We start from the raw sequence: 57,671 nt of genomic DNA on the forward strand, positions 1-57,671 counted from the left end.
ATTATAATTATAAACCATGACATGGGAAAACGAGCATCTCCAACTGCGGAAATGCTCGTTTTTGTCTATTCTGAAACTAGTTTTTGCCCAGCCTCATGCTATCAACTACTTATTAAAAACACCTCCGATGTCCTTTGACTTTTTGATAATATTTTGATAGAATTTTATCAAAACATGCGAGGTGATTTTATGCTCAACATTCGACCTGTGTCAGATTTACGCAATAAATTCAGTGAAGTAGAACAAGCAGTAATTCAAACTGGTGAGCCTGTCTTTTTAACAAAGAATGGTTATGGTTCTATGGTTGTCATGAGCCTAGAACAGTATTCTCTATTAACAGACAAAATTGAGCGTCAGTTAGATGAGGCTGATGAGTTTGCTACAGTAACAACAGAACGTTTTTCTGCTGAAGAAGTTTTTGGACGAGTGAGAAGTCAAATTAATGAAAGCTAAGAACTATGACCTAACATTTCTTCCCTTATTTGAGGAAGATCTCGCTAAAATTGTAAGTTATATCTCAAAAAATCTTCATAATCCTACTGCTGCTCATCAACTTGTTGACGATGTAGAGCAAGCTATCTTTGAGCGATTACAGTATCCTGATGGATACGAGCCATTTCAATCCTTAAAAAATCGTCCCCATCCATACTACACCATTACCGTCAAAAATTTTATGATTTTCTATGTTTTAATTGGCAAGACTATGGAAGTTCGACGAATCTTATATCGAAAAAGAGATATGGATAAGCTACTTTAATGTTCGTTATTAAGCAATAATAAGATTTATTAGCTTACGACCAACTTACCACCAGTTTACGACAATTTTAAAAAAAATTGACTTCATTTGTTAAACATTAAAAAACCAAAAGCCTGATGTAGAGCCATTTGTAGCCATATAAAAACCAATAAATTAATGTACTTCTTTTCCCTACTATGAAATCCATCTAACTAGACACTGGATATACTACATCACATCTAGTTCTCAGCTTGCTTCCTAATTTTCGGACTTGCTGCTGGCGATGAAGAGTATCTTGAATAGGGACGGCTCTTAAAATACTGAAACAAAACACCTCGCTTTCTTGTTTTTGAGTGAGGTGTTTAACTAATTATAATCCTGAATATAAAAACTTGTAACACGAGTAACTCCTACCAAAACCGATCACCTTGCTATCAACTAATCCTCTAGGTCTTAAAGTCTCCATATTGGGATTTCTCGATGTTTCTAAATCAAAATCTTAAATCTCTCCTACCCACCATTCCCAGTATCTAATCATAACCACCCGTTAAACGGGTGGTTTGAACAGGGGCTATAAGCCCATATCACCAGCCAGCGTCTAGGGTGCTCTCTTTCACGTTGTTCAAGCCTAACTGCTTTTGACTCGTCACTTGCCTCTTAAAGAGGCGTTAGTATTACTTACCATCATCCCTAAAGGGATCTTCATATTCTTTCACACTCAGTTTATCAAGTGCGATATCATGTTAATTCGCCTTCTTATTTTTAAGCTCATGAAGAAATCATCCACTGGATAATTTCTTTGCTCCTGTATCTATTTTTTAATCGTGGCTTCGTTAAGTCCTACTGTGCTTACATAATAACCCTCTGCCCAAAAATGGCGATTCCCAAACTTGTATTTAAGATTGGCGTGTTTGTCAAACATCATAAGAGCACTCTTACCTTTTAAGTAACCCATGAAACTGGAAACACTGATTCGTGGAGGAATACTGACTAACATGTGAACATGGTCTGGCATTAAATGACCTTCTATAATTTCTACACCTTTGTAGCGACATAAACGGTGGAATATCTCACCTAGACTGCTTCGATATTGATTATATATGATCTTTCGTCTATACTTAGGGGTAAACACAATGTGATATTTACACATCCACTTTGTGTGTGATAAACGACGTGCTTTTTGAGCCCCTCAACTTTTTTATTTTTAGGTTTCGGCAAAAATCATCCACTGGATAATTTTTCTCCTCCTTTCGCTTTACAGTGCGCTTGAACACCTTTATTGTATCGCGTTTGGAGTTTTTTGGTATAACCTGCGATGCGCACCCGCATAGCGGGTGGTTTATTTGTTTCGCACCTGCGGAGCGAAACGGACTAAAGTCACATAAACAAAAAACTCAGCTCTAGTTTAGAATAGGAGCTGAGTTTTTGACTATTGGTTATGTATAAGTATTTACAATTATTTATTCCCTCATAGCATAGCCAACTCCCCGAATGGTTTGGATGTAGGAGGGGCGGCCTGGGATATCAATCTTACTTCTTAGGTAACGGATATAAACATCGACAATATTAGTCTCTGCGGTGGACTCATACTTCCAGACCCGCTCTAGGAGCTGCTCACGGCTCAAAGGCGTATGACTGGCCAGCAAGGTTGCCAGCAGGTCGTATTCTCGACGGGTCAAAAGTAAAGGCTCTTCACCACGATAAGCCACGTGCTGCTTACGGTCCAAGCGAAGATCATGATAGGCTGTCCTAGCCTGTATCAAGCTACAGTTTTGATCAATAAAATCTCTCCCACGAAAAATACGATTGATCAAATCCAAGAGTTCTGCAATTACAAAGGGTTTGACAATAGTGCTAACAGCATAGCGTCCGATTGCTTCTTGATCGCTTGCCAACTCTTCCTGGCTGACCATTACAATGATAATGGTCGCTGGCCTAAGATAATTGACTTCCTTGGCAAAAGCTTGGCTACTCATATCCCCCAACTGGAAATCCGTCAGGATTAAATCATATTCTCGCTCGCGCACGTGCGCTAAAGCAGTTTTACCATCCTCTGCAAGATCAACCATATAATCAGACTTTTGTAGCTCTATAGAGGTAAAGCGTGCTAGGCTACGCTCCGGTGAACTAAGGAGAATTCGTTTAACCATCTGTTAGTTTTCATCATACCATAAGTAATGGAAGATGCCTTCCTTATCTTTACGCTCGTAAGTATGGGCACCGAAGTAATCCCGTTGAGCTTGGATTAGATTTGCTGGCAAGTCTGCCGCACGGTAGCTGTCAAAGTAAGAGATAGCGCTTGAGAAGGTCGGCACTGGCACACCAGCCTGAACAGCCAAGGCAACCACATCACGGACCGCTTGCTGGTACTTGGCTGTGATGTCAATAAAGTACTCATCCAAGAGCAAGTTAGCCAAGTCGGCATCGCGTCCATAGGCATCGGTAATCTTTTGCAGGAAGCGGGCACGGATGATACAACCTGCACGCCAGATTGATGCTATCTCACCAAACGGTAAGTTCCAGTTATACTCTTTAGAAGCCACGCGCAATTGGGCAAATCCTTGCGCATAGGACATAATCTTGGAGAAATAAAGCGCCTGACGGATCTTCTCGATCAATTCAGCCTTGTCTCCTTCATAGGCATAAGGAGCTGGCGCTGGCAAAATCTTGCTGGCCTTAACTCGCTCGTCCTTGTAAGTTGAGATGTAACGCGCAAAGACAGATTCGGTGATCAGGGACAAAGGCACGCCCAAGTCTAAAGATGACTGGCTAGTCCACTTCCCAGTTCCCTTGTTACCAGCTGCATCAAGAATATAATCCACCAGCGGTCCGTCTTGGCCTTCATCATCCTGACGGGTCAAGATATCAGCCGTGATTTCAATCAAGTAACTGTCAAGCTCTCCTTGGTTCCACTCAGTGAAGACATCTGCCATCTCAGCCGTTGACAAGCCTAGAAGGTTCTTCATCAGGTCGTAAGATTCAGCAATCAGCTGCATATCACCGTACTCGATACCGTTGTGAACCATTTTAACATAGTGGCCTGCGCCATCTGGACCGATATAGGTCACACACGGAGCGCCATCTTCTGGGGCCTTGGCAGAGATTTCTTCCAAGACATCAGCCACCAACTCATAGGCTTCTTTTTGGCCACCAGGCATGATAGAAGGTCCCTCAAGGGCACCTTTTTCACCACCAGAGACACCTGTTCCGATGAAGTTAATGCCTGAATCAGCCAATTCCTTGGAACGACGAATCGTGTCTTCAAAATAAGTGTTCCCACCGTCAATCAAGATATCTCCCTTATCCAAGTAAGGCAAAAGGGACTGAATCGTCGCATCGGTTCCCTTGCCAGCTTGAACCATGAGCATGATGCGGCGTGGCTTTTCAATCGAGTTGACAAAGCTTTCCACATCATAACTTGGCACCAAGTTTTTACCTGGGTTGCTCTTGATGACATCCTCTGTCTTGTCTGATGAACGATTGTAAATCGCTACGGTGTACCCACGTGACTCCACGTTGAGGGCCAGATTACGCCCCATAACTGCCATACCGACAACACCAAAATTTGCTTGTGTCATAAAATTTCTAACTCCTCATTTCATTTATTATCATTATACACTTAAGCGGCTGAGTTTTCAAGAATTTTGAAATATTCAGACGATTGCTGTCTATTCCTCATCGAACAGGCCAGCCAATCCTGCAAAAGGGGACTGGGCTTCTTTCTTGCTAGCTTGTGCTGCTTCGTAGTCCTCTTGGGACAAGACCTGCCAGTCCTTGCCTTCTGGGTAAGTTTCGTTGGCTTCTTCTGCTGCTGTCAAGATTTTGAGAGGAATATTGAGCAGAATATTATCCGCAACACTCTCTGAAAGGTCTATCGTATCGCCTTCAATCGGCAACAAAAGCTCTTCTGCATCATCTCCAGCCAGGCCCCTCAACTCCGCTGCCTCCATGAAAAGTTCCGAAACAGGGTAACTTTCCTGCCACTTGACTGGCGTCATAGACCGACTGGAAGGCATGGTCAAGCTGTAGGATAGCTGGTAATCAAGCACATAAAGCTTGTTCTCATAAGTGACTGTCCCTTCGACGACGATATCGTCAAGGTCTAGGATTTCAGGGTTTCTAGCCTGCAAATCCGCCTTTAAGTCAAGCTTTTCCTTGAAGGCAAGACCTTCCTTATTCTTTTTGATATCTAAAATATGAAACATAATACCTTCCTTTTATAAGTGACGCAAGCGTTCAACTCGCTCTGAAATCGGTGGGTGGGTATAAAAAAGTTTTTGCAAGTTGCCTTTTTTCAGAGGATCACTGATATACAAGGCCGCGCTAGCATCATCTATGGGCTGAGACATGGGACGGCTACGATCCAACTTTAAGAGTGCATTGATCATGCCTTGAGGATTTCTGGTCAATTCGACCGCAGAAGCATCCGCCAAAAATTCCCGTTGCCGAGAAATGGCTAGCTGAACCAGTGTAGCAGCCAAGGGCGCTAGCACCAAGGCCAGCATAGACAAGATTAACACAATAGTCTGACCGCCATCACTGCCACGATTGTCACGCCGTCTGCTACGTCCTCCGCCATACCACATCATACGCTGGGACATGGAAGCCAGCATCGTAATCGCTGCGCTGAGCGCAACGGCAATGGTCGCAATCCGAATGTCATAATTGCGAATGTGACTGACTTCATGGGCCATGACCGCTTCAAGCTCTTCACGGTTCATGACCTTCAGCAGGCCACTTGTCGCAGCAACTGCTGCCTTTTCTGGTTTAGAGCCTGTCGCAAAGGCATTGAGGGCTTCATCCTCGATGATGAAAACCCTTGGCATGGGAATCTTGGCTACCATGGCCATATCTTCAACGATATGATAGAGCTCTGGTGCCTGGGCCGCTGTGACCTCTCTGGCATGGTTCATGGACATGACCACATTGGTCGATTGAAAAATCATGGAAACCGCATAGATCAGCCCCATGATCAGGGCTACCACAGCCCCTGCTGGACCAGATTCCAACCAAAGGTAACCAGCCCCATACCCAACCAAGGCTAGCAGGGTGAAAAAGACCAGTAAAAGAATGATAGTTCGCCGTTTATTGGTTGAAATTTGGTCGTATAGCATATTAGTCTCCTAAACCATTTGGGCCAAAGTTGACTGTCGGTACCACCTTTTCTTCTTCAGGAATGCTGAGGAAGATACTAGGTTGGAAGCCGAAGAATTTCGCAAAAAGATTGGTCGGGAAGGTCTGCAATTTCGCATTATAGTTACCAGTTGTTGAGTTGAATAGTTGGCGGGAATAAGCAATTTTGTTCTCCGTATTGGTCAACTCTTCCTGCAACTTGGTATAATTAGCCGAAGCCTTAAGGTCAGGATAGGCTTCTGCAACTGCCATCAAGCCTGATACCTGACGGCTGAGTTCATCGCTGGCTGCCATCTTTTCAGCTGGGTTGGATGCACCTGCAACCTTGTTGCGCAACTGGATAACCTTTTCAAGAGTCTCTTGTTCATAACGGCCGTAGCCCTTGACGGTCTCGATTAAGTTTGGAATCAAGTCATGGCGACGCTTGAGCTGGACATCAATCTGACTCCAAGCCTCCTCTGTGTGCATCCGACTCCTCACCAAGCCATTATAAATTGAGATACCTCCCAAAATCAACACAACGATTAAAATCAGCAAAAATAACCACATTGTTCTAGTCTCCTTTATTTTATGATACCATTATATCAAATTTTCCTGATTTATGATAAAATGAAGAAGATTTACAGAAAAAGGATAACTTATGACGACACAAGAATTTTACACCCTTCTGGCTGACAAGGGCTTTGAGCTGTCTGACCAGCAAAAAAAACAGTTTGAACACTACTTTGAGCTCCTGGTCGAGTGGAACGAGAAGATTAACCTGACCGCCATCACTGATAAGGAAGAGGTCTACCTCAAGCATTTTTACGATTCCTTGGCGCCGATTCTCGAAGGCTTTATCCCCAACCAATCCTTGAAACTCTTGGACATTGGGGCTGGCGCAGGCTTTCCCAGTCTGCCTATGAAGATTCTTTTCCCCAAGATTGAGGTGACCATCATTGACTCGCTCAACAAGCGGATCAACTTCCTTAACCTCCTGGCTGAGGAGTTGGGCCTGACGGGTGTGGCTTTTTACCATGGCAGAGCAGAAGACCTTGGGCAAGATAAGATCTTTAGAGGCCAGTTTGACCTGGTGACAGCCAGAGCTGTCGCCCGCATGCAGGTCCTCTCTGAACTGACCATTCCTTTCCTCAAGGTCAAAGGCCAACTCATCGCCCTCAAGGCTAGCTCAGCCGATGAAGAAAATCTAGCTGCCAAAAATGCCCTCAGCCTGCTCTTTAGCCAAATCCAAGTCTCTCACGACTATCAGTTGCCAAATGGTGACCCCCGCAACATCACCATCGTTGAAAAGAAAAAAGAAACCCCAAATAAGTACCCTAGAAAGGCGGGGCTTCCCAATAAAAAACCGCTGTAAGTCATTAAATATCTCCTGTTTATTTTAATAAGACATAAACTAAAAACAATCAAAATCACACAGACTCCCTAGTCCATAAGGACATTTGGAATAGCTGTGTGCTTTTTTGTATGGCGACAACTTTCACCTATTTTATAGTCCTCTTTAAACTCTTTCATAGGACAATCAACATTTTATACCAAAAAAGACTATTAAAATGCGATTTGTTATAGCAAGGAATTAAATTCTCTATATAGGATCATTCACTTCATTGTATAAACAATAATTTCCGGCAGTCCCATCATCTCTCCTATTAGCTAAATTTTAAAAGCTCAGTTTCACTATATAGACAGCTATTACCATTTCCATTCATTGATTTAGGAGGTGCAACGTTAGGACTATTCTTTTTCTATAAATGAACCAAAATACTCTTAAACTCCCAAAAGATAAAATATTCGAAAAAGACTTGAATTTTTGGAAAATTTTTGTTTTAATAAAACAATAGCTTTTGCTATAAATAAATATTTAGGAGAAAATGTTTATGTCTAAACAAGAACGGTTTTCATTGCGCAAGCACAAGCTCGGTGCAGTTTCTGTCCTTCTTGGTGCTTTCTTTCTTGTATCTGCTGGTTATGAGGTTAGAGCCGATGAGCTATCACCCAATAACCCTGCCCTCACCCAGGTAGAAACCAGTAGTCAATGGTCTGAAGAAACACCTGATCAAACTAATCAGGAAAATCCAGAGAGTTACAGCACTTCTACAGCTTCTGAACCGATAACTTCTCTAGCCTTAGACCAAGTTAGTCCAGAAATCTCCAATCCGACAACAGAGGCTCCAGATCATCTTGACCCAGAAACTTCAGGTTCAGATGCTACAGCTGAAACAGAAGCGCCTTTGGCGGATCAAGAAAAACCAAAAAATATTGATAGTAATACCATCATTACAGTTCCTGAAACCTGGGACACAGGCTATAAGGGAGAGGGGATGATTGTTGCGGTCATCGACTCAGGTTTGGACATTGAACATGATGCTCTGCGACTTTCGGACATTAACAAGGCCAAATACCAATCAGAAGATCAACTCAAGCAAGCTATGGCAGAGGCTGGCATCACTTATGGCCGTTGGTATAGCGACAAGGTCGTCTACGGCTATAACTATGTTGATGTCAATACAGAATTGAAGGAAGCAGAAACTAGTTCTCACGGCATGCACGTGACAGGGATTGCTGCTGGTAACCCTAGTCAGCCAGTTGGCGGTGAGTTAATCTACGGCGTTGCCCCTGAAGCACAGGTTATGTTTATGAGGGTTTTCTCTGATGTTCACTCAACTACTGGCCAAGCACTGTATATCAGAGCTATTGAAGATGCCGTCAAACTCAAAGCAGATGCGATCAACCTTAGCCTAGGAGGCGCCAATGGTTCAACGGTCAATGTTGGTGATCAACTCATCGCTGCCATTGAGATGGCTCGAAAAGCTGGGGTATCTGTCGTAATCGCTGCAGGTAATGATGGTACTTTTGGTTCTGGACATAGCAATCCTCATGCCAGCAACCCAGATTATGGCCTGGTTGGTAGCCCATCAACTGCTAGAGATGCTATTTCAGTCGCTTCTTACAACAATTCAACCATCATGAGTGAAGTTGTTCAGATTATTGGTCTTGAAGATAACGTAGAGCTGAACCACGGCAAGAGCTCCTTTACCAATGCAGATGCCAGCGAAATCAAATTCGATAAAGACAAGGCTTATGAACTGGTTTATGCAGGACTTGGTCTGGAAGACGATTTTGCAAACATTGATATAACAGGTAAACTCGCTCTGATTAAGCGCGGCGAGATCACTTTCAACGAAAAAATTGCCAACGCTGCCGCTCACGGTGCCGCTGGTGTGGTTATCTTTAATCATACATCAGGCGAAAACAACATCAATATGTCTTTGGATGAGTCTGGAAGTGTTATCCCATCCATCTTTATCCCTTACGAATTTGGTACGGCCATCCAAGAAAATCCATCACTCAAACTGAGCTTCAAGGATCAAATGGATAAATCAGCCAACCCACAGGCTGGCAAGCCATCTGATTTCTCTAGCTGGGGTCTAAGTGCTGATGGGGAACTCAAACCAGATCTATCCGCACCAGGAGGTAGTATCTTTGCTGCCATTAACGATAACAAGTATGAGATGAAAGACGGGACCAGTATGGCAGCTCCCCACGTTGCCAGTGCTGCTGTCCTTGTCAAACAGTACCTCAAGGAGGCCTACCCAGACAAGACCGATTCTGAATACGAAGCGCTCATCAAAAATTTGATGATGAGTACTGCAAACCCTCACTTCAATGAAGAGACCCAAGCTTACACTTCTCCACGACAACAAGGAGCAGGTGTCTTAGATACAAAAGCAGCCATTTCAACAGGCCTATACGTCACTGGCAGCGACCAATATGGTAGCGTCAACCTAGGAAATGTCAACGATGCCTTTAGCTTTGTCGTGGTGGTCCATAACATTACTGATCAGGATAAAACACTTGATTACATCACTCATGTCAACACCGACTTGGTTGAAGCCGATAAAATTACCCTCAAGCCACGTGAGTTGAAAACCGTGTCTGGTCAACCCATCACTGTCAAAGCCAACAGCAGTACGACCGTTCTTATCACTGTCGATACGTCTGAATTTAGCGAAGAATTAACGGAACTCATGCCAAATGGTTATTACCTAGATGGTTTCGTTCGCTTTGTTGACCCTACAGACAAGGGTGATGTCATCAGCATTCCTTATGTCGGCTTTAAAGGGGAATTCCAAAATCTTGATGTCCTTGAAAAACCTGTTCTTGAGCTCTTAATGGCTGGTAAAACAGGTGTCTATTTTGGTGAGGCTGCACCAGGTAAAGAAAATGTTACAAGTTTAGTGACCGATAGCAGTGATATCGTGTATGCCAATAACAACACTCGAACAGACTTTGCCATCAAATCTTTAGGAACCTTTACGGATGGACAGGGCGGTTTTGTTCTTGAATTTGATGGAACAGGGGCTCCCCGCTTTGCCATTTCACCAAACGGTGATAATAACCAAGATTCACTAGCTCTTCGCGGTGTCTTCTTAAGGAATTTTACGAACCTAGTGGCGAGTGTCTACAAGGCAGACGACACTGATGAAAAGAGCCCTGTTTGGCAAAGTAAGCCAGAATTTGGTGATAAGAACTACTTTAGTGGTGATCCTAAAAATGAAAAATCAACGGTTCTTTATAAGACTGAATTTGCTGGCCGTGACAATGATGGCAAGGAGCTAGAAGACGGGCATTATAAATATGTCCTGACTTATTATCCAGAAGTATCTGGCGCTAAAATGCAACGTATGAGCTTTGATATCATTATTGACCGACAAGCACCGCAAATAACAACAGCCTCTTATGATGAGTCTTCTTTTGTCTTTAAACCGCGTCCGGCTATCGAATACGGGCCATCAACCATCGTCCGCGAGCGTGTCTTCTATCTCGTCCGTGACAATGATGGGAACGCTACAATGATTAAAAAAGATGACGAAACAGGTAAACTCAGCATTGTCGATAACCGCGTCTACTTGACTCAAAACAGTGATGGCAGTTTCGACTTACCGCTCGATTTAGCGGATTTAGCTGATTTCTATTATGTGGTCGAAGATTTTGCTGGTAATATTGTATCAGCTAAAGTAAAAGATCTTGTCTCTATCGGCAATAACTTTGGCTTAGTGGACGTCAATGTTGTAGACAGCGAAACAGGTGCTCCAACTAATGTGACACATTCTTTCTCTGTCAAGGATGCTGATGGTAACATCGTGACTGATTTGCCCCGTTACGCTGATACTAAAAACGTGATCAAATTGCCATTTGGCACCTATACCTTCGACCTTTTCATCCATGATGCAGAACGCTCAGTTATTGATGGAAAAACATCTGTTACCCTTGACTTGACTGAGGAAAACAGCCGTCAATCTGTAGACTTCCTCCTGAAACTCTTAGCAAAGCAGATGGTCACCACTGTCTTTAATCAACAACTTCCTGAGGGAACAAGGGTTGATCTCACAACCGCAGCAGGTCAAATCTTGAATTTACCAGTGGCTCGATACAATCCGTTGGCATACAGCAAGTTCACTCCTGTCGGTGATTACAGCTTATCGCTCAATTTACCAGAAGGTTACGAGATCTTGGAAGATTTAGCGATTTCTGTCGCAGCCGATGCGCCATCCATTAAGCAGTTGACATTGATTAATAAAACAGCGCTCTTAGCAGCTAGCCGTCAAACAGTGACAGATCACTTCACTTACTACAATGCTAGCCCAGAAGCTAAAACAGCCTACGACCTTGCTCTCAACTCTGCGCAAACTGTCTTGGAAAATAAAAATGATCAACTGACCGTGGATCAAGCAACTGAGGCATTGCTGGCTGCCATCGCTAACCTCAATGGTACTGAGACAGACACCACTCGTCTAGAACAGCTAATCACTGCTTCGCAATCCCTCATCGATACTGAAGATGCCAGCTACCGTTACGCAGCAACATCGCTCAAAACAGAATTTGATCTAACACTGGCACAAGCTCTAAATACCTTAACCCAAGATCATCTTACCCAAGAGGCTGTTGATGCTGTCACAAACCTTCTGGCCGCTGCTAAAGAAGCTCTCAATGGTGTTGCACCGACAATCGGCCTGACAAATCCAGATGACAATGACCAGACAGCCCCAGTGTCCATCTTTGATCCAGCCTTGGACGACGATGGGGATGGCTTTAGCAATGCCATTGAACTGATTGCTGGAACTGACCCAACTGACAAGGATAGTTTCCCTCAAACAGCTAAAGGAAATCTGAAAAATAACGGTGTAGCTGAAGAAGCTGAGCCATTGCCAGTCTTTGACCCTGCTAGAGATGATAATGGCGAGTTGAGCCTCTTTGAACCTACTTCAGATTCTCAAGAAAGACTTATGCCTAAACCTTTGACAGCACAGCCATCAGAAGCGCAAGTAGTCCTGTTAGCGTCTGGACCTTCTACAATCAGCCCAATCACTCAGGCAAATTCAAATACGTCGACTAAATCCCTGCCTAAGACAGGTGAGATGACAAATTGGTTGACCATCTTCGGTCTAATCAGTTTGGCAACAGTTGTTCTCAACCGTCATTGCAAGAAGATAAAAGACTAATTGCCTATACAAGAGGTTCTCTTCCAATCTCTTCACTATCAAAATTAGCTAGAGATTAAGCTAATCATCTCAACAATAAAACCACACGGTGAGCCACTCTTGAACCTTCTCAAGAAATGATACTCACAGTGTGGTTTTGTGTTGTTCTAACACAGGCTTTATTGGTGAAAGTGGAACACTTACTCTAAACCAAGTCTCTTCTTCTCCTCTTGGAGTAAGGTTTGGAGATCATTTGGCAAAGCAGGGAGAGAAACGCACTACTACATCAATAGTTGCGATGAAGGGCTAACGCTCTTTGTACCTTTTCAAGTATTGATGCAGAGAAATAACTCACTCACCTAAGCGGTTCTTTCTCTTCTTCGCTAATCCCAAGAGACCTAGCAAACCAAGCCCTACACTCATCCAAGTAAGGCTTGAACTAGTCCCTGTCGCTGGCAAGACATTTTGACGAGCAGTTTTTGCTACAGCAGGTTGACTAAGTGGCTTTGGACTTTCCACTACTAGTTCTTGGTAAGCTTTCGTCACCATCTGCTCAATCTCAAGGCGTTCTGGTTCGCTTAGTGGACGTGGGGTCGGCTTTGGATTTGAACCTGGGAATGGCATTGGATTTAATGGCAGTTTACCGTCAGTTGTATCCGGTGTTTTCGCTTCAACATAAACCAGACGGTATTGCGCAAAACCTTCATTGCTATCCACTGGATTTAGGTAGGTAATGTCATCGTAGTTGTCTGCTAGAAGTTTAGCGCGATCAGCAGACAGGAAGCGAATATCTAAGCCCTTGATGCTGTCAGTGAAGCCCCAGTTGTTGTCAGCGCTTGGGTTGATGGTTTTTTCTGAGATAATGTAGTCAATGATAGCTTGGCGGTTTTCCAATTTGAGGACCTTATTAAGACTGGCATTGACCACACCAGGGAAGCTACCATTAGCACGGTAGTTGTTGGTCACCACGATGAATTCTTGGGCATCATCAATCGGTTGGCCTTGGTAGCGCAAATCGCGCAGACGACTGGCTTCTGGGTTAATCAGTTTACCGCTACGGTCATACTTGGCTGGCTGAGTCACATCATAGAGATAAGTGACACCGTCAATGACGTCGAAGTTGTAGGTGCGGAAATCTGGGTTGATTAAATCTTGTGCCTCAGTCTTGGTCGGATCAATCTGGTTGAACTGACCTGCTGACATTTCCAGCCATTCTTTGATGTCAGCTCCGGTGAGCCTGAGGATTGCTGTCACATTGTCATAGAGGTAGAGATCCGCAACGTTTTTAATGGCGATTGGTCCAGCAGGAATGTCTGTAAAGTTAGTTGCATCGTTGAAATTACGGCCCCCTGCCTTAAATGGCGCTGCCGCAGACAAGATTGGCAGGTTGCCTTCTGGGGTACCAGCCAACTCTTGCTTCACATACCATACTTGGGCATTGTTAACGATTTGGACAGATGGGTCATCCTTAACGAGGGCGAAGTAGCTGGTAATCGGTGCGGTTGTGGTCCCAACTTGCTGACGGACATAGTTGACTGTGCCGTCATGAGCGTCTTTAGCTAATTCAAGGATTCGAGGGTCAGTCGTTTCAGACTTGGTATCGATTTTTCGAATTTGTCCTTTAGCCGTATTGGTTTGCCATTTGCCGTTGGTGTAGGTCAAGTTGAGGTCAATGACACCGAGGTGGTCACCGTATTTACCAGCCATGGTTACAGGCGTGCCGTTGATAAGACCGTTGACGTCATCAACACCGGCATAGCGGCTGTAGAAGCCTTTACCGCCGGCAGGGAATTCAGCGTGTGAGTGGCCTGTGACCACTGCATCAACACCTGGAATACCAGCGATTTGGTAGCCGACGTTTTCTTCCCCTTTCTCGTATTTGTCATCACCGATACCTGAGTGTGAGAGGACGAGGACGATATCAGCACCTTCTTGGCGGATTTTAGGCACCAATTCTTGGAGGGCTTCAACAGCGTCACGAACAGTTACCTTACCTTCCAGATGCGATTTATCCCAATTGAGAATTTGCGGTGGGGTGATTCCGGTGATCCCGATTTTGAGGGTTACAGGATTACCGAGGGTATCCGTGAAGTTCTTAGAAACGATGCTGTGCGTTTGGAAAAGAGGCTGACCTGTCGCAGCATCCAACACATTGGCATTGAGAAGAGGTAAACCTGCTGAAGCAATGACGGTTTCCAAATAAGGCAGACCGTAGTTGAACTCGTGGTTTCCAAGAGTTCCGGCATCAAATCCAAGAGCTGACAAGGCCTTGTACATCGGGTGCTGTTCACCTGCTTCAACGGGGTCAACAGTAGACTTGTAAGTGCCTAATGGTGTTCCCTGAATGGTATCCCCGTTATCCACCAAAATGACATTGCTGTTTTCAGCCTTGGCTTCTTCAATCAGAACTGCTGTCTTGGCTAGACCAAGGTTCTGGGCAGGTTTATCTTGGTAATAGTCATAGTTGACCAGGTTGGTATGGAGGTCAGTGGTTGAGAGGATGCGCACATCAACCGTTTGTCCTTCGACTGGAGCGGTCTCTTTTGCTTCATCTGAAGTCGTCAAATTTGCCGTCAAATCTGCAGGAGCTAGAAGAGGAGCCTCTTCAAGGTTATTTGGAGCCTCAGCTTCCTTAGTAGTAGCCACAAATGCTTCAGAAGGTGTGGAATCTTGGTCAGATGAAGTATCTGTCGTCTCTGTCACAAGTCCTGTAGCACTGCTAGAAGCCCCTGAATTGGTATTTTCAACTGCTACGCTACCTGTCTGCTCTTCTGCCTGAACGGCTTGGTTGGCACCTGCTGCTAGCAAGACAGACAAGAGAAGTGCTGATTTAGAAAGATAGTGTTTTGACATCATTTCGCTCCTTTTTGATAAGTTAACAAGTTTATTATACAAAAAAACTTTATATTAAACAAGAATTTTAGATTTGAAATCGGATTAAAACCGAACATATACAAAAGAATCATTCTAATCTCCTGTAGATAAGAGACTCTACCTTAACATACAGACCTGATTCACAATACTTCTCCTCTCAAAAAACAATCCCTGCCAAGTTAGGCAGAGATTCTCATTTTTACCAAAAATAACTGAGATGATGTCTGGAGAAGTTCCTAAATGTAGATTCAGTCAGCATTCTGATAAGTATTAAGGAAGTGTCAATTAGCTTAGAAAGGTTATTAACAAGAGATTGACATCAATCAAGCCAACTCAGCTGTTATGTTAAAGTTGCGACAACTAATTTATTTCCGATTTTCTGGAAAAACCTTTCGTAAGATACTATTGGCCACATAGACAAGCCCTGTTGTCACCAGCAAGCCAATCCCCATATAGGTCCAGGTGCTGCTGGTCAGGGGTTCTGTGCCTAGTACTTCATTCATAGCAGGCAGGTAGACCGCCGCTAGCTGCAGGGCAGCTGACAGGATGAGGGCTCCAACCAAAATCTTGTTCCTAAAGAAGGCTGCATTGAAGCCAAAACCTTTTGGATTGCGGACATTGAAGATATGAAGCAACTGGGCAAAAGCCATAAAGGTAAAGGTGGCTGTCTGGGCATACTCTAGGCTGGCTTCCCTGACATAAGCCAACCTAAAGATGAGAAAGCTGGCTGTCGCGATAATGGCACCGCTGACCAAGATCCGTGTTAGAAAGGCCTTGTTCACCAAGCCACCAGATGCCCGACGGGGCGGCTGGTTCATGATGTCCTTATCTGCCTCTTCAAAGGCTAGGGACATGGCTGGACCAATGTCGATGACTAAGTTGAGGTAGAGGATGTGAAGGGCCTGAAGTGGCATGGGCAGGTTAAAGATAATGGTCAGGAGGACCACCAAAATCTCAATCATGTTACAAGAGAAGAGGAACATGACGTATTTCTTGATGTTGGCAAAAATGTTTCGGCCAATCTCTACAGCTGACTCGATAGTGGAGAACTGGTCGTCTGTCAAAATCATGGCAGCCGTTTCCTTAGCCACTTCTGTTCCGCGGATTCCCATGGCAACACCGATGTCAGCTCCGTTCAGAGCCGGTGCATCATTGACCCCATCCCCTGTCATGGCAGCAATGTGTCCTTCTTCCTGCAAGGACTGGACGATCTGCAACTTGTTTTCAGGTGAGACACGGGCAAAGACTGCTGTTTCTTGCACTTTTTCTGCGAAGTCTGGTTGATCAACCAGCTGGTCAATCTCCTTACCGGTCATGGTCTTATCATGGTTTTCAATCCCGATTTGCTCAGCGATAACGGAAGCTGTCTTTGGATGGTCTCCGGTGATCATCTTGACTGCAATACCGGCATTTTGGGCTGTGGCTACGGAATCCTTGACATCATCCCGTGGTGGGTCCATAATGCCAGCCAGACCATCGAGAACAAAGTTTCCCAGATAGGTCTCGAAAGTCTCCGCAAAGTCATTGGCTGCGACGTCTTCTGTCAGATCAAGGGAGGCAACAGCCAAGACCCGCATGCCTTCTGAGGCTAGGCTTTCATTTTGGGCCAACCAGTAGTCCTGCTGGTCACTTGGGATAAAGTCATGGATGAGGACATCTGGCGCACCCTTGACGACAATGCGCTGGCCACCATCAGATTGGACCAAAACAGCCATGTACTTGTGATCCGAGCTAAATGGAATCTCAGCCAAACGCTCCCAACCCTGCTCCTTGAAATCCGCATAGGTCAGGTCATTTTTAGCCGCTAAGACAACCAGAGAACCTTCGGTCGGATCCCCGATCATCTGGTATTCTTTTTTAGAGGTGTCATCGGATTGGTCTTCTGCCAGGCGTAGCTGGGCGTTTGAGGCCAACAATCCATGAATGATGAAACGCGCCAGTTTGTCCTCTGACAAGTCCGACTGGAGAGCCGTTTTTAAGTCAAGATCTTGTTTTTCCTTGTTTTCCAAGACGTCACCAACTGGCTCATAGCCACGTCCTGTGACTTCTAGCTTGCGGTCATCCGCCAGACGAATCCGCTCCACCGTCATCTGGTTTTCCGTCAGGGTCCCTGTCTTGTCACTGGCGATCACAGTTGTGGATCCCAAGGTCTCCACCGCAGACAGGGATTTGACCAAGGCCTTTTGCTCAGACATCATCCGCATGCCGCGAGATAGAGTGATGGTAGATACCGCTGGCAGGGCCTCTGGAATAGCCGCAATGGCAAGGATAATGGCAATGTGAAGGATATGGACCATGTCCTGCCCCTTGATGAGGCCGACCACGATGACCAAGAGCGCTGCTGCTAGTGCCAAGAGAATCAGCACCTTACCCAGCTTCTTTAATTCCTTATCAAGTGGCGAATCGTTGGTCGATTTTTTGTCAATCAAGGAGGAAATCTGACCGACTTCGGTCTCCATCCCTGTCCCGGTCACGACTGCCTTGGCATTGCCTCGTGCAACGGCCGTTCCTGAAAAGACCATGTTGAGGCGGTCACCGATTGATTGCTCGTCCTCAAAGACTTGGTCTGCGTCCTTGTCCACCGGCTCAGACTCCCCTGTCAGGGCAGACTCGATAACGGCGAAGTTACTGCTGCTCAGCAAGCGGCCATCGGCTGAGATGGCATCGCCTTCTTCCAGAACCATAATGTCTCCTGGCACCAGTTCCTTGGACTCGATTTCCATCGTTTCTCCATTTCGGATAACCTTGGTCGTGGTAAAAATCATCTTTTGCAGGGCTTCCACAGAACCTTGCGCCTTCCACTCAACAAAGAATCCTGTTAAGACGGCAATCAACAGGGCTGCAAACACTGCGATAGCCTCGACCCATTCGCCCATAAAGAGGGACAGAATAACTGCTGCTCCTAAGAGATAGACGATAATATTGTTGATATTGTGCCAGAGGATTTCCCACGGTGACAGGTTTTCTGTCTGCTCTAGCTCATTGAGACCGTACTTTTTTTGGCGGTCTTGGACCTGCTCTTTCGTCAAACCTGTCTCGGTTGCATTCAACTGCTCTAAGACACTCTTACTCGTCGATTGATAGATCTTCTTCATTCCTACTCCTTCTATTTCTGACTAGACAAAACGCCTGTGCTCCACAAAAAGCATCAGGCGTTCGCAGTACTTATTTGTGTTAAAAATCATGGAAATAAAAGCTATTTCTGATGATTTTATATCATTATAGCATATTTTTTATACTTTTTCAAGCGCTTCCACTTTTGCCTTTTGTGACACTTGTTATCTCCTGTCATGACAAGACGGACTAGTCTACTTGCTATTTTCCGATAAACTAAGGACAAAGAAAAGAAATTTGATATGAAAAGAGCCTTAAAACCTACTGCCATCGCCTTTGTTCTCCTCTATGCCAGCTTTATCTTATTGGTCAAAAGTTGTAACAACTTCATGGCTACCATGACAAGCTATCTCTTATGGTCCTTGCCAGCTAGTCTGATCATCGGTTGCCTCTATGCCACACACTCTTCTCAGAAAGGAGAATGACATGACCACCACTAAACTAGTGACTAAAAACCTCTCAAAAGCCATCAAGGGCAAAAACATTCTCTCTGATATAGCTCTTTAGTTTTAAAATAGTATTTAATAAAATAGAAGTATGGCTTACGGAATTGATTTTAGAAAACGTGTTATCTCATATGTGCAATCAGGACACTCTAAACAAGAAACTTGTGCTTTATTTGGGATCAGCACCAATACCTTATATCTTTGGGAGAAACAATTAGAAAAAGAGGGACACCTCCATCAAAAATCACGTGCTCGTCCCCCTCGCAAACTCCCACTAGAGCAATTAGAGTGCTACATCCAAGAGCACCCAGATGCCTTTCTAAGGGAAATAGCAGAGCATTTCAACTGCAGTATCCCATCCGTCTGGGCAGCCCTGAAAAAGTTGAAGATGACTTTAAAAAAAGACAACAACCTATAAGGAACAAAATGCCGACAAGGTCAGACGCTACTTAGATGTCTTAGCGTGTTTTCCAGGTATGCCGATTATTTATATCGATGAAACTGGAATGGACACCTATCTCTACCGTCCCAGAGCGAGAGCCGTGAGAGGTCAAAAGGTTTATGCCAAGGTCAGCGGACGCCGATTTGAACGCCTTTCAGTAGTAGCAGGTCAAGTTGTTGCCCAGGTGGTCGCTCCTTTGTTGTACCATGGAACCATGACAGCAGATCTGTTTACCAAATGGTTTGAAGAGCAACTTCTCCCATCCTTATCAGTTCCCATGTGATTGTTATGGATAATGCGACCTTTCATCCTAAAAAACAACTCGATCAGCTGTCAATCGCTCACGGGCACTATTTTCTTCCGTTACCCCCTTATTCTCCAGAACTAAACCCAATTGAACAGTTTTGGGCTACCCTTAAAAGAAATGTAACGGAATTATTAAGAATATTCAGCTCTGTTCAAGAAGGCTTGGAATACTATTTTAAAACTAATACTAAATAAAATTCAAAAATAGATAATTTAGTGCATTACCGACTGATTCTCAAATAAAACAGTATTGCTTGATTTCCAAACGTCGCAATTAGATAAAAACCGCTTCAGTAGTTCACAGGACTGTTAGAGACTAGAAAACGTGGTGGCAGTAAGGCTAGACATGCTAAGATCAAGTAAACGAACCCTTTACCCTTCTATTTTTGATTTTAATTCAGTATAAACGACTATAAACTCCCAATAATCCAACAAAAACACAGCCAGATCAGTTTCACCTGCACGAAGGGAAACCAATCTAGCTGTGTATTTTTTGACCTGTTTAGCCAAGGGACATTGACTGACACTTTCTTCCCTCCTCAGACCAATCCTAGGTCATGTCAGACAAAGGGGTTGTAAAAACGACCGCCATTGTAAACAATCAGTGCCAGGGTCAAGACGACAATCAGGAGGCCAAGGGCTAAAACCAACTTGTCCAGACCAGACCAGACCTGGCTGATATACCAGGTTCTGACCTTATTTTTCCCAAACCGCCGAAGCTCCATGGCAGTCGAAATGGTATCGATCCGATTCAAGGAACTAAAAATCAAGGGCAGGACAATCTGTAGATTACCCTTGATGCGTTGACTCAGTTTGGCCTTACGAGACAGCTCCAAACCACGCGCTTCCTGACTCTTTCTGATCATGAAAAATTCTTCCTGCAAATCAGGAATATAGCGCAGGCTCAAACTCACCGCGTAGGCTACCTTGTAGGAAACGCCCAGCTGATTCAGGCTTGCTGCCAACTGACTGGGATGGGTAGTCATCATAAAGACGATGGCCAAGGGAACCGTGCAAAAATACTTGACGCCCAAGTTGAACAAATAGAAGACTTGCTCCGCTGTCAGATTAAAGCGTCCCCATCCCTCCCAGAGCACATGACGTGTCCCGTAAAGGGCAACCCCATACTCTGGGCTAAAAAGGTAGACAGTTACCAGATTGAGCAGGGCAAAGACACCAATAAAGCGCAGGACAAAGCGAACCTCACGAAACCGAATGCCCGAAAGCTGAACAATAAGGAGGCTCAAAGCCGCAATCAAGAGCAAGATTCTCGTGTCGTAGGTCACCATGGCAGAGATAGACACCAAGATAAAAAAGAGCAGTTTACTAGCACCCGATAGCTGGTACAAGACTGTGCCACCTGGTCGATAGCCAAGAAGATTCTGATTAGCGGCCATTGCTTTTCCTCCCTTTCTTGTAAAATGCTGTGAGAGCAATCGGATCCACCGCCAAACGCTGAGCTAGGTTAAAGATACTGGTCTCCCGCAGATTGGCCTTAGCAACCAGCGCCGCATCCGATAAAACCGCCAAGGGGGATTGGTTTGCTATCACCTGACCGTCTAAAACAACCAAACAGCGGTCACTATGTTCCAGCATCAACTGCATGTCATGGGTAATCATGACCACCGTGTGACCGGCCTCAGCCAAGTGGTCTAAGAAGGCCATCATCTCCTCATAATGGGCCTGGTCCTGGCCAGCAGTCGGCTCATCGAGCAGGATCACTTCTGCCCCCAAGACCAAGATAGAGGCGATGGTCACTCGCTTCTTCTGCCCAAAGGACAGGGCAGAAATCGGCCAATGCCGCATAGCATAAAGGCCACAGACCTTGAGCACTTCAACGACCCGTTCTTCTATTTCCTCCTCCTGCCAGCCACGCAGGCGCAATCCTAAGGCCACCTCATCATAGAGCTGGGTCTGGCTGATCATCTGATTAGGATTTTGGAGGACGTAACCAATTTTTTCGGCCCGCTCCTTGATCGAATCCTGGCTAATATCCTGTCCCTGCCACAGAAACTCGCCATCTGCCTGGATGAATTGGCACAAAGCCTTAGCCAGAGTAGACTTACCCGCGCCGTTTTTGCCGACAATCGCCAGGCGTTCTCCCTTTTTAAGGTCTAGGTCAATCCCCTTCAAAATCAGCCGGTTGTCATAGGCAAATGTCGCTCCGCGCACGCTTAAAAGAGGGGCAATAGCCTGCTCAGACTCCAAGGCCTCCACCTGCAAGTCAGGCTTTTCAAGCATGGACAAATCCAGAGCAGGGAGCTGGTCCAAGGGCTGGTCTGCAGCCATCGGATAAGCCAAATCGCGCAAGACCGACAAGTAAAGCGGCTCGCGAATCCCATGCTGAGCTAGGAGATCACTGGCTAAGAGCTGATTCGGTGCCCCGTTAAAGACGATACAGCCATCCGCTATCAGAACAATGCGATCCAAGTCCAGGGCCAGCACCTCCTCCAAGCGGTGCTCAATCACCAGGGTCGTCGCTCCCGTTTCTTCTTGCATCTGCTTGATTAGGGCAATGGTGTCCTGACCAGTTTGCGGGTCAAGATTAGCCAGCGGCTCATCAAAAAGCAGGATGGGGCTCTCATCGATCAAGACCCCTCCCAGACTGACCCGTTGCTTCTGACCACCGGACAGATCCTGAGGACGATGGCCCAGCAAGTCGCGCAACTCCAAACGTTCTGCCCAGCTAGCCACTTGGTCTTTCATGACCGATTGGACTACCATGTCATTTTCCAAGGCAAAGGCTAAATCCTCAGCAACCGATAAACCGATAAACTGGCCATCCGTGTCCTGTAGAACTGTCGAAACCAACTGCGATTTGTCATAGACAGACTGGTCAAAAGCTGGCTTGCCTGCCATCAAAAATTCCCCAGACATGGTTCCCTTATGGATAGCTGGGATAATGCCATTGAGCAATTGACCCAGGGTCGATTTCCCAGAACCAGAAGGTCCCGCAATCAACACCTTCTCCCCTTCCACAATCTCTAAATCGATCCCCTTCAAGGTCGGCTCCGCCTGGGCATCGTATTGAAAAGAAAAATTCTTAAACCTTATCATCGTTTCTTTCATCACCTCCTATTGTAAACTAAAAAGGCTGAATTGTCAGCCTTTTCTCCTCTTAAAAAAACCTATAGCCAGTTATAGTTTTGGGGTGGGGAGGTTTATTGACTTTCTGTTGGCCCTTTAAAAACAAACCACTTACTAATAATATAGTTCAATAAAACAATGAGAACCTGCGCAATTAAGGTTTCAATCAGATTGACCAAATCCAGTTGGTGATTGACAAATTGACCAATGATATGAGGGTATTTCTCAACCAAAAGATAAGCCAGGACTAGATCGAGCAGAAGAGTAAACAATCTTGCACCAACAAATTTGACGAAGCGTTGACTCCTCCCATACTTCTCCTGCCTAAAAACAAACCGATCATTAGTAAAAAAGGAAAAGACAATGGCTATGGCATTAGCCAAAACGGCTGATAATGTCGCTTGCCTTGAGACAGTGAAGAGCATCGTCCTAAATATAGTGTAAACCAATGTCGCTAAGACACCGAAAAATAGGTATGCAAAGACTTCACTTTGAATAAAACGTTTAATGGTTCCCATACCTCTCCCTTCTTGTCATACGAGTTGACCGTTCGTTCAAATTCGTATTTCTTTTTAAAAATGGACGGATAGCTGGCCAACCTAATCTTACTGCCATCCAACAGCTAAACAGGTTCGCTAGTGCAAATAGTAAATAAGATGATGAGGCATAAAAGCCAATCACAATATGATTAGGATCCGTTGTTATCCAACGTGAAAAGAGAATCACCACAAAAATATTTAAAAATCCAGTCAAGGCCATCCCGAGAATAATCAGAAGAATGGTTAAAATCTCCTCTGATAGTTTCCATTTCTTAGCGATGCATTCCTTAAGCAAAAGACAAAACCCTATAAAAGATAAGGGAACTGTAAGGATGGTGAAACTCTTATAAAGAGATACAATCCTTTGCTGACTCTTATAATTTTTTTCTCTTTGCTTCAAAATATGTCGGTTGCTAATAACATTGGTATTGGCAAGAGAGCTGAGTTCCTCATCATAGCTGGTAAAAGAACCATCAAATCCAAGTGTCTTCAACTGTTCTTCTGTTCTAGGAAGATCGGTCGATAATAAATGTTCAAAGAAGGTCATGTCTCCAGCAGTAAAATCTGGATAATCTAAGTATTTCTTCTCTAGGTCTGTGTGGCTATAAAATGCAATCTTCCAGGAAGCCTTCATACTCAAGATTAACGATTCCCAGATGTCTCGAAAATGAAAGGCTCCTGTTTGAGAGGAAAGATATAAACCAGGTTTCTTTTCGAGTTTTCCTGATTCAAAAGCTGCCGACAATTCTTCATAGACTTTTTTGTAGAAGTCATTTGTCTTTCGGGCATTATCCCGATAATAATCAACTTCAGACAGAGCATACCTCAAAGCCCACTGGCTGATATCGCCACGGATATCAGTATTTTCCCCAGCCCATAAGCCATAAGCGGACAAGATAATATCTTCTTCTGTCCTCATAGTTGGACTAGCTTCCAAAGCCATTTCAAAAGCTTTTCGAGAAGCCCAAACATGAGGATCCGTCGTCTGGCCATCATCGATTTTATATAGCAAGCTCATGACTTTCGGGGAATAGGTCTGGGTCTTATCATTCATGGCATAGATGCCATAATGATGATAATTAATCGACGAAACAATCGTGTTGATTAGCAAGATTCCCGAAAAAGGAAGAAGCGCAATCATAGACCGCATCAAAATTTTAGGAAGATTGTATCTATTTTCAAGCACCAGAGCCAAGATAATTACAAAACTCACCGCTGCTACAAATGGGATAATCCAGACCGAATCCTCTCTCAAAGTCCAAAACATACCGATGGAAAGAGCAGCTCCCATAGCCCACATCACCTGCTTAAAGATTGTATCATTACGCCTGATAAATAAAGCAATCATACAGGAAACAACCATTAAGAAAACCCACGGAACCAAGGCATTTCGATACACCCGATAGACAGCATCTTGATTGATTGGTGTAAAAATGACGATACTATAAAATAGCAAAAGTAACTTTCCACTTTTAACTAAAGGCGAGATTGCTCTTATAAAAAGATAGGAAGCACCAGCGATCAGTATGCCGTATAATACCCCATAAGGAATATGTAGCCACTTCCCTAGAGCCAGGAAAAAAGGAAAGCCAACATTTTTAACCAAGGTAGTATAAAAATATTTCTCACCCATCCACTCACCAGCTGCCATACTAGCTCCTAGCTTCATCTGCATGGTATCATCATAACCCGAAGTGACAAATAAAGCCCAGGGACTTCCTGCTATTAAGGCAATACGATAAATGGCAACAGCTATCAGCACTCCCCAGAATAAATAATGACGCTTAATTTTAAACCTTGAACTTCTCAATCGATTGCTCCCCCTTATTTTCTCCTCTTACCTATTCCATTCGTAAATTTTATTAGAATCCGAATCTTGGTATATTTCCTTAAACATTGAACCGAATAAAGCGGTCAAGTCTCTATCTGTCAAAACATAATCAATTCCAAGCCGTTCAAAATCTTCAAGACTTAGCTGAATCTCTAGAACATCAGGTGCTGGCCCCACAGAAATCTGCGTTCCAACATCGGATATGGATACATTCATATGTGCGTAACGATTCCACTCTGATTCAAAATCTCCATTAGGGTCCAAGATATTCATTAATTCCAAATCAGGATAGAATCTGACACTATTGATAGTTTTCGCTCCAAACATCTGAGGATAATTATAGGCTCTGGTCTCTGTAAGCCAAAGTCCCTCTTCATTTTCCTTGACTAGGGAACGAATCGTGTGTGTCAGCTTCTTATCTTCAATCACATCCAAGCCTTTAACAGTTGGATTAACCGTCATCCCACTAAGAGCAATAAAGGTTGTCATAATTAAGCTAAAGATAACTTTCTTTTTGAACAAACCAGCCAATACTACCACAAGCATCAGCCCTAGAAAGGCTAAAAGATACTTTTTCCCCATAAATCCTACAAAGTCTGTCCTCTGTAAGAAAAGGAATCCTAAACCAACTGCAACAACCGTAGCTATTAGAACAGAGAGCTTTGAGACTTTTCTTCTACTATTCCAAATCAAAGCAATAAACCACAAGGAAGCGAAAATACTCATTACGGACATGGCTTGCCAGGCGCGCCCTCCTGTCACATAGCTAAATAAGGTGATTTTAGCTACTGCTTCAGGAATCCCCACAATTGCAAATGTAGCTAATAACAGACAAAAAACTGTCACAAAGATTCCAAAGATGTTTTTGCGAATAGTATCCTTGCCGAGATACAACGGCATAGTTGGTAACAGAAATGGCAATAGTGTGACTGCTGATGAAGCCTCTACCTGATTTGTCCAAGTCGGGATTTTAAAGGGCAGAATAAAATTGAGCAATAGATCAGAGAGCCTTGAAATCTCTAGTTCTCCCCCAAGAGAGACTCTACTGCCCGGATAAACGGTGTTCATCGTCGCAGACAGGGCATCCAAACTCCGATAGAGGGTCCAACCCGCAATACTCGTCGCAGACAAAAGTGTCAAACTCATTATAAGGAGATCACTCCTTGAAACCCTTCGATTTCTTAGAGCTGAAATAAATTCTATCAGAAAGAAAGTTGCAATTAGGTAAGCAAATGGCACTTGGAAAGCAGGATAAATAACGAGTACAAAACCTATGATAGATGAACTTAATCCAACTGCCAAAAACAATTTCAAAGCTTTACTTTTCGTTAAAAAGTAATGATGAACCCCCACCATAATCGCTAAAGAAAAGAAGACAATATCTCCCAAGTGTTGCATGAACCACCACTGGATAGCAGGTGTAAAGGTTATCCAAAAGCTACCAATCACTGATAAGAAGCGATTTTTCTTTGTCAAAATCATGGCGAACTCAAATGATAAGAGCAACATGCCTAATAATTTGAAACACCAGTACCAGGACAAGCCTCTAGAAGCACCTAGAAAAAGAAATCCCCAATTAAATGGTTTTCCCAATATCGAAATATCTAAAACTGGCGAATTATAGGCAAGTACCATATTCATACCCGAAAGCCCATAAGACGGATTATTGAATTGATTGCCTGTAGATACCTGTGAAATGGCATAAGGAGTTTGAACCACCCATTCATCTGTCCGAATCATCCGTGGAACACCGACTATAGTCCCATCAGTCCGAGGAGGGATAGAAATCCAGTTTTTGACAATCCCTACCCATCCCAAACTGTCAGAATCTGAAAAATCATTAACCGTGGCATTTTTTTCTCCAGAAACCATCTCTGAGATACCAAAGTTGTTCCAATTTCCTATCGAGCTCCCGTGTAACTCAAAAGAGACACCAGTTATAAATAAAAGCAAAGCAATCAGATAACGCCATCTGAGCAAACTTTTGGCCAAATTCTTTGGAAATGATTCACCATTCACCACTTTAGTCCTTCTGTTTCTCATAATAATCATAAACCTTCAACTCATACTGCATACGATTTTGACGAACTAAAGTATCTAGGATAAAACCTGCAACAAAAGAGAGAGCAGCTAAAATCATGAAACCAGTTGCCAGTATTGCTGATGGCATTTTGGCAATCATACCCGTTTGAGCAAACTCACTGATAACGGGTAGGCCAAATAGCAGTCCAAACAGGAAGAAAATGAGGGTTACCAGACTGAAGAACAAGAGAGGTTTGTAGTCTTTAAAGAGGTTGAAAATCATTCGTAAAACCTTAAAACCATCTGAGAAGGTATTTAGTTTTGACTCACTTCCTTCTGGACGATCCTGATAATTAATTGGCACCTCAACCAACTTAAACCGCTTGTCCAATGAATGGATGGAAAGCTCCGTCTCAATTTCAAAACCAGGAGATAAGACTGGGAACGTTTTGACAAACAAGCGATTAAAGCCACGATACCCTGTCATGATGTCTTCGTAATTGCCTTTGTAAAGTTTATTGATTAAGGTTTTCACCAAGTGATTCCCAAAGCCATGAAAGCCACGCTTATTTTCCTTGGCATAGGTTCCATTAGAGAGACGGTCACCGATGGTCATGTCTGCCATGCCTGAGCGCAAGGGTTCAAGTAATTTTTCAACCTCTGCTGCTGGGTAGGTATCGTCTGCGTCAACCATGATGTAGTAATCCGCATCAATTTCACGGAACATGGAACGCACTACATTTCCTTTTCCTTGTCTAGGCTCAAAACGGACAATCGCCCCCGCTTCTCTAGCCAGCTGATTTGTCTTGTCTTTTGAATTATTATCGTAAACATAAATATCAGCTTGGGGCAAGTAATGCTGAAAATCTCTAATAACCTTTTGAATGGTTACTTCTTCATTGTAAGCAGGTAATAACACTGCAATCTTTTCTGTCATCTTTTGTCCTCATTTCTTTTCATTAGGGAGTGAGAAAAACTGTTCATAATCTCTGATATAACCTCTACCTACAGTTATATCATATTGGAGCAGACGTAGGTCATGAGCAATCTCATCATGTTCAGGAGTATCTCCTGATGAGCTAACACTCGCTTTTTCTAGTACTCTTGTCAGCAGAGCATAGTAAGGCGAAACCTTCGAGTCGGTGTGCTCTAACAAGGCTGCTGTAAAATCACTAGAATTGAGAAGAGGGTAATCTAATTTTTCCTTCTGCCAATTACTCCAAATAAAATAATCCGTTTGATACTGGGTTATCGGATCTGTACTGAACAAGCGCTCCGGGTAAAAACCAGGTAAATGGTCGCCATAAAAGACTACTGTAATCTTTTTATCTATGGTGCTCAAACGTTCCAAAAACTGCTGTGTTGCGCGATCAGTATGACTAAGTAAACGCGAGTATTCTGTCAGCGTATCATTTTCTTTATCGGTAAACCCTTCTCCTTGGGCAATAACTTCCTCTGGATTGCCGACAGACCACGGAGCATGGTTTTGCATCGTAATCACAGAGAAGAACTGATTCTTATCCGTCTCTAAACGTTCTAAGATATTGTCATAAACTGTTTCATCACTGACACTGACGCCCTGTTTCCGAATATTCGAAAATTTATCTTTAGAACCTTCCCAAAAGACTAATTCCCCAAATCCTAAATCCCTATAAATATTATAGCGGTTGTAATTGCTAGCTCCCGAAGGATGGAGGACATATCGGTTGTCGCCTTCAAAAGCATCACTAATCGACGGGAAAACACTCATCTTAGGTACGACTTCCGAATAGAGTGTAGAAACAGTCGGAGAAAAATTATAGAAGGGCAGTCCAGTTAAGCTTTGGAACTCCATGTTAGCTGTCCCACCACCGTAACCATCAGACTGCATGATACCACTCGTTGTTGTTTCTTTGATGCGATTAATGTTCTCCAGCACATCTACCGAAACGGTTATTCCAGGAACCCTTCGTGGGTTAGAGAGACTCTCGCTAAGGATATAAATCACAGTCTGATCAGAAATAGACTGCTCCCTGTCCTGATTAATCTGATTGGCTTCTGCCTCGTACTTTTCAGCTAATTTAGCAATAGCCTCCATACTATAATCTTGTGGCTTCTCCATGATGGGATTTGTCATTTGTTTGACCCAAATGTACATCAAGGATTTATACCTAGCATTTGTCGCAAATCCCAAATAATCAATACTGATTCTATTGTTAAGCTTAGAGAGAATCGGAATTCCTTCTTGAATCTTTTTATCCTTTTCTGTTTGAAAAATATAAAAGATTCCTAAGAAGACCATACTAACTGCAACTAACATCGCTAACTGCTTTTGCCAAGTGCTATATATTTTTCCAGGTACTATACGCTTTCTTAGGATATAAGCTAGAACGATCACAACTATTAGAAGGAGAATTAAATAATAAAATAAGTTTTTATCTACAAAACTCATCACTAGGTGAAGCTCCTTCAACCAAACAAAATCCGTAATCAGTAACGGCTCATTACGCATAGCCATTTTGATGCTGTTGGCTATCGAGAGGACTGTTCCCAGACCTAGAATTAAAATCGAGGCAGAGAAATACTGGTTGATGATTGAGTAAACCACTACTGCTAGGAGAAAGAGAATAATCAACTGAAACAGACTAGCGCCAGGAAAGAGGTAATAACCAAGGAGATCCACCTTTTCCTGAACACCTAGTTGCAGGGTAAAATTGAAGACTAAGGCAAACAAGGCACTGGTCGCGATGACCAAGTTGATACTTGGCCGGTTATGCTTCAAATCTCTCAGGCCGTTGAGGCAGGCATTGGCCAAAACCACAAAAGCCAACAAACACATAAAGACCAAAATCCCTAAAAGGAGCAAGTATTGTGGAAACTGCTCAGCGTTTAAAAATGGTGCCAAGTTACCTTTAATCTGACCAAACAACTTACTGTCGTGAACGGCAATCGAACCGATCAAACAAGCTAGGATAAAGTGATTAGACTCGTATTCTGGCAAGTAGCGCTGACTTTTTCGATGCATGCCTAGAGCCCTGAAGGCATATTTAACAAGAAAAGCCAGTAACACTATGAGGCTAAGTGTCGGTAGAAAATTTGTCTCATAAAACCCATTCTTGCTCCAAGCTTCCCACTTAAAGTCGGGATTATTGATATTTCGTGTCACCAGAAGAAAATAGGAGGACACCAGATAAATCAAGTAGCCAATCCCTAGTTTGAGGACATCCTTGGGCACGATAAATTTAGACAGCTGAACAGCTAAAACAAGGATGGCCAGTCCATAAATCCCCCAACCAGTCTGTTGCCAGAAACCTGCTACTTTAAAGGACTGGTCTTGAATCAGCCGATGGGCGAGGAGGACTAGGTTTAAACCAAAGGTCGATAAGGCCACCAATGGATAGAATAGGACACTTAAATTGGCCCGAAGGGATAGGAATAAATCTCTAAAGGTCTTTAAATTCTTTACGTAATCTTTCATCTTCTTAATTTCTGTATCAAGCGTCGAATGATGTATTTGACCGCCAAGGTCGGACCAACAACGATGTATTTTAAAGCACCGCGCAGGCCACCGATATGATCAAAATTGACAAAAGTCCGTGGGATATCACCGCGCTCATTCAATAATTTATTGTCAATAAAAGGTGTCAGTTCAATAGGCGATTTGGAAATTCTAAAATCATAGTGACGGTCCCAAGCGATATAAACCAGCAAGCGTTCGATGGCATGGAGGATTGAATTTTGAGGCAATGGCTCAGCAGGAATGTCTGCTTCGCTCAACCCTAGGTCAAACAAGGGCCTTAAGGCATCATACTTGAACCAGACAAAAGTCCCATAGCTCATGACAAAGGTATGCAGAGCCTGAAAATCGATGTCTTTTTGGCAACCCATCTCCTTCCAAAGACGGTTCATCTCTGGAGCGATATCATGCTCGTTCCAGGCATCTACAATTTTATTGTACCTAAAAAAGCTTGGAATATCTGCAATCACTAGGCCGAGCTCAAGGTCTTGCTCCAAGGTCTGCAAAATGCCATTAGCAGGCTTGACCAACATATCAACCAACTCTGTTCGCCAAGACTCCCCTGCCCAGAAATCAGCTTCCTTGGACTTCTTAGTGTGAAAATGCCCAACGTAGTCATAGGCCTCCAACTCTTTTTTAAGCTTTAACATTGGCAGGACATCTCGACCGATATTGCCGGTCACGCGAACCTGCGCAGACTGGCCGTAATCTCTCAATATGGCCTCAATCTCTGCCTGCTTCGTCGGATGATCTGTCGTAATCCACAAGTCATAAGCGAATGTAAAGTTCTTAAATGCTGCTAAAAATTCTTCCAGAAGATCCGTGTAAAAGACATGAAGATGGACGGCCACTGACCCTAAAAGAGCTTCTGTCACTGCTACTGGCTGTATATACTTTCTCGCCAGTAAGTACTTGCTGTCTGGATGGCCCATCATGGACATGTGCTTGACGATTAGATCAACCGGATAGGCCGTCTCCCGCTCAATAGCCGACAAAATATAGGGAGTAATATGCTGATTGGCATCAATGGTTTTGACCTTGATGAAGGGGACCCGTTTTTGCACAATAGCGGTCGGATTGTAGTAGGAAAAATCAGGATGAAGCATGCCTGTCACATCTTCTTGGGTTGTGTCAAAGACCACGCCATACCTGAAGCCACTATCTAAAAGCACCGTTGTCACCCGTGTCTCATAGTGATCTATGACATCTTGAACATCCGTAAACGCTTGAACAGACTGCCAAAATCCCTGAAAGGCTTCAGAGCACACCACCTCACGTGAAAAGGACATGAAATAACTCTGAATATGTTCCTTAAACCGCTCGGTCGCCCGAAAATTGGTCATCCCCCAGAAATCAACCGTTTCATCCTGCTCAAAACGGCCATAGGTACTGGCTAGATCGTAAAGCGGACCAAAACAAGTGTCGTTCATGATGGTCACACTGTCATAATCCTGCAAGCGATCAAAGCCCACGCGCGCCATTCCATCTCTCCAGGCCGCAAAATCATAGCCTGAATTCTCCCGTTGCAGGAAATCATCAGCCAATCGGGTTTCCAAAAGCTGCGATTGAGCCTCTGAAGAAAGAGGGCTGTTTGAAATCACTAAAACATGCTCAAAAAGCGGTCGCAACTGCTCCAATTGATAGAGCACATGGCCGCTGATACGGTGGTATTTATTAAAATGAATATAAAGCAAAAGACGCTTCATTTCCTTCTCCTAAATAAATTAATAAGCCTTGTCGTGTATATCCAACGTCGGGAAGAGATGAGGGATTGATAATCAGAAGTAACTGTTTGTAAAGCCGTCGTCACCTCTTTTAACTGATCTTTAAGGTTGTGATTGTCTGCGACGAGGTTTTTCAGCTCTCTGTCAAAGGCTTTCAAAGCGACTTGTTCGTAGCTAAAGTGCAATGTAGCATCATGCAAGTCAGAAGTATCATACACGACTTGATTGTCGTCTGACAGAAACAGATAGCCACTCTCAGTCATAATAGCCGAGCAGTGAACAGGGGTAAGAACTGGAGATGCTTTATCCTGACTCATTCGAAGCTGGTAAAGACCCCCAGTCCTTGGAAAATCAATCCGAATATAATCACCCTCTCCAACAAGAATGTCAAAGGACCCTTTTTCCTTAGCTGGATAAACGTCTATCTGGTAATAGGGAATCACATTGCTATGGTAAACTCTAATCTCCTGAGAAGCTATGTGTTCTAACAACTCTGGCTCTACCTGACATCCCAGAAGGCTAGCCAAACCTGTCGCAAGAGGCTTGGGAGTATAGTGGAGCTGGCCTTCAATCACCTGCACAAATGCCTCACAAGTCTTGTCCAACGTGTAGAGCTGCCTAGCTGCCTCACTAAGAAGCTGCGCTGCTGTCCTCTCTTCTTCATACTGAGAAAGGACCTCCCTGATTTTCCCTGCTAAGGCAGTAGCATCACCTAAAGGATAGCTATTTTTACTTTGGAAATAGTCACTAACGGTTTGATGTCCAAGTGTTTTTGAAGCAATCGAAGGCAATCCAGATAAAATGGCCTCTGTGTAAACGAGAGGAAAAGCTTCCATTTTTGACGTAAAGACTAGCAGATCTTTCCCCTGCAGCAAGTTAAAGGGGGCCTCTTGGTAACCCAAGAAACGAATGTTACTCAGCTGCCTTTCTTCAACGTAGGCGTCTAACATTTCCTTGTAGTGTTGGTCCCAATTCCCGATAAACACCAACTCGAGGGATTCATCGTGAAGCACTTCATAGGCCTGAATCAATTCCAATTGGTTCTTACGCGGGTTAATCCCACCAATCGACACAATCCGATGCTTGTCCGATTCAGCTAGTTCAACCGTCTCCATATGTGAATAGGGAATAAACGGCAAGAGCTTATCCTGTGAAAAATGGTGGGACAGTTCCTCAAAGAGCTCGCCAGTCACTGCAAAAATCTTGTCAGAGAGAGACTCTATGAGCGGGATTTTTTCCTTGTAATAGCCAAATTCACCATAGGGAAACTCATGGATGATCATATGGTGGGGCACACCTTCTAAAGCCGCTGCTACAGCCCCTTGAAATACGTTAATCGTATTGGAAATGACCAAATCAATCGACTCAGACTGGATAATTTCTCTGATTTGAGCGATATTTTGGTGCTGATAGGCGAAGGCCGTAAACTTCTCGTGGTCCTCTATAGGATGAGCCTCCTGCCACCACCAGCGTTTGCTCGGTAACTGAAACAGACCTATCCCCTGCTGGGTCATAAAGTCAATATAGGTCTTATCTGCCCCATCACCATTATCTGGGATAACATTGTAAACGTGATGCCCTCGGCCAGCCAAGTAAGCCATCAGATTAGTGATAGCAACTTCTGCGCCACTGAAAAATGCACCTACTGGCGACACAAATAATATCTTCATACGAAATCATTTCCCTTAAAGATTACTAGTTTGCTTTGACTGCGTTATTCAATAATAGCCTAAACATCCCATCTGCCTTGACGAAGCAAAAGTCCTGTCGAGGAATCCTTTAACGAAAAATCCGACTCATCAATCTCGCGCTGGACAATAAAAACCACGGGCTTAGGCATTGTCAAAATCGTTAAATCCTGTTGGTGTTCATCACGGATATAGGCTTGAAGGCGCAATTTCACACTATTAAAGTATGGCAGTCGACACTTATAAAGCAAGGTCTTTCTTCCCACACCTTCTTGTGAAAAGTCCCAGGAATTGTCATTGTAAAGCCCATTTCCTGTTGAAATGTCAACAAAAGAAAAGGCAATATGTGTCTTAATAGCTTCTTGACAAAGAGTGTATGAAAACTCGATAGTCACTTCATCATCTGGAGACACAACTGTCGGCGACAGCAACCTTGCTTCAAAGTCTGTAATGACCTCTACTTTTTCAGCTTCTCCTTCTTGTGATGACTCCTCAAGGACTCGCTCACCTGTCACATTATCCAAACTATACTGGTTGGCTACGTCAAACGGTTCGCCCTGGGCCTTGATCAAGCCGTCCTCGATCAGGATAGCCTTGTTGCAGTATTTTTTAACAGCCCCCATATCATGGGTCACAAGGATGGTCGTTTTGCCGCTAGCCTTACGCTCGAGGAAATAATCATTACATTTGCGCTGGAAGGCCTCATCACCGACCGCAAGGACCTCATCGAGGACCAAGACATCCCCTTGAGCCTTGATGGCTAAGGAGAAGGCCAGGCGGACCTGCATCCCGCTGGAATAGTTTTTCAGTTTCTGATTCATGAAGTCCTGCAATTCCGCAAACTCCACGATATCCTCATACATGGCATCGATTTCTTGACTGGTAAAACCCAGCATGGCACCGTTGAGGTAGACATTTTCACGACCGGTCAATTCTGGATTAAAACCGACACCCAGCTCGATAAAGGAAACCATTTTTCCCTTAACCGTGACTGAGCCTTTTTCTGGCACATAGATCTGAGAAATGATTTTGAGAAGGGTTGATTTTCCTGAGCCATTTCGCCCAAGAATCCCAAAGAAATCTCCTTCTTCCACATCAAAACTAATATCCCTGAGGACATGTTGCTCCCTGTAGCCCTTGATGCCCTTCAAACGGTTGACCAAGGCGGTCCTCAGACTATGGGTGCTTTCTGTAGGCAATTTAAAATACTTGCTAACGTTTTTGACGCTAACTGCAATGGGTTTACTTGTCATTATAGAATCTCCGCAAAGCGTTTCGCATTTTTATTAAAGAAGGTCCAGCCAATTCCAAAAATCAAGACTGGCAAAAGATAAGGAATCAGAACCAAGTAAGGCTGGTCCACCACCTGCCAAGTGGTCAAATTGGCCGGATCAATCAAGAGGTAGCGAGCGTCCTGAATCATCTGGGCCAGAGGATTGAGCATGAGGAGCTTGCCTGCCCTTGGGCTAAAATCTAAGACATAGGATACCGAGTAGATAATCGGTGTCGCGTACATGCCCGCCTGCATCACAACCTCCCAGACCGGTCCGATATCGCGGTATTTGACAAAGAGGGTCGACAAGAAGAAGGCCAAACCTGACGCCAAGAGGGCCAGCTCGATAAATAAGGGAAGGATCCACAGCCAGTTAAGGCTGAGGGAAACCCCGTTGATCACCGCAAAAACCATGACCACTAGGACATTGATGCCAAAGTTGATCGAAGCATTGGCAACGGCAGATAGCACGATGATCTGCTTCGAAAAATTCAGCTTCCGCAGCAAGTCTCCCCGGCTAACGATGGATACCAAACCCATCGAAGTCGCTTCCTGAAAGAAGGTCCACATGACCATTCCCAATAAAAGTGCCACGGGAAAGTGCGGAATATCGCGTCCGAGGTTTAAAAACCGTACAAAGACAAAATACTGGACTGTAAACAGCAACAAGGGACGCAAAATAGACCACAAATGTCCAACAAAGCTTCCTTGATAGCGTAACTTAAAATCCGTCTTGATCAGTTCTTTTAACAAGATACGGTTAGTTTTACTCAACAAATTCATGAATTCTCCTGAAAGTCAATAGAGACTATTGATGATAGATTTTACTTAAGATAAGGCTGGAAAAAACCAGCTGATGCAGCCACTTGTTCTTTCGGTAGCCGTAAGTTTTGAGGCGACGGTAACGCTCACCTAGGGGCTGCTGGTCGATGGTGAGCCAGTTAGCTAGGATGGCTCTTTGATCTGGCGACAGGCGGTCTCCAACTTCTTCTAGGGCTGTCTTAGCTTGCTCTTGGATCTCATGGATATGGCGCCAATAGCGCTGGTAAATGGGCCTTGGCCCTTCACGAAAGAGTTTAAAGCGCTGGTCCTGGGTCCTCGCTCCGACCACATTTTGGCTGTGCTGGCGATAGAGCTCGCCGGGCTGATCCAGGTAGACCAGATGGCCGAGAGCCGCCGCTAAAATGGCCAGGTACCAGTCGTGCATGATAAGGCCTTCTGTCCTGGTCCAAAGCTGGGCCAGGGCATGGTTAATCAAGGTAACACCACCAGTGACCGTGTTTTCAATCAAAATCGTCTCCAAGCTGGTATTGGCATGATGGGACTGACTCCTGATCATGCTTTCTTCCAAAACCTGGAGGGATTCGTCCACCACCTTGAGGTCCATATAGACGAGAAGGGGAACTGCCACAGGATAGGCCTTGGCCACTTCCAGTTGACTGGCCACCTTATCGGGCAACCAGACATCGTCCTGGTCGCTAAAGAGGTAAACATCTGCATCTTCTAGCTTGACCAAGCGGTGAAAGCTCTTGATAACCCCCAGATTGTCCTGCGAATCATGATCCACCCAGCATATCCGCTCGTCCCTAGCCACATAGTCTGCGATGATGGCCCTTGTGGCATCTGACGATCCGTCATCGCGAATCAAGAGCCGCCAATCCTGATAGGTCTGGGCCAGGATACTGTCCAACTGCTGGGCCAAGAAGCGCTCACCATTATAGGTAGACATAAGAATGTGGACTTTCACGATAAAAACAACTCCTCATAGGCTGCCACAATGGCCTCCCAAGTATAGTGATTTTGCATATTGGCTCTAGCCTTTTGCCCCAAGACCTCATGGTCCACCTGAGCGTCTAGTGTGTTAATCAAGCCTGATAAGCTTCCAGGCGCCTTGGTCCAATAGTAGGCCGTATCCAGCGCCACTTGACGGTTAAAGCTCACATCCAGCACCAGATTAAGATCAGTTTGAGCCAGGGACTCCAATAGACTGGGATTGGTCCCACCAACTTCGTGGCCATGGATATAGGCAAAGGCACTCTGGCGGATGTATTTGAGCAATTCTTGGTCGTAAATCGTCCCTACAAAAACCACTCGTGGGTCCTGCCTAAAACCAGTCTTCTCTGCCAAAGTCTGCCAGTAGGCATTGCCTTGGTAGTTGGCTATGATCAGTAGCTTACGCTGCGTCGATGAGGCCATAAACTCGCGAATGCTGGTCTCGTAATTGTTTTCTGGGACAAAGCGCCCCAAGATCAGGTAATACCCCTTCTCCTGCGTCTCAAACCGTTGGTAAAACTCTCTGACAGACGGGGCTTGCGCTGTCAAACTAGATGGGGTCAAATCCGTTCCATAGGCCAGAAACGTCGTCCGACTCCAGGGGTAAGCCTCCTTCAGATAGGTCTCAATTCCGCGATTGTCCGCAATGACCAAATCAGCGTGCTTGGTCATCATCTTCTCTGCGTATTTGAGGTAGGCTTGGACAGGTTTGGGCCATTTGGACCGTTTCCACTCAAGGCCATCGGGATTGATGAAAAACATCCCGCCGACCGCTCGAATCTGTTTGGCAAAGGGTGCAATCATACCGCCGATCGTATTGCCCAAGAGGTAAAAGATCGGAGCTTCCATAGCCTCTTCCTTGACCAATTTAAGGGCGTAACGGATGGCCAGCATATCGTAAGCTATCACCCGAGCCGGACCAAGTTTAGGCGGGTTAATGGTAAAGCAATCTGCTCCCGCATAGTCAAAATGCTGGTAGGGGTCACCATCCGTCAGACAGGCCACATGATATTTAAGGTCTTGTGATTGTTGGTGCTTGACCAGCTCGGCTACGAAGGTTTCAAAGCCACCATAAGTAGCTGGCAAGCCTCGGCTACCGATGATAAAGACATGTCGCATAGGTGTCCTTTCTACAGCATAGTTGAATCGTTAGTTTATTGTTTGATCGCATTTCCTATCATCTTGGCGCTCAGGTAAGTAACCTTGCCGATCAGATGGCTGAAATCAAAGAGAGCGATCTGCCAAGACGGGCAATTTAAGTAATGTTTTAAGTAAATGTGGCAACTATCTCTCAGGATATCGAGGCGTTTGCCCACTGACTGAATGTTAGTATTGATAGAGGTTGAATGATGGTGGGTAAAATGAACATCATGGAGAATCTGGTTGGTCATCCCAGCCTGCTGGACCTTAAAGCCTAAGATATTTTCCTCCCCGTAGAGGAAGGTCCGTTCATCGAGAAAGCCCAAAGCTTCAAAAATATCCGCGCGTCCCATGTAGTAAGAGCCCGCGATTACCCCGACCAGCTCAATGCCTGTAAGAGGCGTTTTGGCAGGCTTCAAACGCTTCATGAGTCCGCGAAGAAGGATCAGGTTGTCCCCCACTAGGTCCCAATAGGTCGGGACTGGCCAGCTGGCCTTTTCAGGGCGGTTGCTGACCATCTGCGGTGCTACAAAGGCTAGGTCCTTCTGGTCAGCCAAGGCTGTCATGCAAGCCTTTAAGGCTTCCTCATTGAGGCTGACGTCGGCATTGGAGAGGCTGATATAGGTCGGCTGATAGTGTTCAATAGCGTAGCGCATGCCGACATTGTTGCCAAAGGCATAGCCGCCATTATGAGTCGTTTGAAGACAGTCAACCTTATGAACAAGTCCCTGTTCTGTCACAAAGTCCTGCAACTCCTGGTAGAGTCCAGTCGTTGAGCAATTGTCCACCAAGATCACCTTGTCAACGCTCGGAAGAGCAACCGTCTGCTCCAAGTAGGCCTTGATGGCTTCGTTATCGTTATAAGCCAAGACGACAACCACATGTTCTAACTTAGCCATGCTTAGCTCCTCCTCGAATCACTTCCTGATAAAAGTCCTCCAACTCAGCAACATGCTCTACTAATCCTTTGATCGGCCCTTGGTAGTGCTGTTCGGTCAAACCTTCTAGAATACTACTAAGCTCGGCTTCGTTCTTGAAAACCCAAGCTTCTGGCAGCAAGTCCTTAGCTCCGACCTGGTTGCTCGCTAGAACCATCTTGCCATAACTCAAAGCTTCTAAGACAATAAACCCAAAGGTCTCCGCCCACTGGCTAGGCACAATCAGGACATCAAAACTCTGATAGACTTCACTGGCTTGGCCTGGGCCAAAGCTTCCGTGCTGCTGGATAAATCCTGGAAGATCCCGTCTCGGCGCATGCCCCCAGGTATGCCAGTCAAAAGCTTCTGGCCTGCTCTGCCATTTTTCCGCCAAAGCGACAAAAAAATCAAAGCCCTTATGCGGGAAATCCGGTCCAATATAAGCCAAACGCGGAGGACTTGTCCAAGTCTGGGTCCTTGCTAGAGGCTTAATCCCCCCGTGGCTAATGTTCAAGACCCTAGAAAAGGCTGGCGCCTGGGATAGATTTTTCTCGAAAACCTGACGGGCCAAGTGACTGTTAAAGTGATAGCCGTCAACCAAGGCAAACATGGACTGGTAATAGTCCATCAAAGCACTGTAGTCCACCTCCGAGAGGTCCTTTTTTACCGCAGGCAATCCCGTTTGGCGCTTTAGCAAGCGAGCCAGCCGACGAATCTGAGGGTAAAAAGGAGCCTGAAAGAGACGCAGTTGCTGAGTGGACATCCCCTCTTGGGACATGAGTTGCCAGGCTTGATTGCTGTTGTCCTCTGTAAATGACCTGCCCTGGCCATAAAAGCTAGGCACAGGTGCCAAGCCAAAGTAATCATGGCTGGTCATAACCACAGGAATATCTAAGGTTTTTACCGCTTCTAACCATTCCTTATGGAGGCCCATCAAGGTGTGCAGATGAATCAAGTCTGGACGGACTTTCTGCAAAAATTGCTGGTAAGCAGCTTTATCAGCCCTTGCCATAAAGTCATCAGGAGACAAAATACCGCCAGATATAGGAAGCGGGGGGCTATTGATGAGCCGGTAGGTCTGGAAACCCAGCCCTTTCTTGCCTGGACCAATGCTAGAGGCCTTCTGCCAAGGCCGGTAAGCTCCAGGATAGAGGGCAACCACGTCATGCCCTTGAGAAACTTGGGCCTGCATCAAATCCGTCGCATAACGTACCAGGCCCCCACTGCGCTCAGGAGCAAAACCCAAAGTATAGTGCAAAATCTTCACGTTTGACTCCCTTCGCCCATTTTTTAGCATCATCCCTCCCTAGCCTAAATCACTAGGAAATCTATTTGCTAATCACATCATTATACCATGATTTCCTTTAATTGGCATTATTTTCATGTCTTCTATAGGCCCAGTGTACGAAAAAAGACCTACCTTTCTAATTGTGAAAGATAGGCATTTTCAGAAAAAGGCAAGACCATTTTCGAATCATTGTCTAGTTTTCCCCTATCAAAACTGATCATATTGAAATTTATACTCAGAGAAAATCAATCTAGTCTAGGAAACAAAGCTGGTGATAGAACAGGAGTCATCGAAACGAGTGCCAGCGGCTATCTTTGATTTTCAAAGAGTACTATTCTCAAGATCCGGCAGACTCCTAGTACATCATGCTCTTCTATTTGTCATCATCAGCTCAGCCGTAATCACCCGATAATGCAGTATTTCTAGTATGATGCCTATCGCAGTTGTCACAAATACGACCGCCTAGCAATAGGAACTTTTAACCGATGGTCACAGATCATGGAAGTTTTACCCGCAAACCGCTGGCAGTTGTTTCCGCTTTGGAAATAACTGAATATTCATCGAGCTCCCCCTCGTCAAAGATGTTTCGGAGATGTTTACTGATGGCAGCTACACCGACACCAAACAATCTAGCCAACTCTTTCTGACTAGCCCAAATGGTCTCATCGCCGATAATCACCTTAACCGCTTCGTCCGTATTATCAGCAGTATAGATTAAAAACTGTAATTCATTCATACCATCACCCTTCTATGGAAAAATGCAAAAATACTCGACACCTTCATTATATCATACCCTATAGAAAAGGCCCTATAAGACTGTAACGGGTAATTCAATCGCAATATTATGAGCCTATTTGGATGTAGAAAAACTAACCTAACTCATTGAGTCGGATGGTCATAGCGCAACACCTTATCTATGATTGTTTCAAGTATACCGCTGTTAATAGACTCAAATATACTGAGTTCCAGTTTTCCAAGACGTACCCGGAGTAGAATATTATTTTGCTTTTTCTCAAAGGAACGAGACTGAGGGGCTGAATTTAAAGGGACGATAGGTTGTGTCATCAAAATAACCTCCAGTAATATTTTCTAGAAAAAGTATACTGGGGGTCTGGGTTTTACGATAGATACCTTGTTATGGGGCGGTTAGGAATGAAACCATTCAACCTAACTGTAAATAGAAAAACGTCCCAGAGTCAAATAGACTATGGGATGTTTTCAATATACTCTGTCATGGGGCGGTTACGGCATTGACATGATGAAAACCCTCCATTTCTGTTTTCTACTCAAAGTATAATGGAGGGTTAGATAATAGAATAGATATCTTGTTATGGGATGGTTACGGTGATGACAGAATATAATTATTACTGATAATACTTGCAACCATCAGTCTCGTCTAAATATATCCCTAGTATAAACCTTGTCTATCACATCTTCTAAAATGTTATCATAACGATTGGCAATGATAGCCTGTGAACGTAACTTGAAAGCCTCTAAATCATTTACCACTTCACTACCAAAGAATGTCGATCCGTCTTCAAGAGTTGGTTCAAAAACAATCACCTCGGCTCCTTTAGCCTTAATTCGCTTCATTACCCCCTGAATAGAGGATTGGCGGAAATTATCTGAATTTGACTTCATTGTTAAGCGATATACACCGACAACAACTTCTTTTTCCTTATGAGGATCAAACTCGCTACTCCCCACATAGGCATCCGCAATTTCAAGAACACGGTCAGCAATAAAGTCTTTACGTGTGCGATTACTTTCTACAATAGCAGACATCATATTTTGCGGAACCGCATCATAATTTGCTAGAAGTTGCTTTGTATCTTTTGGTAAACAGTATCCACCATAGCCAAATGATGGGTTATTGTAGTGATTTCCGATACGAGGATCCAAACCAACCCCTAGGATAATCTCCTTGGTATTAAGCCCCTTGAGCTCCGCGTATGTATCCAACTCATTAAAATAAGAGACACGTAGTGCTAAATAAGTATTTGCAAAAAGTTTCACTGCTTCTGCTTCTGTGAAGCCCATAATCAGAACAGGGGTGTCCTCATCCAGAGATTCTGCCTTCAAGAGTTGGGCAAATTCACGAGCTTTTTCTGTCAATGCTTCATCCGACATATCTGTTCCAACGATGATCCGAGATGGATGCAGATTGTCATAGAGCGCTTTTGATTCTCGCAAAAACTCGGGGCTAAAAATAATTCTATCACAATTGAACTTTTGACGAACTTGCTCCGTGTATCCAACAGGAATTGTTGACTTAATGATAATGATGGCCTGGTCATTCACTGAAAGAACCTGCTCAATCACTGATTCCACCGCAGACGTATCAAAGAAATTCTTCTTACTATCATAGTTGGTTGGAGCAGCAACAACGACAAATTCGGCATCTTTGTATGCTGCATCACCATCTAAGGTTGCGGTAAGGTTCAAGGCCTTGGTCGCAAAATATTCCTCAATTTTATCATCTTGGATAGGCGATTGTCTACGGTTAATCATCTCAACCTTCTCTGAAATGATATCCACAGCAACAACTTCATGGCTTTGAGCCAGGAGAGTTGCTAAAGAAAGGCCTACATAACCTGTGCCAGCTACTGCGATTTTCATATACTACTCCTATTCGATTCTATTATTGATGTAAGCCTCTGTTGCATTTTCTTTGGACTTGATTATGCAGGGATTCCCAAATACGACCGAATGTGAGGGCACATCACAATTGACATAGGTGTTTGGAGCTATCAAAACATCATCGCCAATAGTAACTCTTCCAACAATCGTACTATTGATTCCAATCCAAACATTATCACCAATAATCGGACTCCCCCTTCTTGAACCACGATTTTCTTGGCCAAGTGTCACACCTTTGTGAATGTTGACATTTTTTCCAATAATAACATCGGGGTTAAAGGTGATGCCAACTATATGTCCAAGATAGAGACCTGGACCTATTTTTGTATTTGGGTGTAGCTCAACATGGTACCTATAGCAAAGTCTCTGAAAGATAAATCGATAAAAAAACTTTATAATAGGGTTTGTCGCCTCTTGATGTTTTCTAAAATAAAGTTGTAACCTTGGCATTTTATAGGCACCATAACGATGTTGGTCTAGTTGAACTAGATTTATTTTTTTCATATTACTTGTCCTTATAAAAATGTCGATACCAGATAGCAAACTGCCTCAAGCCATGTCTTAGAGGGGTAGAGGGTTTAAAAGCAAAGTCCCGTTCCAAAGCCGAAGTGTCTGCATAGGTGATAGGCACATCGCCCGGTTGCATGGCAACCAAGTCCTTATGAGCTTCAAAATCATAGTCTTCTGGTAAGACCCCTGCACGAACCAGCTCCTCTTGCAAGATGTTGACAAAGTCAAGGAGGTTTTCTGGCTGGCTATTACCTATATTATAGATGGCATAAGGGGGAATAGGTAGGCCATCATCCCCCATCTTGCGCTTCGGCGCACCAAACATGACACGTCGCACCCCTTCAACGATGTCATCGATATAGGTGAAATCCCGTTTGCAATTACCGTAGTTAAAGATTTGGATGGTCTCCCCTTGATGTAATTTATTAGTAAAGCCAAAATAGGCCATGTCTGGGCGCCCGGCAGGTCCGTAAACTGTAAAAAAACGTAAGCCTGTGGTCGGAATATCATAGAGTTTACTGTAGGCATGAGCAAAAAGTTCATTGGACTTCTTAGTCGCTGCATACAGCGAGACAGGATTGTCAACCTGGTCTTCAACACTATAAGGAACTTTGGCGTTGGAACCATAGACCGAAGATGAAGATGCATAAACCAGGTGTTCCACGGGGTTGTGGCGACAAGCCTCGAGAATGTTTTGGAAACCAATCACATTGCTTTCAATATAAACTTCCGGATTTGAAATAGAATATCGCACACCTGCCTGAGCTGCTAAATTGACTACAATATGGGGCCTATAACGTTTAAACAGTTGATCCACTAAGTGCTTATCAGCCAAATCCCCTTTGATAAATTCCCACTGAGAAACTGATTTTTCAACCTGTCCCGCAACCTCCCCTAAGCGAAACTCTTTCAAAGAAACGTCATAATAATCATTAAGATTATCTAGTCCAATAATCCGTAAAGGATCTTGTTCGGCCAAGAGTGCCTTTACTAAGTTAGCGCCGATGAAACCAGCTGCTCCTGTGATTAAGATTGTCTTCCTATTTAAATCAGTCATTGTTTGCCTCGTTCTAAGATGGTTTTTTCTAGAAACTGTCTCTTTTCTTCACTTGTCATCCCTTTTGTAAGGACAATTTTGCCTTCCATTTTGCTGGCGTATTCATCTAAACTTTCAATAATGCGTGCTGGCACACCCCCTACAATGGTGTTTGGTGGCACATCTTTTGTAACAACAGCACAGGTTGCAACAATCGCATTTTCGCCTATGGTAATCCCTGGCATAATCATAGCATTTGTGCCAATATGAACATTGTCTTTCACAAGGATCTTACCAAAACGATCTGCCTGTGCAAAGACTTCCTTGTATTTGGGGTGATTTCTCAACACCCAAAGGCCGCCATCATGGGTAACAAAGTTAACACCTGCATTGACTCGTACATGATTTCCCAGCTGAATCAGATAGGGTTCACTACCAAACTGGGCACTTTTATAAATTTCACAGTTATTGCCAATCTTAACACCTTGACTCCTAAGGTAATCAGGATATTTTGACATAGGTAAGAGGGATAGTCTAAGGTATCCTAAAAGTCGTTTCATCATATTATTTCTTTCTAAAATTAGGCAGCATAGCCAAAAAGGATTGACGGTAGAAAAGGCCACTCATGAGAAAAAACAAGAGGACCGAGACCAGTCCGCTGATAAGGGAGCTGGTGATAAGCGTCCAGTAACTATTTGGCGACAGCTTCAGAAAAGGAATCAGCCAAAGGTAGAGTAAAAGAGTGGATAGGTCTACTAAAAAGACCTTGAAACTCTCTCTGATGGCTCGTTTGAGAATGTTTTGCCTAATGTAATATAGGGAGGCTGCAATACGATAAAGCATGGAAAGGGTCGTTCCAATAGCAACACCTGTCAGGCCATACTGGCTAACTAAGATGAAGGAGACAAGCATATTGATCATAATCTCAATCAAACTGTGAGACTGAGTTTCCCTGAAATGACCAGCCGAATTGATAACAGTGGTATAGGGGATCTTAATGCTCATCAAAAAGTAGGCTGAAATCATGAGGAGGGCAAAAAATTGATGCTTGTAGTTCTCATCCTCAATGCCCCTTGTGTAAACCAGGACAAAAGGAACAAGAACGGTTAACATGACACAACTGATAACAACCGAGAGGAAGTTGACAAGCCATTCAAAACGAGAAAAGTCTTCTTGAAGTGTTTTATCTCCCTCCCTTCCTTTAGCCAGCAGATGGCCAAAGTGACTTCTATAGCCCATGCACAGGCTCTCTATCAGGAGGCGAATCCCATTTAGGGGAAAGGTATAGATATTGTAAATAGACACATTGCCTAAGGTAGACATCAAGGTCAAAATAATGGTATCTAAAGATGATGTCAGTGTGATAGCCACGTGCTGAATCAAACCGCTCCATTGATTAGGGATAGGCTTATGCCCAACCTCCGAAAGCGGCAAGAGCGGGTAATGCTTTTTGACATAGAGCTGTAGGGAGATAGGCCTCAGCAAAAAGATAATGGAAGAGACCAGTTTGACCATTTGAATGCTATGGCCTAACTTGACTAAAATATAGGTAACCAGGATGTTGATAAGGACGGTCAAGATATTCATGGCCGTGTAGATATAAAGTTTCTGGTCTGCTGCTAGGATGACTTGATTGCTGATGCCTAGGACATATTGGCCAATAAGACTGATGGAGGTAGCGAGAACTAGGCTGGTTGTATAGAGCCATGAAAATTGATCTGCTTTTGTTAGACCGTAGTAGAGACAAAGCATCAAAATATAGAACAGTAAGCCTATCGTCAGTCGGCTAAAATAGCGTTTGACGGCATTAAAAATAGCTGAAACCTGATAGTAGTCCTTCTGATAGAGGGGTTTATAGAGGGCTGCCTGGGCAACTGCTGCCACTCCAAAATCAAAATAGCTAATCACCGACAGCAACTGGGTAATAGAATAATTTAGACCATTGACCTGTGTGCCATAGGCACTTAGGAGGAGCCTAGGGATAATTAAACCCGAGAGCAGGGTTATCAATTGAAACATTAGTGATGTCAGACCATTCAGTCTTAGTTTATTCATTCAGTTTCATCCTTTTTAAAACTTGCATTCAAAAATGCCACATAATCAAAATCATCCAAGTAACGCCGGCCACTGAACTTGGTCTTGAATTGGCAGAGATCCATTAAACTATCCCCCAGGCGGTAGGCCTCTCCCATATCATGAACACTGGCTAAGCCCTCATAGGGTTTAGAGGTCAAGAGAACCTTATTAGGGTAAGGAAGGCTATCAAAGTATGCTGCGTCCTCTCTGGTCAGACCATCTCGATCAGTGAGAATCAGATAGAGGAGGTTTGGATTAACCCTCTTCGCCCTCTCCTCCCATTTGGCCTTTGCTGTAGCAAAATTCTTGTAGTGGAAGAAGTGGATGACCACCTTTTCATCCAAATAACCGACAGGATACGGCTTATTCTCGCCTAATTTTTCCTTTAGGGGAAGCTTGAGGTAATGGTCCAAATCCGTGACAAAGGCTAAGTAAGATTTTGGTTCAAAATAAAGATTAATGGTAGGAGTGGCAAAGGGAAGACCTAAATCGTGGAGCATAACCCCTCCAATACAATTAGAAGAGATAATAGAAATGGGTTCACTAACAGCTAACAAGTTGCTTCGATTGCGACGGGTGAGGTCTCTTCTTAACCAGTTGCGATAAGCTTTTTTCACTCGCTCTTTATTAAGCATGATGACGCCTCCCTGCTACTTTTGAGGCAAGCCAAACCAGGATCACCATAAACAAAACCACCTGAACCAATTGTCGGAAGCCCGTCAACGAGCTATCCCGCATCATGGCACAGAGGATAACACAGGAAGTGGTCGCAACATAGCGTTGCATAATCCCTTTGTCATCACTAATGAGTTCCGCAAACAGCATACCAAAAAAGAACATATAGATAAAGCCTAACCAACCCGCATTGATAAAGGTTTCTGCAAAGAACGTAAATCCTGTCCCCCACCTGATCTTTAGCAAGTCTTGGGACAAGTAGTTGCCCAGATAGACGTGGCTCACTCCCAATCGAGTCGCCAGAGCAGTGGATACCGATGTTAGGGCAGAGGAGACAAAGGTATTGCCAAAATGGCTGAAAACTCCCTGACCAAAACTGAGAACGATAACCATCACGCCTAAACTGCCCCCCATCTCCTGAATAAAACGAACAAGGACATTCTCACTGACACTCATCACCTGGCCAAGATCTGACAGAGATAGATTGGCTAAACCTTGATTGCGAATGTTAATGATGACAGACAATACGGACAAGGAGATGAATCCTAGTACTGATAACTTGATAAATTTTATCCAGTTAATTTTCTTATAGTAGGTGCTATGCATCCAAATCAAGACGATCAACTTATAAAACCAGTTGCCACGCTCACCAGCCAGAGTATAAAAAAGCATATAGGCACCAAATAAACTATAGACCAGTTTAACCTTCCTGTAATTGCTCCCAAGCAAGAGACCGACAATAACAGGGAAAAAATAATCCTCCGAGCGACCAATCAGAGAGTTGACCGAAAAATCTGAATAGTAGAGGGAGCCATAGCCGTGTAAAGCAGACTGCCTCAAAACCAGCCAACTCTTATAAAATGTTGCTGGGACTATCACAAAACTGAGCCAGAGGCTGACTTTATAAATGATACGCTGTAGCATGTCTTGGCGACTATCATCAAAAGAATGCAAACAAGGATGATCGAGACGGAAGATCCTGATGCTACAAATCCCTGCCACCATGGCCACATAACAGTAGATGGAAAATAGGGCTGCATTATAAACTTGCTGATCATTTGGTGCTGGGAAATTGGCATACAAGGCGACCTTGCCTATTTCTGTATCGGTCCTGATTCCTAGGGCCCACAAGAACAGTTGCCCAAAATTAAAGAGAAAGGCAATCATCAACAAGATGCTTGTTAAACTAAAGGTTCGCTGTTCCAGTTTTGACAAAACAAAGAGGGACAGACCAAATAAAAAAGTGGCAACATAGGAGAGAAATAAAAGATCTGAAAATTTAGCTGGATGACCGGCTGTCAAAAGATTGGTCACCATAAGGACAAACAAGGACAGCGTCACAAAAATCAATAGATAACCCAGTCCTGTTTTGGACAGTCTTAGACTAAGCATTTATAACTCTCCTATCAGTTGACGCCATTGCTCTACGATGAGGTCTTCACTCAATCGTTCCTTGATGACTTGAGAGTTTTGCGAGAAGGCATTTCCTAAGTCATCATTTTCTGCCAGTGTCAACATTTTTTCTAGTAAGGCTTCCTCATGACCAACTGGTATTAAAAAGCCTGATTTACCATCTTCAATGAATAGCCGCCCTCCATAAGCAGGGCAATCCGTACAAATGGTCGGTATCCCCATCGCCAAGGCCTCCAACATCGCATTTGAAATTCCTTCATAGTCGGAGGGAAGAATAAACATTTTGGCCCTATGGATTTTCGAGTGAACATCCCTTGTAAAACCATGGAAAACCACATTATCTTCCATGTCTAAGGTTCTGATCAGGGCTTTTAACTCAGCTTCTAAAGGACCTTTGCCAAAGAATTCCAACTGATAGTCAGGATGAGACTTTTTGAAGCGATGAAAGGCCCTAATCAACAGGGGCAAATTCTTTGCTGGCTCTAAGCGCGCCACGCAGACAATCCTTTTTTCCCTTGTTCCTTGATAGGCAGGTAAGATTTCCTTTTTCAACGGATTAAAGATAATGGCACTATTTTTTTCCGTCATCCCCTTAAAGCAATCCTTAGCATACTGCGTCTGAAAAACAAAAAAGATACGTTTGCGACTGTAGTAGGATACATCCCTAATCAGACGACCCAACTTAGTCGGTGTTTCAGCATTGGGGTCATTGCGTTCAGAGACAATAATCGGATAAGAAGTAAAGGCTAAGGCCGCAAGAACCATAATATTGATTGTGGTCAAGAAGGAGATAACCACATGTGGGTTGATGGCCTTGATGGTCCGCCTAATCTGACGCAAACGTTGTAAATTGCGCATGATACCTTTGAGCTGCTCAGGAAGATCAATCACCTGGTAACGAACACGACTATCAAGGTCATAAGCCACTTCATCTTTTAAAAGAGCTAGGATAGTGACATCATAGTCCTGACACAGGTGATTGGCCAAAATTGAAATCACGCGCTCGGCTCCCCCACCAGATAGAGAACCGATGGTAAATACTAATTTCTTTTTCATGAGTTACTTCTTATATCTTACTATTTTTTTGATGCACTTTGTTAGACCAGATAAGGCTTTAGGACAGAGGCTAAAAACAAGGGCCTGTCCTCGACTTTTTAAACTCCGTGCATGGCGCATCACATACTGCTTGTCAGCAGGGGTTATAGGTACTGTCGTCGGTTCATAAAAACTACCCAACATTTTACGAGCCAAATAGTCCATCAAAACACGCTTTTGACCTGACGAAAGCCCATAATGATCATAAATGCTTTCTAGGCGGTAATAGATGCTACGGGCATCTTTGACATTTTTATCCCTGTTCTTTTGATGCATGATGGAGCCGTCACGCTGGACATAGTTATAAAAAGGAATGTCCAGATACATAATCCGATCAGCTTTGAGATAGAGTTGGGGTGTCCATAATTCATCCTCGTGCAACAAACCTTTTTCAAACATCAAAGCCTTGTCAGAAAAAAACGATCTTCTAATCACCTTAAAACAAGCAGCCGCATACATGCAACCAGCCTTGACATTATCTACAAAATAGTCACGGCCATTTTTCACGACACCACTGTCAATATAATGGTTATTAAAACGGGAGGTTTTTTCCCCATTTTCAACATACCAACCATTAAACTCTAAAACATCAAGGTCATTGTCTTTTAGGTGTGATGCTAAGACGTCCAAAGTATTATTTTCAAGATAGTCATCACCGTCAATAAAAAGGACGTAGTCGTGCTGAGCCTGTGCAAGACCAAAATTTCGGGCATCAGACAGACCTCCATTTTCCTTTAGAAAATAGTGAAAGCGCCCGTCTTTTTCCGCGTAAGACTTGGCTATCAGATGACTATCATCCTTGGAACCATCATCTACCATGATCACTGTAAAATGGGGGTAGGTTTGACTAGCAAGACTGGCTAAACAGGCCTCCAATTCGTCTTGGATATTATAAATAGGAACGATAATATCAAATCGTAAGTGGCTCATCTAACCTCCTTGTCTTAGTCGTGCCAAGTGTCGCAATGTTTTGCGACGGATTAATTTTAAGCTATTCATCGCAAAAGTCAGGTACATAAAAGGTTTAGAAATCAAGCCCATCTCGTATAAGTCCTTGACATTTTGATGTCTACCCTTGTGCATCCCATCTAGATTAGAGGACAGTCCACTCATGCCATGATAGGACTTGCCAATACCAATCTGTACCAGGTCCTCTGCCAAAACATAATAACTATCTTTGAGCAGAAATCTTTGGAAGAAGTTGATATCTTCACAATGTTTCATACCTTCGTTAAAAAGGCCTAGTTCTATACCAACATCCTTTTTAAACACAATACTTGGGGTTGATGGCATGTTGCGCCAACACAGGTCTCTTGCTGTTAACTTGCACAAGCCCTGCCTTGGTCGCCAGAGTATTTTTAAGGGAAAACTACTTCCTAAAAAAAACATAGCAGGCGTTTTCTGTATCACATCGTATTGCCGTTCTAACTTTTGAGGCATCCAGAGATCATCTGAATCCAAGAGGGCTATCCAGTCTGCTTTCGCCATTTTGATGGCCTTATTACGAGTGTAAGAGACCCCGTGATTGGATTGATGATGGTATTGAATCGGCAAGGTTGGGTATCGAGACATATAAGCCTTGAGAACCGCTTCGCTACCGTCACTTGAGCCATCGTTGATAATGATAATTTCCTGGATTAAGTCCAGGCGTGTTTGCTGTCTGACCGAGTCTAGGGTCATTTCAATAGTCTCTTGGCAATTATAGGCAGGAATGACTACACTAAACACATCTATCTCCTTTGTCTAATACGGCCGTCAGAAACTGTTTGACCTGGTCTTCAAATGCTTCTCTAGTGAACTGACTCATCAAGACTTCCCAAGCCTTGGCACGCATGTTACGATAATCCAGTTTTTGGCAGACCGAGACAACCCGGTCTGGTTGACCCTCGTAATTGATTCCAATCCCATGAGTTTCAATGATATCCCAGGTATCTCCCTTAATGGAGTTAATCATAGGCAAGCCCATAGACAAATAGTCTAAACTTTTCATGGTCAAGCCAACTGTCACCTGATCGATCATCATATTAAAGGCAAAATCACAACCAGCCACCAGTTTAATCTTGCTTGGCTTATCAAAAATCATGCCGTGATAATAAACTTGACAGCCTGAGGAGGTTAAGTCAGACAGAAAACCTTCTCGCTTTTGGCCCTCTCCAATGATATGGAAGACCACTTGCCACCCCTTGGTTATAAAAGCCTTCACAATCGCCAAAATCCCATCATAGTCCGTGATGCTGTTGAGACTGCCAACATAGGCAAAGTTGATGGTTTTTAGCAGGGGGTCAAAGGTTTGTTGATCTGCCACCTCTTTTGCCAACAAGAGTTCTTCTTGGCTGTAGTCCGAGAAGAGGCGAAGGGTTTGGTTGGGACATAGGCCCGAGTCCAAGGGTAGGCTTTTACGGTAAAGATCGCATTCTAGAACAACCCCATCTGCCACTTTGAGGCTAGCATTTCGCATCTCTGCCCATTTTCGGGCCAAAAAGCTCTGCTTGAGAAACTTAAGGGGCATGGACTCCGGCCACAGATCGATGACATCTACAAGGTAAACAAGGTCCGGATGTTTGTCCTTATAGGCCAAACAGGCTCTAGCCACATTGTTTGGTGGAACAAGGGCATAAACTAGATTAGGTGCGTACTCTTCCAGAGATTGAGCTACCGCTTTACCAAAGGCAAAATGCGACTTGATTCTAGCTAGAGAAAGGTTTTTAGCATAGGGCGAAACACTGAGATAGGTGCATTCTTCATAGCGTTTTTCAATCGGTGCTTTAGTGATATGGTCAAAATCAGAAAGGAGCACCACCACCTCATAGCCACGACTAATCAAGCGCTCTCTAATGACCTGCAATCTCTTCTCATACCAGTTAAAGCAGGAGATTAACATAGCTTTTTTCATAATCGTTTAATAACTTTCTATAGATAACTCAGTTATCATTTCCGATAAGCTGGGAAAAATAGCTCATCTACTGAAACACCTTTTAATTGGCAAAGTTTCTCATAGATATCAGGTTGGTGAATTTTCTTGGCAATATAGAAGTCAAATAAGGTTTGCCGAGTAAAATTCTTTTTAAAAAGGAACAAGGGGTCATCATCTGCATTGGTCAGACCACCTCCGTGATGGATGACTTCAATACTATTTTCATAAGCCCAGTCTGACAAATCTCTTTCCAGTAAGTAAACTGGATTCATTTTTAAATATTCTGAACGAGTTCCTAATAAATGACCGTGCAACACACCATTGCTAATAAAATAATAGCCTGCGCTGATAACCTCATTTTCGTATATCACTTCAATAATCAAGACTTGATTCCCGAATAACTCTTGACAGTGGTTAAAATAACTTTTTTCAAAGTAATAGAAATCACTAGCACCATTTCTATCCATAGTGGAATAGTACAAATCTAAAAAGTCATCAATATTAGAAGGATTGACAGTGATTCGGGTTTTTAAACCCAAACGTTCCGCCTTTCTAGCTAACCGTCTTGAGTTAGAGTTAAACTCTCTTTCAAATGGTCTATCAAGTTCTGCCTTCGTACTAGTCCCAACAGTCTTTCTCATATAGATCGGATGATAAATTTCTTTAAAATCTATAGCATTATTGACAATAGGATGGAAACGGACAAACTCTGATACAATGTTATTGTCACGACAGTATCTACTAAACTCACTTTCAAAAGTCAATAACAACTTTTCTCTATCCTTTTCTTCAACAATCAAAGGACCACCAAAGCCGTAAGGTGTTATCAAGTCATAGTAAATTTCATCCAAATCACTCTCTATTTCTCTTTTAATAAATGAATAAATAATTTTACCGTATTCGCAATCAAGTTCCCAAAATTCTGAACTGCCACTTTCAATACTTTCATGGACCTTCCCATATTCTCTCGTAAAATAAATATCAAGCATTAGTTTTCCTTCCTACCGAATAAATAATCAACAAATATCCTCATTTCCCATCGTTAATAGGTTTAGACATCAACAAACGTTCTGGTTGAAATCCAAATTTACCGTATAAAGCGACAGCAACCGTATTATGACAGGTTACATTTAGTTCTAACGCTTTGCATTCTTTTTCTTCTGCAATTGCAATAACACTTTCCAACAGAAGACTACCAAGTCCTTGAGAACGACTCTTTTGATTGATAATTAGCTCATTGATATGCAACCTGTTGGCCTCTGTTATGAAGTACCACAGTATACCCAAGAGTTGTTTGTCTCTCAAAACCCCCAAGACCTGAGCCTTGCCATGCGAAAGATAGTTTAACAAGGCCTCAAAACGTTGCTGCCCTAAAACAGGTGCTAGGTCTTGATGGGGAAAATTTTGCCTATAGGCCTCATAAAACCATTCCGATAGTTCTCCCTGATAGGGCCTTAGGTCCTTTTCAAATAAAGGTTTAATGACTATTTTGTCTTTCAACATCCAAATCCTTCATCATTAGTTCTGTCCCACTCGCAATATCCGATCGTTTAATCACCTTAACAAAAGTTTTGAATAAAATCTTAAGATCTAATAGAAACGAGCATTCTTTTACATAGGTAACATCCAGTCCGAGGCGTTGATCCCAATTCAAATGATTGCGCCCATTGACCTGAGCTAGTCCCGTCAGTCCCGGACGGACAGAATGACGCACCCGTTCCTCTTCTGTATAGTAAGGCAAATATTTTATCAGAAGGGGCCTAGGTCCCACAATACTCATATCACCTTTTAGAATATTGATAAGTTCCGGAAGTTCATCAAGACTGGTTGAGCGCAAAAGTTTCCCAAATGGTGTTAGCCGTATACTATCTGGAAGTAAATTCCCTTCACTATCCTTTTCATCTGTCATGGTCCGAAATTTATACATGGAGAAGATTTTTTCATCTTTTCCAGGTCTTTGCTGTTTAAAAATAATCGGACTGCCTAATTTCACTCTTACTAGGAAGGCCACAATTAGCATCACTGGCGATAAAATGATTAAAGCCATTGCCGAAAGTAATACATCTAACAGACGTTTCCCATATTTCTCATATAAACCCTTTGGTCGGTATTCTTCTAACATTCTTTTCCTTACTTAAAACATTTTTTTGATTGTTTCAATAATAATTTCTTGTTCCTCGGCTGTCATCTTATTATCAGAAGGCAAACAAAGCCCACGTTCAAAAATATCTTCTGAAACATTAGTGAAATCACTAGCAATATAAGCATTGCTATTTGCTCGACCACTCCCCTTAGCTGTAACAAACTCATGGTTACGGAAAATAGGTTGCATATGCATTGGCTTCCAAATCGGACGCCCCTCTGCATTCAGCTTATCAAGAGCCTCCAAAATTTCAGTCGGTGTCGTTTTGCCCTCTTCCTGAATATAAAGGGCTTCTTGATCAGAACGTACTTGCTTAGCCATAGCCTCTTGATCAATTATCAGACAGCTAAGCCAATAGTTTGGAACACTATTCTCCAAATCAAAAGGATTCATCCTGATTGGCAAACCTTTCAATCCTTCTCTGTAACGTTCATAAATCGCTTTTTTCTGCGCAATATGTTCTTCCAAATAAGGCAACTGCCCGCGTACAACGCCAGCAATGACATTACTCATACGATAGTTATAACCAATTTCTTCATGTTGGTACCAGCTAGCTGCTTCTCTTGCTTGAGTAGACCACTTCCGAACTTTGTCTGCTTCTTGCTTCGTCCCAGTAATTAAAGCACCTCCGCTTGAGCCAGTGATAATCTTATTGCCATTAAAGGAAATAATCGCATGCTGCCCAAAGGTGCCCGTCTGCTGGCCCTTATAAGTCGCACCAAGAGATTCAGCAGCATCCTCCACTAAGATAGCTCCATGCTTGTCACAAATCGCCTTGATTTCATCAAGCTTAGAAGGTACCCCATAGAGATGAACCAAAACGACTATTTTAACATGAGGATAAATTTCAAAAGCCTTTTCAAGTGCTGCTGGATCCATATTCCAAGTATCATATTCGGAATCAATAAAAACAGGCTCCGCACCCTCATAAACGACAGGATTCACTGTTGCTGAGAAGGTCAGATCAGAACAAAAAACTTTGTCTTCTCTTTTCACCCCAGCTAATTTCATGGCTAAATGTAGAGCGGAGGTGCCAGAAGAGAGAGCAACCACTTCTTTCCCCTCTAGGTAGCCTGACAATTGCTTTTCAATCTCATTGATATTGCTACCTGCAGTTGTCATCCAATTCGTATCATAAGCTTCTTGCATAAACTTCAACTCATCCCCATGCATCGTTGGAGATGACAACCATACTTTACGTTCAAATGGCTTCATCAATTTTTATCCTTATCTTATTTCTCTTCAACTCTAAAATACTTCAAATACTCCTCAAACCGATCCTGGGCAGTGAGGCAGGTCTCCATCAGATAGCCGTTGACCTCGTCCCATTCGTTTAGGCCTCGGTAGTAGAAATATTTCAAATCATCTGTGATGATAAACGGCGTTATACCATGCTTCAGGCATTCTTTTAGCATAATGAGGCGACCGACACGGCCATTCCCATCTTGAAAGGGGTGAATGCGCTCAAATCGGACATGGAAGTCTAGGACTTCCTCTAATCCAATATGATTTTTTTTGTGATAGGTCCGTAATAGCTCTGCTATGGCAGCAACTACCTTCTCAGGAGAGGTTGTCTCTCTGCCTCCGACTTCATTGGGAATCTTCTTATAGTCACCAACCTGAAACCAAGACTTGCGTGCATCAGATGTTCCCTGTTTCAAAAGGCTGTGGATTTTTTTGATCCACTCCTCGCTCAGTTCCTGATCAGCTGTTTCCAGTAAGTAATCAACAGCTCCAAAATGATTCGTGGTCTCAATGATATCATCTACATTGACGGCCCCACTCTTCTCGACACCTATGGTATTGGTCTCATAGATGTAGCGTGTTTGATCTTCTGTCAGCTGGCTCCCCTCGATCCGATTGGAGTTATAGGCCAACTCGATCTGTATTTTGTGATAAAGTCCGCCTCTAAGTTGACTCGCCTTCTCACTCCTTAGATGGTCTAATAACATGCTTACTCCTGCTTGGCATAGGCTAGTAGTGCCTGACGTAATTCCTCTTCGCTTTTATTGGCCAAGCTGGCGATAAAGGTTTCGACTTCGTCAAGAGGCTTGGTGGTGACCTTGCCCACGAAAATCTTCTTATGGACCTGCTGACTCACTCGTTCATCAGTTGATAGTAATTCTTCGTAGAGTTTTTCACCTGGACGAATACCTGACTCCACAATTTCGATTTCTTTTTCTGTATAACCGCTGAGCTTGATGACTTTCTTAGCCAAGTCTTTAATTAAGACAGGCTCTCCCATATCTAGGACGAAAATTTCTCCTCCGTTAGCAAGATAGCCTGCCTGAATCACCAAACGACTGGCTTCAGGAATAGTCATAAAGTAACGCGTCATCCTAAAGTCCGTCACAGTGACAGGACCTCCTTGGGCGATTTGTTCCTTAAAGACAGGTACTACACTTCCACGACTACCTAAAACATTGCCAAATCGCACGGCGACAAACTGGGTTTGGCTCTCTTCATTGAGGCCTGTTACAATCATCTCTGCAACACGCTTGGTTGCTCCCATGATATTCGGCGGATTAACGGCCTTATCCGTAGAGACCATGACAAATTTAGGTACACCAGCCGCCTTAGCAGCTTCCGCCACATTTTTAGTCCCAAAAATGTTGTTTTTAACTGCTTCTTTTGGATTATATTCCATCAATGGCACATGCTTATGAGCTGCAGCGTGATAGACAACATCGGGTTTCTGCTCTGCCATGACTTCAAACATGAGGCTCCTATCCTGGATATCTGCAATAACGGGAACCAAATCAATCGTAGTGCCATACTTCCCAGTCAATTCCTTATGAATGAGATAGATAGAGTTTTCACCATGGCCAACCAATAGTAGGCGTTTAGGAGCAAAGGATGCC

At 43.7% G+C, this 57,671-nt stretch carries 49 protein-coding genes and 1 pseudogene (1 of these 50 running past the window's edge); 8 read left to right on the top strand and 42 right to left on the bottom strand.

Annotated elements, in window-relative coordinates; genetic code table 11:
- The first annotated feature begins 189 nt into the window (after positions 1–189).
- Together ABID29_RS03015 and ABID29_RS03020 are read left to right on the top strand one after the other, a co-directional pair.
- Complete coding sequence (locus tag ABID29_RS03015) at positions 190–453, top strand: type II toxin-antitoxin system Phd/YefM family antitoxin (protein WP_354364304.1); 264 nt, start codon at positions 190–192, stop codon at positions 451–453.
- The gene (locus ABID29_RS03020) at positions 443–757 is read left to right on the top strand and encodes a type II toxin-antitoxin system RelE/ParE family toxin (RefSeq protein WP_354364306.1); all 315 of its coding nucleotides are present in this window, start codon (positions 443–445) and stop codon (positions 755–757) included. Before ABID29_RS03015 ends, ABID29_RS03020 begins: the two co-directional genes overlap by 11 nt.
- Positions 758–1,410: 653 nt before the next feature.
- Here the strand turns inward: ABID29_RS03020 and tnpA are convergent.
- From tnpA to ABID29_RS03050, 6 genes and pseudogenes are all read right to left on the bottom strand, one after another.
- A pseudogene (gene tnpA, locus ABID29_RS03025) lies at positions 1,411–1,886 on the bottom strand (IS200/IS605 family transposase).
- A gap of 310 nt (positions 1,887–2,196) precedes the next feature.
- A complete protein-coding gene (locus tag ABID29_RS03030; protein WP_354364308.1) occupies positions 2,197–2,886 on the bottom strand; it encodes a response regulator transcription factor in 690 nt (229 codons plus the stop codon).
- Between the two features lie 3 nt (positions 2,887–2,889).
- Positions 2,890–4,314, bottom strand: coding sequence for an NADP-dependent phosphogluconate dehydrogenase (gene gndA, locus ABID29_RS03035; protein WP_354364309.1), 1,425 nt, complete (start codon positions 4,312–4,314; stop codon positions 2,890–2,892).
- A 90-nt stretch (positions 4,315–4,404) separates the two neighbouring features.
- The gene (locus tag ABID29_RS03040; protein WP_435533145.1) at positions 4,405–4,944 is read right to left on the bottom strand and encodes a YceD family protein; all 540 of its coding nucleotides are present in this window, start codon (positions 4,942–4,944) and stop codon (positions 4,405–4,407) included.
- A gap of 9 nt (positions 4,945–4,953) precedes the next feature.
- Positions 4,954–5,850, bottom strand: coding sequence for a zinc metalloprotease HtpX (gene htpX, locus ABID29_RS03045; protein ID WP_354364313.1), 897 nt, complete (start codon positions 5,848–5,850; stop codon positions 4,954–4,956).
- A gap of 1 nt (position 5,851) precedes the next feature.
- Complete coding sequence (locus ABID29_RS03050; protein WP_354364314.1) at positions 5,852–6,418, bottom strand: LemA family protein; 567 nt, start codon at positions 6,416–6,418, stop codon at positions 5,852–5,854.
- A gap of 91 nt (positions 6,419–6,509) precedes the next feature.
- Here ABID29_RS03050 and rsmG point away from each other — a divergent pair, with 91 nt between their 5' ends.
- Both rsmG and ABID29_RS03060 read left to right on the top strand, forming a co-directional pair.
- Positions 6,510–7,223, top strand: coding sequence for a 16S rRNA (guanine(527)-N(7))-methyltransferase RsmG (rsmG, locus tag ABID29_RS03055; RefSeq protein WP_354364315.1), 714 nt, complete (start codon positions 6,510–6,512; stop codon positions 7,221–7,223).
- A 520-nt stretch (positions 7,224–7,743) separates the two neighbouring features.
- A complete protein-coding gene (locus ABID29_RS03060; RefSeq protein ID WP_354364316.1) occupies positions 7,744–12,369 on the top strand; it encodes a S8 family serine peptidase in 4,626 nt (1,541 codons plus the stop codon).
- A gap of 330 nt (positions 12,370–12,699) precedes the next feature.
- Here the strand turns inward: ABID29_RS03060 and ABID29_RS03065 are convergent, their stop codons facing one another.
- The gene (locus ABID29_RS03065; RefSeq protein ID WP_354364317.1) at positions 12,700–15,201 is read right to left on the bottom strand and encodes a bifunctional 2',3'-cyclic-nucleotide 2'-phosphodiesterase/3'-nucleotidase; all 2,502 of its coding nucleotides are present in this window, start codon (positions 15,199–15,201) and stop codon (positions 12,700–12,702) included.
- Positions 15,202–15,587: 386 nt separating this feature from the next.
- Positions 15,588–18,317, bottom strand: a complete 2,730-nt coding sequence (locus tag ABID29_RS03070; protein ID WP_354364319.1) for a cation-translocating P-type ATPase — start codon at positions 18,315–18,317, stop codon at positions 15,588–15,590.
- Between the two features lie 261 nt (positions 18,318–18,578).
- On the opposite strand from ABID29_RS03070, the gene ABID29_RS03075 reads away from it, so the two are divergent.
- The 4 genes from ABID29_RS03075 (at position 18,579) to ABID29_RS03090 (ending at position 19,725) form a co-directional block, all read left to right on the top strand.
- Positions 18,579–18,761 carry a hypothetical protein gene (locus ABID29_RS03075; protein ID WP_354364320.1) on the top strand — a complete coding sequence of 61 codons (183 nt, stop codon included), beginning with the start codon at positions 18,579–18,581 and terminating at the stop codon, positions 18,759–18,761.
- Between the two features lie 112 nt (positions 18,762–18,873).
- A complete protein-coding gene (locus tag ABID29_RS03080; RefSeq protein WP_354364322.1) occupies positions 18,874–19,200 on the top strand; it encodes an IS630 transposase-related protein in 327 nt (108 codons plus the stop codon).
- Between the two features lie 58 nt (positions 19,201–19,258).
- Positions 19,259–19,507, top strand: coding sequence for a hypothetical protein (locus ABID29_RS03085; protein ID WP_354364323.1), 249 nt, complete (start codon positions 19,259–19,261; stop codon positions 19,505–19,507).
- Positions 19,508–19,512: 5 nt separating this feature from the next.
- Positions 19,513–19,725 carry a transposase gene (locus ABID29_RS03090; RefSeq protein ID WP_354364325.1) on the top strand — a complete coding sequence of 71 codons (213 nt, stop codon included), beginning with the start codon at positions 19,513–19,515 and terminating at the stop codon, positions 19,723–19,725.
- Positions 19,726–20,090: 365 nt separating this feature from the next.
- Here ABID29_RS03090 and ABID29_RS03095 read toward each other — a convergent pair whose 3' ends face one another.
- The 34 genes from ABID29_RS03095 to ABID29_RS03260 form a co-directional block, all read right to left on the bottom strand.
- On the bottom strand, positions 20,091–20,927 hold the full coding sequence (locus ABID29_RS03095; RefSeq protein WP_354364326.1) for an energy-coupling factor transporter transmembrane component T family protein: 837 nt from the start codon (positions 20,925–20,927) through the stop codon (positions 20,091–20,093).
- On the bottom strand, positions 20,917–22,599 hold the full coding sequence (locus ABID29_RS03100; RefSeq protein WP_354364328.1) for an ABC transporter ATP-binding protein: 1,683 nt from the start codon (positions 22,597–22,599) through the stop codon (positions 20,917–20,919). Before ABID29_RS03100 ends, ABID29_RS03095 begins: the two co-directional genes overlap by 11 nt.
- A gap of 92 nt (positions 22,600–22,691) precedes the next feature.
- Positions 22,692–23,135 carry a GtrA family protein gene (locus tag ABID29_RS03105; protein WP_354364330.1) on the bottom strand — a complete coding sequence of 148 codons (444 nt, stop codon included), beginning with the start codon at positions 23,133–23,135 and terminating at the stop codon, positions 22,692–22,694.
- On the bottom strand, positions 23,122–24,966 hold the full coding sequence (locus ABID29_RS03110) for a hypothetical protein (protein ID WP_354364332.1): 1,845 nt from the start codon (positions 24,964–24,966) through the stop codon (positions 23,122–23,124). Before ABID29_RS03110 ends, ABID29_RS03105 begins: the two co-directional genes overlap by 14 nt.
- 27 nt (positions 24,967–24,993) lie before the next feature.
- A complete protein-coding gene (locus ABID29_RS03115) occupies positions 24,994–27,006 on the bottom strand; it encodes a DUF7657 domain-containing protein (protein ID WP_354364334.1) in 2,013 nt (670 codons plus the stop codon).
- A gap of 4 nt (positions 27,007–27,010) precedes the next feature.
- Positions 27,011–27,946 (bottom strand): glycosyltransferase family 2 protein, encoded by a 936-nt coding sequence (locus ABID29_RS03120; RefSeq protein WP_354364335.1) that lies wholly within the window; start codon positions 27,944–27,946, stop codon positions 27,011–27,013.
- A 9-nt stretch (positions 27,947–27,955) separates the two neighbouring features.
- Positions 27,956–30,466, bottom strand: a complete 2,511-nt coding sequence (locus ABID29_RS03125) for an LTA synthase family protein (RefSeq protein WP_354364336.1) — start codon at positions 30,464–30,466, stop codon at positions 27,956–27,958.
- Entirely contained in the window at positions 30,463–32,211 is a 1,749-nt protein-coding gene (locus ABID29_RS03130) for a rhamnan synthesis F family protein (RefSeq protein WP_354364338.1), read from the bottom strand. The genes ABID29_RS03125 and ABID29_RS03130 overlap by 4 nt, the downstream gene beginning before the upstream one ends.
- Positions 32,208–33,899, bottom strand: a complete 1,692-nt coding sequence (locus tag ABID29_RS03135; RefSeq protein WP_354364339.1) for a glycosyltransferase family 4 protein — start codon at positions 33,897–33,899, stop codon at positions 32,208–32,210. The genes ABID29_RS03130 and ABID29_RS03135 overlap by 4 nt, the downstream gene beginning before the upstream one ends.
- Positions 33,900–33,958: 59 nt before the next feature.
- Positions 33,959–35,170 carry an ABC transporter ATP-binding protein gene (locus tag ABID29_RS03140; protein WP_354364340.1) on the bottom strand — a complete coding sequence of 404 codons (1,212 nt, stop codon included), beginning with the start codon at positions 35,168–35,170 and terminating at the stop codon, positions 33,959–33,961.
- Positions 35,170–35,973, bottom strand: coding sequence for an ABC transporter permease (locus ABID29_RS03145; RefSeq protein ID WP_354364341.1), 804 nt, complete (start codon positions 35,971–35,973; stop codon positions 35,170–35,172). Before ABID29_RS03145 ends, ABID29_RS03140 begins: the two co-directional genes overlap by 1 nt.
- A 25-nt stretch (positions 35,974–35,998) precedes the next feature.
- Positions 35,999–36,937: a glycosyltransferase family 2 protein gene (locus ABID29_RS03150; protein WP_354364343.1), complete on the bottom strand. Its 939-nt coding sequence runs from the start codon at positions 36,935–36,937 to the stop codon at positions 35,999–36,001.
- Positions 36,934–38,082 (bottom strand): beta 1-4 rhamnosyltransferase Cps2T, encoded by a 1,149-nt coding sequence (cps2T, locus tag ABID29_RS03155; protein WP_354364344.1) that lies wholly within the window; start codon positions 38,080–38,082, stop codon positions 36,934–36,936. Before cps2T ends, ABID29_RS03150 begins: the two co-directional genes overlap by 4 nt.
- Positions 38,083–38,117: 35 nt before the next feature.
- Positions 38,118–39,002 carry a glycosyltransferase gene (locus ABID29_RS03160; protein ID WP_354364345.1) on the bottom strand — a complete coding sequence of 295 codons (885 nt, stop codon included), beginning with the start codon at positions 39,000–39,002 and terminating at the stop codon, positions 38,118–38,120.
- A complete protein-coding gene (locus ABID29_RS03165) occupies positions 38,995–40,287 on the bottom strand; it encodes a glycosyltransferase (protein ID WP_354364346.1) in 1,293 nt (430 codons plus the stop codon). Before ABID29_RS03165 ends, ABID29_RS03160 begins: the two co-directional genes overlap by 8 nt.
- A gap of 517 nt (positions 40,288–40,804) precedes the next feature.
- Entirely contained in the window at positions 40,805–41,044 is a 240-nt protein-coding gene (locus ABID29_RS03170; protein WP_354364348.1) for a hypothetical protein, read from the bottom strand.
- A gap of 143 nt (positions 41,045–41,187) precedes the next feature.
- Positions 41,188–41,373: a hypothetical protein gene (locus tag ABID29_RS03175; RefSeq protein WP_354364349.1), complete on the bottom strand. Its 186-nt coding sequence runs from the start codon at positions 41,371–41,373 to the stop codon at positions 41,188–41,190.
- A gap of 321 nt (positions 41,374–41,694) precedes the next feature.
- On the bottom strand, positions 41,695–42,927 hold the full coding sequence (locus ABID29_RS03180; RefSeq protein WP_354364351.1) for a nucleotide sugar dehydrogenase: 1,233 nt from the start codon (positions 42,925–42,927) through the stop codon (positions 41,695–41,697).
- 9 nt (positions 42,928–42,936) lie between these two features.
- On the bottom strand, positions 42,937–43,452 hold the full coding sequence (locus tag ABID29_RS03185) for a serine O-acetyltransferase (protein WP_354364353.1): 516 nt from the start codon (positions 43,450–43,452) through the stop codon (positions 42,937–42,939).
- A gap of 1 nt (position 43,453) precedes the next feature.
- Positions 43,454–44,515 (bottom strand): NAD-dependent epimerase/dehydratase family protein, encoded by a 1,062-nt coding sequence (locus tag ABID29_RS03190; RefSeq protein ID WP_354364354.1) that lies wholly within the window; start codon positions 44,513–44,515, stop codon positions 43,454–43,456.
- Positions 44,512–45,054, bottom strand: a complete 543-nt coding sequence (locus ABID29_RS03195) for an acyltransferase (protein WP_373666082.1) — start codon at positions 45,052–45,054, stop codon at positions 44,512–44,514. The genes ABID29_RS03190 and ABID29_RS03195 overlap by 4 nt, the downstream gene beginning before the upstream one ends.
- 4 nt (positions 45,055–45,058) lie before the next feature.
- Positions 45,059–46,549 carry a lipopolysaccharide biosynthesis protein gene (locus ABID29_RS03200; protein ID WP_354364356.1) on the bottom strand — a complete coding sequence of 497 codons (1,491 nt, stop codon included), beginning with the start codon at positions 46,547–46,549 and terminating at the stop codon, positions 45,059–45,061.
- Positions 46,546–47,205: a DUF1919 domain-containing protein gene (locus ABID29_RS03205; protein WP_354364357.1), complete on the bottom strand. Its 660-nt coding sequence runs from the start codon at positions 47,203–47,205 to the stop codon at positions 46,546–46,548. The genes ABID29_RS03200 and ABID29_RS03205 overlap by 4 nt, the downstream gene beginning before the upstream one ends.
- Positions 47,198–48,637, bottom strand: coding sequence for an O-antigen polysaccharide polymerase Wzy (wzy, locus tag ABID29_RS03210; RefSeq protein ID WP_354364359.1), 1,440 nt, complete (start codon positions 48,635–48,637; stop codon positions 47,198–47,200). Before wzy ends, ABID29_RS03205 begins: the two co-directional genes overlap by 8 nt.
- On the bottom strand, positions 48,638–49,714 hold the full coding sequence (locus tag ABID29_RS03215) for a glycosyltransferase (RefSeq protein ID WP_354364360.1): 1,077 nt from the start codon (positions 49,712–49,714) through the stop codon (positions 48,638–48,640).
- Positions 49,715–49,717: 3 nt separating this feature from the next.
- Complete coding sequence (locus ABID29_RS03220; protein WP_354364361.1) at positions 49,718–50,683, bottom strand: glycosyltransferase; 966 nt, start codon at positions 50,681–50,683, stop codon at positions 49,718–49,720.
- Entirely contained in the window at positions 50,684–51,481 is a 798-nt protein-coding gene (locus ABID29_RS03225) for a glycosyltransferase family 2 protein (protein ID WP_354364362.1), read from the bottom strand. It lies immediately after the preceding gene.
- Complete coding sequence (locus ABID29_RS03230) at positions 51,474–52,634, bottom strand: glycosyltransferase (RefSeq protein ID WP_354364363.1); 1,161 nt, start codon at positions 52,632–52,634, stop codon at positions 51,474–51,476. The genes ABID29_RS03225 and ABID29_RS03230 overlap by 8 nt, the downstream gene beginning before the upstream one ends.
- A gap of 47 nt (positions 52,635–52,681) precedes the next feature.
- Positions 52,682–53,656 (bottom strand): GNAT family N-acetyltransferase, encoded by a 975-nt coding sequence (locus ABID29_RS03235; RefSeq protein ID WP_354364364.1) that lies wholly within the window; start codon positions 53,654–53,656, stop codon positions 52,682–52,684.
- A gap of 40 nt (positions 53,657–53,696) precedes the next feature.
- Entirely contained in the window at positions 53,697–54,170 is a 474-nt protein-coding gene (locus tag ABID29_RS03240) for a GNAT family N-acetyltransferase (RefSeq protein ID WP_354364365.1), read from the bottom strand.
- Positions 54,145–54,789, bottom strand: a complete 645-nt coding sequence (locus ABID29_RS03245) for a sugar transferase (protein WP_354364366.1) — start codon at positions 54,787–54,789, stop codon at positions 54,145–54,147. Before ABID29_RS03245 ends, ABID29_RS03240 begins: the two co-directional genes overlap by 26 nt.
- 12 nt (positions 54,790–54,801) lie before the next feature.
- Positions 54,802–56,025, bottom strand: coding sequence for a DegT/DnrJ/EryC1/StrS family aminotransferase (locus ABID29_RS03250; RefSeq protein WP_354364367.1), 1,224 nt, complete (start codon positions 56,023–56,025; stop codon positions 54,802–54,804).
- Positions 56,026–56,042: 17 nt separating this feature from the next.
- Complete coding sequence (locus ABID29_RS03255; RefSeq protein ID WP_354364368.1) at positions 56,043–56,762, bottom strand: Fic family protein; 720 nt, start codon at positions 56,760–56,762, stop codon at positions 56,043–56,045.
- 2 nt (positions 56,763–56,764) lie between these two features.
- Positions 56,765–57,671, bottom strand: partial view of a polysaccharide biosynthesis protein gene (locus ABID29_RS03260; protein ID WP_354364369.1) — the 3' portion only. 893 nt of this gene lie beyond the right edge of the window; only the last 907 of its 1,800 coding nucleotides appear in the window; its start codon lies beyond the right edge, outside the window; its stop codon occupies positions 56,765–56,767.

Source organism: Streptococcus rupicaprae (assembly GCF_040545225.1).
Classification (GTDB): Bacteria; Bacillota; Bacilli; order Lactobacillales; family Streptococcaceae; genus Streptococcus; species Streptococcus rupicaprae.

Excerpts from the sequence above, each read along its gene's own strand:
- ABID29_RS03015 (WP_354364304.1), top strand. The coding sequence starts at position 190 with ATGCTCAACATTCGACCTGTGTCAGATTTACGCAATAAATTCAGTGAA.
- ABID29_RS03020 (WP_354364306.1), top strand. The coding sequence starts at position 443 with ATGAAAGCTAAGAACTATGACCTAACATTTCTTCCCTTATTTGAGGAA.
- ABID29_RS03030 (WP_354364308.1), bottom strand. The coding sequence starts at position 2,886 with ATGGTTAAACGAATTCTCCTTAGTTCACCGGAGCGTAGCCTAGCACGC.
- gndA (WP_354364309.1), bottom strand. The coding sequence starts at position 4,314 with ATGACACAAGCAAATTTTGGTGTTGTCGGTATGGCAGTTATGGGGCGT.
- htpX (WP_354364313.1), bottom strand. The coding sequence starts at position 5,850 with ATGCTATACGACCAAATTTCAACCAATAAACGGCGAACTATCATTCTT.
- ABID29_RS03050 (WP_354364314.1), bottom strand. The coding sequence starts at position 6,418 with ATGTGGTTATTTTTGCTGATTTTAATCGTTGTGTTGATTTTGGGAGGT.
- rsmG (WP_354364315.1), top strand. The coding sequence starts at position 6,510 with ATGACGACACAAGAATTTTACACCCTTCTGGCTGACAAGGGCTTTGAG.
- ABID29_RS03060 (WP_354364316.1), top strand. The coding sequence starts at position 7,744 with ATGTCTAAACAAGAACGGTTTTCATTGCGCAAGCACAAGCTCGGTGCA.
- ABID29_RS03065 (WP_354364317.1), bottom strand. The coding sequence starts at position 15,201 with ATGTCAAAACACTATCTTTCTAAATCAGCACTTCTCTTGTCTGTCTTG.
- ABID29_RS03070 (WP_354364319.1), bottom strand. The coding sequence starts at position 18,317 with ATGAAGAAGATCTATCAATCGACGAGTAAGAGTGTCTTAGAGCAGTTG.
- ABID29_RS03075 (WP_354364320.1), top strand. The coding sequence starts at position 18,579 with ATGAAAAGAGCCTTAAAACCTACTGCCATCGCCTTTGTTCTCCTCTAT.
- ABID29_RS03080 (WP_354364322.1), top strand. The coding sequence starts at position 18,874 with ATGGCTTACGGAATTGATTTTAGAAAACGTGTTATCTCATATGTGCAA.
- ABID29_RS03085 (WP_354364323.1), top strand. The coding sequence starts at position 19,259 with ATGCCGATTATTTATATCGATGAAACTGGAATGGACACCTATCTCTAC.
- ABID29_RS03090 (WP_354364325.1), top strand. The coding sequence starts at position 19,513 with ATGGATAATGCGACCTTTCATCCTAAAAAACAACTCGATCAGCTGTCA.
- ABID29_RS03095 (WP_354364326.1), bottom strand. The coding sequence starts at position 20,927 with ATGGCCGCTAATCAGAATCTTCTTGGCTATCGACCAGGTGGCACAGTC.
- ABID29_RS03100 (WP_354364328.1), bottom strand. The coding sequence starts at position 22,599 with ATGAAAGAAACGATGATAAGGTTTAAGAATTTTTCTTTTCAATACGAT.
- ABID29_RS03105 (WP_354364330.1), bottom strand. The coding sequence starts at position 23,135 with ATGGGAACCATTAAACGTTTTATTCAAAGTGAAGTCTTTGCATACCTA.
- ABID29_RS03120 (WP_354364335.1), bottom strand. The coding sequence starts at position 27,946 with ATGACAGAAAAGATTGCAGTGTTATTACCTGCTTACAATGAAGAAGTA.
- ABID29_RS03125 (WP_354364336.1), bottom strand. The coding sequence starts at position 30,466 with ATGAAAGATTACGTAAAGAATTTAAAGACCTTTAGAGATTTATTCCTA.
- ABID29_RS03130 (WP_354364338.1), bottom strand. The coding sequence starts at position 32,211 with ATGAAGCGTCTTTTGCTTTATATTCATTTTAATAAATACCACCGTATC.
- ABID29_RS03135 (WP_354364339.1), bottom strand. The coding sequence starts at position 33,899 with ATGAAGATATTATTTGTGTCGCCAGTAGGTGCATTTTTCAGTGGCGCA.
- ABID29_RS03140 (WP_354364340.1), bottom strand. The coding sequence starts at position 35,170 with ATGACAAGTAAACCCATTGCAGTTAGCGTCAAAAACGTTAGCAAGTAT.
- ABID29_RS03145 (WP_354364341.1), bottom strand. The coding sequence starts at position 35,973 with ATGAATTTGTTGAGTAAAACTAACCGTATCTTGTTAAAAGAACTGATC.
- cps2T (WP_354364344.1), bottom strand. The coding sequence starts at position 38,082 with ATGCGACATGTCTTTATCATCGGTAGCCGAGGCTTGCCAGCTACTTAT.
- ABID29_RS03160 (WP_354364345.1), bottom strand. The coding sequence starts at position 39,002 with ATGGCTAAGTTAGAACATGTGGTTGTCGTCTTGGCTTATAACGATAAC.
- ABID29_RS03170 (WP_354364348.1), bottom strand. The coding sequence starts at position 41,044 with ATGAATGAATTACAGTTTTTAATCTATACTGCTGATAATACGGACGAA.
- ABID29_RS03175 (WP_354364349.1), bottom strand. The coding sequence starts at position 41,373 with ATGACACAACCTATCGTCCCTTTAAATTCAGCCCCTCAGTCTCGTTCC.
- ABID29_RS03180 (WP_354364351.1), bottom strand. The coding sequence starts at position 42,927 with ATGAAAATCGCAGTAGCTGGCACAGGTTATGTAGGCCTTTCTTTAGCA.
- ABID29_RS03185 (WP_354364353.1), bottom strand. The coding sequence starts at position 43,452 with ATGAAAAAAATAAATCTAGTTCAACTAGACCAACATCGTTATGGTGCC.
- ABID29_RS03190 (WP_354364354.1), bottom strand. The coding sequence starts at position 44,515 with ATGACTGATTTAAATAGGAAGACAATCTTAATCACAGGAGCAGCTGGT.
- ABID29_RS03195 (WP_373666082.1), bottom strand. The coding sequence starts at position 45,054 with ATGAAACGACTTTTAGGATACCTTAGACTATCCCTCTTACCTATGTCA.
- ABID29_RS03200 (WP_354364356.1), bottom strand. The coding sequence starts at position 46,549 with ATGAATAAACTAAGACTGAATGGTCTGACATCACTAATGTTTCAATTG.
- ABID29_RS03205 (WP_354364357.1), bottom strand. The coding sequence starts at position 47,205 with ATGCTTAATAAAGAGCGAGTGAAAAAAGCTTATCGCAACTGGTTAAGA.
- wzy (WP_354364359.1), bottom strand. The coding sequence starts at position 48,637 with ATGCTTAGTCTAAGACTGTCCAAAACAGGACTGGGTTATCTATTGATT.
- ABID29_RS03215 (WP_354364360.1), bottom strand. The coding sequence starts at position 49,714 with ATGAAAAAGAAATTAGTATTTACCATCGGTTCTCTATCTGGTGGGGGA.
- ABID29_RS03220 (WP_354364361.1), bottom strand. The coding sequence starts at position 50,683 with ATGAGCCACTTACGATTTGATATTATCGTTCCTATTTATAATATCCAA.
- ABID29_RS03230 (WP_354364363.1), bottom strand. The coding sequence starts at position 52,634 with ATGTTAATCTCCTGCTTTAACTGGTATGAGAAGAGATTGCAGGTCATT.
- ABID29_RS03235 (WP_354364364.1), bottom strand. The coding sequence starts at position 53,656 with ATGCTTGATATTTATTTTACGAGAGAATATGGGAAGGTCCATGAAAGT.
- ABID29_RS03240 (WP_354364365.1), bottom strand. The coding sequence starts at position 54,170 with ATGTTGAAAGACAAAATAGTCATTAAACCTTTATTTGAAAAGGACCTA.
- ABID29_RS03245 (WP_354364366.1), bottom strand. The coding sequence starts at position 54,789 with ATGTTAGAAGAATACCGACCAAAGGGTTTATATGAGAAATATGGGAAA.
- ABID29_RS03250 (WP_354364367.1), bottom strand. The coding sequence starts at position 56,025 with ATGAAGCCATTTGAACGTAAAGTATGGTTGTCATCTCCAACGATGCAT.
- ABID29_RS03255 (WP_354364368.1), bottom strand. The coding sequence starts at position 56,762 with ATGTTATTAGACCATCTAAGGAGTGAGAAGGCGAGTCAACTTAGAGGC.